This is a genomic window from Achromobacter sp. GQ309, assembly GCF_059759315.1.
On record NZ_JCAXDP010000009.1, the window covers coordinates 56913 to 112042 of the forward strand.

The 55130-nt window shown below is 66.0% G+C and carries 55 protein-coding genes (2 of these 55 cut by a window edge); 33 read left to right on the forward strand and 22 right to left on the reverse strand.

The window, feature by feature from the left end; all coding sequences use genetic code 11:
- Positions 1-392: the end of a pyruvate dehydrogenase complex dihydrolipoamide acetyltransferase gene (locus tag AC6CIE_RS24835; RefSeq protein WP_498094420.1), read on the forward strand. It extends 955 nt beyond the left edge of the window; 392 of the gene's 1347 nt are visible here — the last part of the coding sequence; its start codon lies beyond the left edge, outside the window; the stop codon is at positions 390-392.
- Between the two features lie 8 nt (positions 393-400).
- On the forward strand, positions 401-1798 hold the full coding sequence (gene lpdA / locus AC6CIE_RS24840) for a dihydrolipoyl dehydrogenase (protein WP_498094422.1): 1398 nt from the start codon (positions 401-403) through the stop codon (positions 1796-1798).
- A gap of 58 nt (positions 1799-1856) precedes the next feature.
- Here the strand turns inward: lpdA and AC6CIE_RS24845 are convergent, their stop codons facing one another.
- From AC6CIE_RS24845 to AC6CIE_RS24885, 9 genes are all read right to left on the reverse strand, one after another.
- Positions 1857-2738 carry a LysR substrate-binding domain-containing protein gene (locus tag AC6CIE_RS24845; RefSeq protein WP_498094424.1) on the reverse strand — a complete coding sequence of 294 codons (882 nt, stop codon included), beginning with the start codon at positions 2736-2738 and terminating at the stop codon, positions 1857-1859.
- Positions 2739-2870: 132 nt separating this feature from the next.
- Positions 2871-5273 (reverse strand): TonB-dependent siderophore receptor, encoded by a 2403-nt coding sequence (locus AC6CIE_RS24850; RefSeq protein WP_498094426.1) that lies wholly within the window; start codon positions 5271-5273, stop codon positions 2871-2873.
- Between the two features lie 234 nt (positions 5274-5507).
- On the reverse strand, positions 5508-6494 hold the full coding sequence (locus AC6CIE_RS24855; RefSeq protein WP_498094428.1) for a FecR family protein: 987 nt from the start codon (positions 6492-6494) through the stop codon (positions 5508-5510).
- Positions 6495-6506: 12 nt separating this feature from the next.
- Complete coding sequence (locus tag AC6CIE_RS24860; protein WP_498094430.1) at positions 6507-7070, reverse strand: sigma-70 family RNA polymerase sigma factor; 564 nt, start codon at positions 7068-7070, stop codon at positions 6507-6509.
- A 28-nt stretch (positions 7071-7098) separates the two neighbouring features.
- Complete coding sequence (locus AC6CIE_RS24865; protein ID WP_498094432.1) at positions 7099-8454, reverse strand: type II toxin-antitoxin system HipA family toxin; 1356 nt, start codon at positions 8452-8454, stop codon at positions 7099-7101.
- A gap of 2 nt (positions 8455-8456) precedes the next feature.
- Entirely contained in the window at positions 8457-8717 is a 261-nt protein-coding gene (locus AC6CIE_RS24870; protein ID WP_175139537.1) for a helix-turn-helix transcriptional regulator, read from the reverse strand.
- Positions 8718-8954: 237 nt separating this feature from the next.
- The gene (gene ilvD, locus AC6CIE_RS24875) at positions 8955-10823 is read right to left on the reverse strand and encodes a dihydroxy-acid dehydratase (protein ID WP_175184871.1); all 1869 of its coding nucleotides are present in this window, start codon (positions 10821-10823) and stop codon (positions 8955-8957) included.
- A gap of 139 nt (positions 10824-10962) precedes the next feature.
- Positions 10963-11775 carry an AraC family transcriptional regulator gene (locus AC6CIE_RS24880; protein ID WP_239215165.1) on the reverse strand — a complete coding sequence of 271 codons (813 nt, stop codon included), beginning with the start codon at positions 11773-11775 and terminating at the stop codon, positions 10963-10965.
- Between the two features lie 146 nt (positions 11776-11921).
- Complete coding sequence (locus AC6CIE_RS24885; RefSeq protein WP_191578806.1) at positions 11922-12821, reverse strand: LysR family transcriptional regulator; 900 nt, start codon at positions 12819-12821, stop codon at positions 11922-11924.
- A 186-nt stretch (positions 12822-13007) separates the two neighbouring features.
- Here AC6CIE_RS24885 and AC6CIE_RS24890 point away from each other — a divergent pair, with 186 nt between their 5' ends.
- Complete coding sequence (locus AC6CIE_RS24890; RefSeq protein WP_175122177.1) at positions 13008-13553, forward strand: GNAT family N-acetyltransferase; 546 nt, start codon at positions 13008-13010, stop codon at positions 13551-13553.
- Complete coding sequence (locus AC6CIE_RS24895) at positions 13550-14788, forward strand: MFS transporter (protein ID WP_498094434.1); 1239 nt, start codon at positions 13550-13552, stop codon at positions 14786-14788. The genes AC6CIE_RS24890 and AC6CIE_RS24895 overlap by 4 nt, the downstream gene beginning before the upstream one ends.
- Positions 14789-15483: 695 nt before the next feature.
- On the opposite strand, the gene queC is transcribed toward AC6CIE_RS24895, so the two are convergent.
- Positions 15484-16203: a 7-cyano-7-deazaguanine synthase QueC gene (gene queC / locus AC6CIE_RS24900; RefSeq protein WP_105240947.1), complete on the reverse strand. Its 720-nt coding sequence runs from the start codon at positions 16201-16203 to the stop codon at positions 15484-15486.
- 167 nt (positions 16204-16370) lie between these two features.
- On the opposite strand from queC, the gene ppc reads away from it, so the two are divergent.
- From ppc to AC6CIE_RS24925, 5 genes are all read left to right on the forward strand, one after another.
- Positions 16371-19220: a phosphoenolpyruvate carboxylase gene (gene ppc / locus AC6CIE_RS24905; protein ID WP_498094436.1), complete on the forward strand. Its 2850-nt coding sequence runs from the start codon at positions 16371-16373 to the stop codon at positions 19218-19220.
- A 22-nt stretch (positions 19221-19242) separates the two neighbouring features.
- Positions 19243-19680: a VOC family protein gene (locus AC6CIE_RS24910; protein ID WP_498094438.1), complete on the forward strand. Its 438-nt coding sequence runs from the start codon at positions 19243-19245 to the stop codon at positions 19678-19680.
- Positions 19681-20418: 738 nt separating this feature from the next.
- A complete protein-coding gene (locus tag AC6CIE_RS24915; RefSeq protein WP_498094440.1) occupies positions 20419-21354 on the forward strand; it encodes a 3-hydroxyacyl-CoA dehydrogenase family protein in 936 nt (311 codons plus the stop codon).
- A gap of 170 nt (positions 21355-21524) precedes the next feature.
- Positions 21525-22865 carry a short-chain fatty acid transporter gene (locus tag AC6CIE_RS24920; RefSeq protein WP_279976126.1) on the forward strand — a complete coding sequence of 447 codons (1341 nt, stop codon included), beginning with the start codon at positions 21525-21527 and terminating at the stop codon, positions 22863-22865.
- A gap of 27 nt (positions 22866-22892) precedes the next feature.
- Positions 22893-23621, forward strand: a complete 729-nt coding sequence (locus tag AC6CIE_RS24925; protein WP_056559783.1) for an SDR family NAD(P)-dependent oxidoreductase — start codon at positions 22893-22895, stop codon at positions 23619-23621.
- 53 nt (positions 23622-23674) lie between these two features.
- Here AC6CIE_RS24925 and AC6CIE_RS24930 read toward each other — a convergent pair whose 3' ends face one another.
- Positions 23675-24457 (reverse strand): IclR family transcriptional regulator, encoded by a 783-nt coding sequence (locus AC6CIE_RS24930; protein WP_056559785.1) that lies wholly within the window; start codon positions 24455-24457, stop codon positions 23675-23677.
- A 193-nt stretch (positions 24458-24650) separates the two neighbouring features.
- Between AC6CIE_RS24930 and AC6CIE_RS24935 the strand changes: the two genes are divergently transcribed.
- From AC6CIE_RS24935 to AC6CIE_RS24960, 6 genes are all read left to right on the forward strand, one after another.
- A complete protein-coding gene (locus AC6CIE_RS24935) occupies positions 24651-25340 on the forward strand; it encodes a 3-oxoacid CoA-transferase subunit A (protein WP_056559787.1) in 690 nt (229 codons plus the stop codon).
- The gene (locus AC6CIE_RS24940) at positions 25337-25981 is read left to right on the forward strand and encodes a 3-oxoacid CoA-transferase subunit B (protein WP_175184882.1); all 645 of its coding nucleotides are present in this window, start codon (positions 25337-25339) and stop codon (positions 25979-25981) included. Before AC6CIE_RS24935 ends, AC6CIE_RS24940 begins: the two co-directional genes overlap by 4 nt.
- A 72-nt stretch (positions 25982-26053) precedes the next feature.
- Entirely contained in the window at positions 26054-26329 is a 276-nt protein-coding gene (gene catC / locus AC6CIE_RS24945; RefSeq protein ID WP_056559790.1) for a muconolactone Delta-isomerase, read from the forward strand.
- A gap of 12 nt (positions 26330-26341) precedes the next feature.
- On the forward strand, positions 26342-26638 hold the full coding sequence (locus AC6CIE_RS24950; protein ID WP_498094442.1) for a YciI family protein: 297 nt from the start codon (positions 26342-26344) through the stop codon (positions 26636-26638).
- A gap of 54 nt (positions 26639-26692) precedes the next feature.
- Positions 26693-27472, forward strand: a complete 780-nt coding sequence (gene pcaD / locus AC6CIE_RS24955; protein WP_175122166.1) for a 3-oxoadipate enol-lactonase — start codon at positions 26693-26695, stop codon at positions 27470-27472.
- Between the two features lie 5 nt (positions 27473-27477).
- A complete protein-coding gene (locus tag AC6CIE_RS24960; RefSeq protein WP_498094444.1) occupies positions 27478-28518 on the forward strand; it encodes a cyclase family protein in 1041 nt (346 codons plus the stop codon).
- Positions 28519-28664: 146 nt separating this feature from the next.
- Here the strand turns inward: AC6CIE_RS24960 and AC6CIE_RS24965 are convergent, their stop codons facing one another.
- A complete protein-coding gene (locus AC6CIE_RS24965; protein ID WP_175139528.1) occupies positions 28665-28991 on the reverse strand; it encodes a PsiF family protein in 327 nt (108 codons plus the stop codon).
- Positions 28992-29236: 245 nt separating this feature from the next.
- Here AC6CIE_RS24965 and AC6CIE_RS24970 point away from each other — a divergent pair, with 245 nt between their 5' ends.
- From AC6CIE_RS24970 to AC6CIE_RS24980, 3 genes are all read left to right on the forward strand, one after another.
- The gene (locus AC6CIE_RS24970; protein WP_175122163.1) at positions 29237-29578 is read left to right on the forward strand and encodes an FxLYD domain-containing protein; all 342 of its coding nucleotides are present in this window, start codon (positions 29237-29239) and stop codon (positions 29576-29578) included.
- A gap of 185 nt (positions 29579-29763) precedes the next feature.
- Positions 29764-30414, forward strand: coding sequence for a carbonic anhydrase (locus tag AC6CIE_RS24975; RefSeq protein ID WP_105241734.1), 651 nt, complete (start codon positions 29764-29766; stop codon positions 30412-30414).
- Between the two features lie 234 nt (positions 30415-30648).
- Positions 30649-31248 carry a glutathione S-transferase gene (locus AC6CIE_RS24980; RefSeq protein WP_498094446.1) on the forward strand — a complete coding sequence of 200 codons (600 nt, stop codon included), beginning with the start codon at positions 30649-30651 and terminating at the stop codon, positions 31246-31248.
- Between the two features lie 27 nt (positions 31249-31275).
- Here AC6CIE_RS24980 and AC6CIE_RS24985 read toward each other — a convergent pair whose 3' ends face one another.
- Positions 31276-32184 carry an AraC family transcriptional regulator gene (locus AC6CIE_RS24985; protein WP_498094522.1) on the reverse strand — a complete coding sequence of 303 codons (909 nt, stop codon included), beginning with the start codon at positions 32182-32184 and terminating at the stop codon, positions 31276-31278.
- Positions 32185-32335: 151 nt separating this feature from the next.
- On the opposite strand from AC6CIE_RS24985, the gene AC6CIE_RS24990 reads away from it, so the two are divergent.
- Positions 32336-33169, forward strand: a complete 834-nt coding sequence (locus AC6CIE_RS24990) for an oxidoreductase (protein WP_498094448.1) — start codon at positions 32336-32338, stop codon at positions 33167-33169.
- Between the two features lie 87 nt (positions 33170-33256).
- Positions 33257-33844 (forward strand): hypothetical protein, encoded by a 588-nt coding sequence (locus tag AC6CIE_RS24995; RefSeq protein ID WP_498094450.1) that lies wholly within the window; start codon positions 33257-33259, stop codon positions 33842-33844.
- A gap of 11 nt (positions 33845-33855) precedes the next feature.
- Here AC6CIE_RS24995 and AC6CIE_RS25000 read toward each other — a convergent pair whose 3' ends face one another.
- Positions 33856-34821: a LysR family transcriptional regulator gene (locus AC6CIE_RS25000; protein WP_498094452.1), complete on the reverse strand. Its 966-nt coding sequence runs from the start codon at positions 34819-34821 to the stop codon at positions 33856-33858.
- Between the two features lie 93 nt (positions 34822-34914).
- Here AC6CIE_RS25000 and AC6CIE_RS25005 point away from each other — a divergent pair, with 93 nt between their 5' ends.
- The 3 genes from AC6CIE_RS25005 to AC6CIE_RS25015 all read left to right on the forward strand — a co-directional run bounded on the left by AC6CIE_RS25005 (position 34915) and on the right by AC6CIE_RS25015 (position 37263).
- A complete protein-coding gene (locus AC6CIE_RS25005; protein WP_498094454.1) occupies positions 34915-35718 on the forward strand; it encodes an NADPH-dependent F420 reductase in 804 nt (267 codons plus the stop codon).
- 64 nt (positions 35719-35782) lie between these two features.
- Entirely contained in the window at positions 35783-36481 is a 699-nt protein-coding gene (locus tag AC6CIE_RS25010; protein ID WP_498094456.1) for an NADPH-dependent F420 reductase, read from the forward strand.
- Positions 36482-36495: 14 nt separating this feature from the next.
- On the forward strand, positions 36496-37263 hold the full coding sequence (locus AC6CIE_RS25015) for an SDR family NAD(P)-dependent oxidoreductase (protein ID WP_175122156.1): 768 nt from the start codon (positions 36496-36498) through the stop codon (positions 37261-37263).
- A 67-nt stretch (positions 37264-37330) separates the two neighbouring features.
- Here AC6CIE_RS25015 and AC6CIE_RS25020 read toward each other — a convergent pair whose 3' ends face one another.
- Positions 37331-38665, reverse strand: a complete 1335-nt coding sequence (locus AC6CIE_RS25020; RefSeq protein ID WP_175122155.1) for a DUF3100 domain-containing protein — start codon at positions 38663-38665, stop codon at positions 37331-37333.
- 380 nt (positions 38666-39045) lie between these two features.
- Here AC6CIE_RS25020 and AC6CIE_RS25025 point away from each other — a divergent pair, with 380 nt between their 5' ends.
- The 4 genes from AC6CIE_RS25025 (at position 39046) to AC6CIE_RS25040 (ending at position 42933) form a co-directional block, all read left to right on the forward strand.
- Positions 39046-39981 (forward strand): LysR family transcriptional regulator, encoded by a 936-nt coding sequence (locus AC6CIE_RS25025; RefSeq protein WP_175122154.1) that lies wholly within the window; start codon positions 39046-39048, stop codon positions 39979-39981.
- Between the two features lie 73 nt (positions 39982-40054).
- Positions 40055-40246: a DUF2970 domain-containing protein gene (locus AC6CIE_RS25030; RefSeq protein ID WP_481146395.1), complete on the forward strand. Its 192-nt coding sequence runs from the start codon at positions 40055-40057 to the stop codon at positions 40244-40246.
- 406 nt (positions 40247-40652) lie between these two features.
- The gene (locus tag AC6CIE_RS25035) at positions 40653-42395 is read left to right on the forward strand and encodes a nitrite/sulfite reductase (RefSeq protein WP_175122153.1); all 1743 of its coding nucleotides are present in this window, start codon (positions 40653-40655) and stop codon (positions 42393-42395) included.
- Entirely contained in the window at positions 42388-42933 is a 546-nt protein-coding gene (locus AC6CIE_RS25040; protein WP_498094459.1) for a DUF934 domain-containing protein, read from the forward strand. The genes AC6CIE_RS25035 and AC6CIE_RS25040 overlap by 8 nt, the downstream gene beginning before the upstream one ends.
- A 45-nt stretch (positions 42934-42978) precedes the next feature.
- Here the strand turns inward: AC6CIE_RS25040 and AC6CIE_RS25045 are convergent, their stop codons facing one another.
- A complete protein-coding gene (locus AC6CIE_RS25045; RefSeq protein WP_498094461.1) occupies positions 42979-43767 on the reverse strand; it encodes an IclR family transcriptional regulator in 789 nt (262 codons plus the stop codon).
- 102 nt (positions 43768-43869) lie between these two features.
- Here AC6CIE_RS25045 and AC6CIE_RS25050 point away from each other — a divergent pair, with 102 nt between their 5' ends.
- From AC6CIE_RS25050 to AC6CIE_RS25065, 4 genes are all read left to right on the forward strand, one after another.
- The gene (locus tag AC6CIE_RS25050; RefSeq protein ID WP_175139524.1) at positions 43870-44859 is read left to right on the forward strand and encodes a Bug family tripartite tricarboxylate transporter substrate binding protein; all 990 of its coding nucleotides are present in this window, start codon (positions 43870-43872) and stop codon (positions 44857-44859) included.
- Positions 44860-44876: 17 nt separating this feature from the next.
- The gene (locus tag AC6CIE_RS25055) at positions 44877-46382 is read left to right on the forward strand and encodes a class I adenylate-forming enzyme family protein (protein ID WP_498094463.1); all 1506 of its coding nucleotides are present in this window, start codon (positions 44877-44879) and stop codon (positions 46380-46382) included.
- On the forward strand, positions 46379-47167 hold the full coding sequence (locus tag AC6CIE_RS25060) for a citryl-CoA lyase (protein WP_175122148.1): 789 nt from the start codon (positions 46379-46381) through the stop codon (positions 47165-47167). Before AC6CIE_RS25055 ends, AC6CIE_RS25060 begins: the two co-directional genes overlap by 4 nt.
- A gap of 80 nt (positions 47168-47247) precedes the next feature.
- On the forward strand, positions 47248-48051 hold the full coding sequence (locus tag AC6CIE_RS25065; RefSeq protein ID WP_498094524.1) for an SDR family NAD(P)-dependent oxidoreductase: 804 nt from the start codon (positions 47248-47250) through the stop codon (positions 48049-48051).
- Positions 48052-48062: 11 nt separating this feature from the next.
- Here AC6CIE_RS25065 and AC6CIE_RS25070 read toward each other — a convergent pair whose 3' ends face one another.
- Both AC6CIE_RS25070 and AC6CIE_RS25075 read right to left on the reverse strand, forming a co-directional pair.
- Entirely contained in the window at positions 48063-49055 is a 993-nt protein-coding gene (locus AC6CIE_RS25070) for a Bug family tripartite tricarboxylate transporter substrate binding protein (RefSeq protein ID WP_239214954.1), read from the reverse strand.
- Between the two features lie 89 nt (positions 49056-49144).
- A complete protein-coding gene (locus AC6CIE_RS25075; protein ID WP_218342659.1) occupies positions 49145-50242 on the reverse strand; it encodes a mandelate racemase/muconate lactonizing enzyme family protein in 1098 nt (365 codons plus the stop codon).
- 100 nt (positions 50243-50342) lie between these two features.
- Between AC6CIE_RS25075 and AC6CIE_RS25080 the strand changes: the two genes are divergently transcribed.
- A complete protein-coding gene (locus tag AC6CIE_RS25080) occupies positions 50343-51245 on the forward strand; it encodes a LysR family transcriptional regulator (protein WP_498094465.1) in 903 nt (300 codons plus the stop codon).
- 59 nt (positions 51246-51304) lie between these two features.
- On the opposite strand, the gene AC6CIE_RS25085 is transcribed toward AC6CIE_RS25080, so the two are convergent.
- Positions 51305-52099 carry a MetQ/NlpA family ABC transporter substrate-binding protein gene (locus tag AC6CIE_RS25085; protein ID WP_175139518.1) on the reverse strand — a complete coding sequence of 265 codons (795 nt, stop codon included), beginning with the start codon at positions 52097-52099 and terminating at the stop codon, positions 51305-51307.
- Between the two features lie 189 nt (positions 52100-52288).
- Here AC6CIE_RS25085 and AC6CIE_RS25090 point away from each other — a divergent pair, with 189 nt between their 5' ends.
- Positions 52289-53359, forward strand: coding sequence for a DUF6817 domain-containing protein (locus tag AC6CIE_RS25090; RefSeq protein ID WP_279973907.1), 1071 nt, complete (start codon positions 52289-52291; stop codon positions 53357-53359).
- Positions 53360-53463: 104 nt separating this feature from the next.
- Here AC6CIE_RS25090 and AC6CIE_RS25095 read toward each other — a convergent pair whose 3' ends face one another.
- From AC6CIE_RS25095 to prmC, 3 genes are all read right to left on the reverse strand, one after another.
- Positions 53464-54024, reverse strand: a complete 561-nt coding sequence (locus AC6CIE_RS25095; protein ID WP_175139516.1) for a UbiX family flavin prenyltransferase — start codon at positions 54022-54024, stop codon at positions 53464-53466.
- Positions 54025-54031: 7 nt separating this feature from the next.
- Positions 54032-54358 carry a Grx4 family monothiol glutaredoxin gene (grxD, locus tag AC6CIE_RS25100; RefSeq protein ID WP_056319914.1) on the reverse strand — a complete coding sequence of 109 codons (327 nt, stop codon included), beginning with the start codon at positions 54356-54358 and terminating at the stop codon, positions 54032-54034.
- Between the two features lie 130 nt (positions 54359-54488).
- Positions 54489-55130, reverse strand: the 3' portion of a protein-coding gene (gene prmC / locus AC6CIE_RS25105) for a peptide chain release factor N(5)-glutamine methyltransferase (RefSeq protein ID WP_239214942.1). The gene runs 192 nt beyond the window's last position; only the last 642 of its 834 coding nucleotides appear in the window; the start codon falls outside the window, past its right edge; it ends in the stop codon at positions 54489-54491.

Below are 55130 nucleotides of genomic sequence, written 5' to 3' on the forward strand. Positions count from 1 at the left end.
CCGACGGCGGCCTGGTGACGCCCATCGTGCGCGACGCCGACGTGAAGTCCCTGTCCGCCGTCGCGGCAGAGATCGTCGAACTGGCCAAGCGCGCCAAGGTCAACCGCTTAAGGCCCGAGGAGTTCACCGGCGGCTCGCTGACGGTCAGCAACCTGGGCATGTACGGCATCAGCCAGTTCGCCGCCATCATCAATCCGCCGCAGGCCGCCATCCTGGCCGTCGGCGCGGCCGAACGCCGGCCGGTGGTGGACGCCGATGGCCAGCTGGTTGCCGCCACCGTGATGACGGTGACGTTGTCGGCCGACCATCGCGTCGTGGACGGCGCGGTCGGCGCACGCTGGCTGGCCGCCTTCCGCGCGCTGATCGAAAACCCTGTGCGCATCCTGCTGTGAGCCCCGCCATGACGAAGACGAGTTTTGATCTGGTTGTGGTGGGCGGCGGACCGGGCGGCTACGTGGCCGCGATCCGCGCCGCGCAGTTGGGGATGTCGGTCGCGCTGGTCGAGCGCGCCGAACTGGGCGGCATCTGCCTGAACTGGGGCTGCATTCCGACGAAGACCCTGCTCCACAGCGCCACCGTGCTGCGCGCCTGCCGCGAGGCCGCGCACTACGGCGTGACGGGTGCGGGCGAGGCGCGCCCGGATCTGGCCGCGATGGTCGCCCGGTCGCGCAAGGTGGCCGGCCGGCTGGGCCAAGGCGTGGCGCATCTGATGAAAAAGAATGGCGTCACCGTGTTCGCCGCCAGCGCCAGGCTTGCCGGGTCCGGCAAGCTGGCGCTGGACGACGGCGCCACGCTGTCGGCCAAGCACATCATCCTGGCCACCGGCGCACGCGCCCGCGACCTGCCGGCGCTGCCCGTGGGCGAGCGCATCTGGGCCTACCGGCAGGCGCTGGTGCCGACCGAGATCCCGAAGTCACTGCTGGTCGTGGGCGCGGGCGCCATCGGCGCCGAGTTCGCCAGCTTCTATCGCGCGGTGGGTGCCGAGGTCACGCTGATCGACATGACGCCGGAGATTCTTCCGCAGGAAGACGCCGAGATCTCGCAGCTGGCGCGCAAGGCCTTTGAAAAGCAAGGCATCCGCGTGCTGACGCGTTGCGCGGTGACGGCCTCGTCCACCACGGCCGACGGCGTCAAGGTCACGCTGGAGCACGAGGGCAAGAAGCTCGAACAGACCTTCGACCGCGTCATCGTCGCCGCCGGCATTGTCGGCAACGTTGAGAATCTGGGACTGGAGAAGACGCGCGTCAAGGTCGAGAAGACGCACATCGTCACCGACGACCTGTGCCGCACCGGCGAGTCCGGCGTCTACGCGATCGGCGACGTGGCCGGCGCCCCATGGCTTGCCCACAAGGCCAGCCACGAAGCCGTGCTGTGCGTCGAAGCCATCGCCGGCCTGCCCGTGCACGCCATCGATCCGCTGCGCATTCCCGCCTGCACGTATTCCTACCCGCAGGTCGCGAGCATCGGCATGACCGAAGCCCGCGCGCGTGAACACGCCACGAAGACTGGCGGCGAAATCCGCGTCGGAAAGTTCACCTTCGCCGGCAACGGCAAGGCGATCGCGATGGGCGAGGACCAGGGCCTGGTCAAGACGGTGTTCGACGCCAAGTCAGGCGAACTGCTCGGCGCGCACATCATTCACCCGGAGGCGTCCGAGCTCATCACGGGCTATGGCGTGGCGGCGTCGTTGGAAGCGACCGAAGAAGACCTGATGCACACCGTGTTCGCCCACCCAACGCTGTCGGAAACGCTGCACGAGTCGGTGCTGGCGGCGTTTGGAAGAGCGCTGCACGCGTAGCAGTTGTCCACAGGTGTCAGACACCCTCCACTGAGGTGTCTGACACCCGCGCATCACCTCAAATCCTGCCCGCGTAAAAATCCAGAAAACACGCGATACGCCGCGACAGCTGCGTGTTGCGGTGATACACCGCGTGCATCGGCTGCAGGTGATCGGTGTATTCGCTTTCCAGCACTTTCACCAGCCGCCCCGCCGCGATATCCTCGCGCACGACAAAATCCGACAGGCACGCGATGCCGACGCCGCGCAGCGCCAGTTGCCGCTGCGTCTCGCCGCTGGACGTTGCAAGCGTCGGCGTGGCCTGAAAGCTGGAACCGCCGGCATGACGTAGCGGCCAGAGGTTCAGGCTTTCCGGCTGCGTGAAACCCAGCACCTCGTGATCCGCCAGATCCTCCACCGTGCGCGGCGCGCCACGCCGCGCGATGTAATCGGGACTAGCCATCATCCAGCGCGGCGACGGCCGCAGCGTGCGCGCATGCAGCGTGGAATCGGTCAGCGGCCCCATGCGCAGCGCCACGTCGGTGCGATGCTCCATCAGGTCCACAATGCGGTCGTTGCTGGTGAGTTCCAGCGAGATCTCCGGATACGCACGCCGGAACTCGGCGACGTGCGGCACCACGCAGTGCAGCATCACCGGCACCGACGCGTCCACACGCAAGCGGCCCGCAGGCCGCTGATGCACCATGCGCATGCACTCCTCGGCCTCTTCAAGCGCCGCCACGATCTGGCGCGCCTTCGGCAGGAAATGCCGGCCCTCTTCGGTCAGCTCCATGCGGCGCGTCGTCCGGTTCAGCAGCGTGACGCCCAGGTCCTCTTCAAGCCGATGCAGGCCACGGCTGACGCCGGATGCGGTCTGGCCGAGCATTTCGGCGGCGGCGCTCAACGACCCGGCGTCGACCACGCCGAGGAAGAGGCGCAAGGCGTCGGAGTTCAGGGACATGATTTCGGGACCCGGGAAGAGATTGGGGGATTTTATCGGTTCGTCATCGTCGGCCCATCCCCAAAAAGCGCCCGGCGCTGCCAGCCCGGTAGTCAATAGCGGGCAGCGCTCCACACCAAAACCTCATCCGGCTTAGAAGGCGTACTTTACCGTCAGCATCGCTTTTTGCGGCGATCCATAGAACCCTTGCCCGTCGCCCGTCAGATCGAAGTACTTCTTGTCGAACAGGTTACTGATATTCAACTGCGCCGACAGATTCGGCGTGAACCGGTAATTCGCCATCACGCTGGTCAGCATCACCGAGCCCTGTTCACGCCGGGCCTTCACGCCTGCCGACGTCGTCTGGTCGATGTACACGCCGCTGCGCCATTGCACGCCTCCGCCCACCGTCAACTTGCCCGAGGTGCCCGGCACCAGATAGGTCGTGAACAGGTGCGCAAGATTCTGCGGGCGGTACGTGTTGAACCGCTTGCCCTCCGCGTCGCGCACCAGCGCGCGGGAGAAGCCCGCCGTCAGTTGCCATCCCGGATTCACTTCGCCCGACGCCTGCAACTCGAAACCTTCGCTGGTCAGTCCTTTGGCGCCGCGATAGGCGAACTCCGACGTGCCATCGACGAAGCGCGAGCCATCGCGCTCGGCCACGTTGTCCTCTTCGATGCGGAACACCGAGAAAGAGGTGCTGAGCCGGCCGTCGAGATAGTCGGCCTTCACGCCCGTCTCGTAGCTTTTGCCTTGGACAGGATCCAGATACCTGCCGCTGGCGTCGCGATATGCCTGCGGCTGGAAGATGTCGGTATAGCTGACATAGCCGGTGTATGTGTCGTTGAAGTCGTAGACCACGCCGGCGTATGGCGTGAACTCCGTGCTGCGCAGCTCGTCGTCGCCGCTGTCACGCACCCAACGATTCTGCCGGCCGCCGACGATCAGTTTGAGCGAATCCGTGACCGACAGGCGCAGCGCGCCGTATGCCGCGGTCTGGCGCGTCTTGTTCTTGCCCAGGGTATTGAATTCGCCCCAACCCGGATCCGGGTAGGAGCCATCCCATTCAAATATGTTGCCCACGGGACTGGTATTGAGGGCGGGATAGTTGCCATAGCGCAGCGTGGACCTGCTGCCAACGAGGCCGAACACGGCTTCATGCTGGCGTCCGAACAATTCGAACGGCCCGCCCGCCTGGATCGAAGCGCTGTTCTGATCGAACTCCTGGTGCGAGCGGTTCAGCCAGACGTTCAGGCCCATTCCGGTATCGCGATCCGGTTGCCCCATCAGATACAGCAGCCTGGAATCGTATTCACTGTCGAGCCGGCTGACGTTGGCGGTGATGTTCCAGCCGTTGTCGAACTGGTGCTCCACCGAGGCGTAGATCGTGTTGTTGGTAGTGCTCCAGCGCGTCCAGTCGGCCCCGATGCTGAAGCTGCGCCGCCAGCTTGCCGGCGAGCCGTCGCTGTACAGCATCGGCAGTCCGCCCCACGTCACGTCGGTCGGCCGTTTGTTCTGGTGCTCGAAGCCTACGCGCACGGTGGTGTTGGCCGTCACGTCGGCCTCTACCGTGGCCAGAAAGGCCTGATTGCGCGTGTGGTAACGGTCCAGATACGAATCGCGCTCTTCCATCATGCCCGCCACCCGGGCCCGCACAGAGCCATCGGCGTTGACCGGCGTGGACAGATCCACCGTCGCACGGCGGTCATCCCAGGACCCGATGCCCAAGCTGACCGCGCCCGTGAACTCCTTGCTCGTGGCGCGCTTGCGCACCACGTTGACCGATGCGCCTGGATTGCCGGTGCCGGTCATCAGACCGGTCGCGCCGCGCACGACTTCGACGCGATCGTAAAGAATGGGATCGAAGTTCGACGTGCCGAAGAAATCGTTTTGCGTGGACACCGGCATGCCGTCGTAGGAATAGCTGTCGACATAAAAGCCACGCGAATGGATATCGGTGCGATCGATGTCGGATGACGTCGTCACCAGGCCCGTGACCGTTTTCAACGTTTCCCCAAGCGATGTCAGGTTCATGTCTTCGATCTGCTGGCGCGTCACCACGCTCACCGACTGCGGCGTTTCTCGCGGAGACAGCCGCAGTCCGGTCGCCGCAGTGGTTGCGCGCACCGTGTAGGAGCCCGTTCCTTCCGTGGTCAGCAGGTTGCGCCCTTCCACCGTTACCGGCTCGAGCTGCGTCGCCTGGGCGGCCGGTGGGCGCGACAAGGTGACCGTGTCGCCCCGGCGGTCATATTGCAGGCCACTGCCCGCAAGCAGACGGCGCAACGCCTCTTCGGGGGGCAGCGCGCCGGACACGGCCGGCGCCTGAATGCCTGCGACCAAGTCCTGGGCAAAGAAGATCTGCAACGAGGTCTGCCTCCCCAACTGCAGCAACGACTGCTCCAGCGGTTGGGCTGCGATGCTGATGTGCGCGGCGGGCGTCTGAGCCTGCACCCCTGCCGGCGCGCCACCCAGCGTCAGGGCCAATGACAGGGAAAGGGTGCCAAGCACGAAGGGCGTGCGTAACGCGCTCGTGCGGCTTGCAACTTCGGTATTCACGGTGTTCCGTTCCAATCAATCAAACCGGCGTCTATGCGCCACAACCCTTGGCCAAGGTTCTCCCGGAGCCCGCGCCGCATGGCAACGCACGCCCCCTCGTAGGAACAAACGAGCGGGCGCGGCAAACACCTCAACGCAAATGAAAACTATTTTGTAACCGTGCCGATTATGGCCGCGCGCGGCGTCCGCGGTCCGGCAGGGACTTGCGCATGGAGCAATGGGGAGGCGCCGCTGTCAGCGCGGCACAATGACTGCGCCGCCGCCGGCCAGTGGGCGTACCTGAACCGGCGCAACGGCCGGCAAGGCGGCCAGAATGTCTTGCGGCTTATCGATACTGAAAACGCCGGCCACGCGATAGTCGCGCAGCGCGGGGGCATCGAGTTTGGCGGGATGTTCCAGGTAGCGGTTCATCTCGGCCACCACCTGCGCCAGCGGCGCATTGCGGAATACGATCTTGCCCTGCCGCCACGCCAACAGGTTTTCGATCTGAACGGGTGTCGCGGCACTCAACAGCCCATCTCCGTCACGTTCGACCGATTGCCCGGCGATGAGCTGACGCTCGGCCCGGTTCCACCAGCGACCCGTGGTGACCTGCACCGAACCCGACTCCACCGCCACCCGCGAATCGTCCGAGCGCACGTCGAAGCGTGTACCGGTCACGGTCACGGTCACCGCCGGCGCATGCACGACGAATTGGCGCTCGCCATCGTGCTGAACGGCAAAAAAAGCCTGACCCGACGTCAGCGTGATATCGCGTCGCCCTTCAAAGAAGGCGACTTCCAGGCGCGTGTTCACGTTCAGGCTGACGACCGATCCATCCGGCAGTGTCACCTCGCGCCGTTCGCCGGCCTGGGTCTGAAAAGCCGCGCGGTAGGACGGCGCCTCGCTGTTGAGCAGGGGGACTGCCACCGCCGCCACCGCAGCCGCCGTGCACGCGGCCGCCGCCCATCCGAATACGCGGCGGCGCGGCGTTGGCGCACCGCTTGTCGCGGCACGGCTGGCGGCCAGCATGGCGCGCAGCTCGTCTTGCGGCAACTGATCCGTGGCCCGCCACAGATATTCGATCTTGCGATATGCCTCGTCGTGCAAGGGGTGGGCGCGACGCCATGACGCACAGGCGTCGATCTCGTCGTGCGTAGCCTCCCCCGACTGGACACGCGCGAGCCAGTGCGCCGCGCGGGCACGCAGTTCGTCGGCGGAGGATTCGTCTTGGCGGGTCATCGGGAAATCATCTTAATCGGACGGCGCATGCTGCTTCAGCCTTTCACCGATGTGTTGCAGCGCACGGATCATGTGCTTTTCGACCATACTGCGCGAAATACCCATATCCGCCGCAATCTCGGCATGGGTCCAGCCTTCCAGCCGGTGCTGCAGATAGACGCGCTGACAGGCAGGCGGTAGCTCCTGCAGCGCCGCCATCAGCGCCGTCAACAGTTCGCCAGCGTAGTACGCGGACTGCCCGTCCGCCACCGTCGGATGCTCACGCTCGGCAAGCTCATCGATTGCCCGCACCGGCAGGATGGCACGGCGCCGGTGCTGGTCGATCACGCCATTTGAGACGCCGCGCACCAGATACGCGCGCGGTTCCTCGATATCCACGATGCCGCGTTCAAGCAGCTTCACCGCCACGTCCTGAACGGCATCCTCGCCATCCGGCGAGTTCTTGTTGCGCCATGCGCCAAGCAACTCGCGGTAATGGGCGAGCCAGCCTTGCTTGCGCTTGAGCGATGCAGACATTCGAGCCGGGCGAAGATCGGGAAGACGCGAATAATAGCAATTATTCTCATTCCGAGGCATCTAGCGCCGTGCCGCATGCACGCCTTGGCTATCCCGCCAGTCTGTCGGCCGCGGCTTGCAGGCCCTGGAGGATGGTATCGGCCACGTGCTCGGGAAACACGGGCGGCAATATGTCTCGCACCGCGCGCACCACTTGCGGCGTACGCGAAACCAGGTCGTCGACCACCGCCTCCACGCCCCGGCCGTCCGGCGCCACGACACCGTGTTCCGCACCGACGGCGAGCCAATGCCGCCGCAGGATGTCGCGCATGAGCCAATGGGTGTTCTTCGAGCGCACAGCCATGGCCATGCGTGCCTTGAACGGCGACAGCTGGTTGGCGCCGGTACCGATGACGGGATAGGCAGACAGTACGTCGTACAGCGGCGTGAGCTCGTACGCGCCGCCGGGCCGCAGAAAAATGCTGAAGTTCTTTGCGTGGCCATCGGTGGCGCGCAACATCCAGAACAGGACTTGTGACTGGAAAAACGTGCGCCGGTCGCGATCGGGCTCGCGCGAGGTGGCCAGCAGCTTCATGATGCTGCGCACGCCGGGGCCGCCGTCGGATTCGTACTTCAGATGCGGCGGCGTGCCCGTCGCCTGGCACATGTCTTCCTGCGGCAGGCGGATCAACCAGCGCTTGCCGTCATCGTTGCGCCACCACATGCGGTCGAACCGCTCGACCGCCAGCACCTTCATGTCTTCGAACATCAACGGCTGGGTGCGCGCCACCGGCAGCCCGTACGCATGGAGAATCTCGGAACACAGCCACTCGTTCTCCACCGAATGACTCATGTCGAACTTCAGGTTGCCGACGAGGCCGAGCGGCATTTTGAAGATATGCGTGGTCGGCGTGGCGCCGTGAGGCCTGCACCAACTCCCATCGAGCCACAGCATGGCCGTCTTTTCCTGGGCCCCGGCGATCGAGATGCGGAACCCGTCATCGGCGTCCGCATTGCGCCCGCCCAAAGGTCCGGGAGTCAGGGTGCTGCGCAGCGCCTGGGCCACTTGCGCATCGCTGAGGGGAATGGCGTCGACCTGCGTCACGGGGTCAGGCGCCACGCCGCGGGGCATGACCTGAACAGCGCCCACACAATCCCGACCAACTTCGGCCAACAACGAGAACGCATCAGTGGAACCCGCCTGGAACCGCCGCGCGACGCGTTCGCGAATGTTCTGGCTGTCGGGCAGCAGATTCTCGAAATAGCTGCGCACGATCTGTCCGCGATGCGGCGGATTGCCCGGCGTGAAGGGGAGCGAAAGCGAAAGTGGCCGCCCCCGGCCCGAGGCAGTCCATGCCTCGTCGTACTGGAGCGTCTCGCCGATCTGGGGCTGGACGCTCCAGACGCCCACGAAGTCCCCGTTCATCCAGAGATCCAGAGCGCGGTGGTGCGATCGTCGGCCCATGGCTACCAATCCGGTGTGGCCGATGTCTTGGACGCGGAGGATTTTTCCCGTTGCCGCAACACAACTTCCACGCCCAGGATGCCGAGGATCTCCAGCAACCTGTCAGCGCCAAGCTTGCCGGCGTTGCGCTCAAACGCCGAAAGCGTTTGCTGCGTGACGCCAAGACGCAGGGCAGCCTCAGCCTGGGTCATGCCCGCCTGTTTGCGGAAGGCCCGGAGCAAGGCGGGAAGCTGGTCCGCCGTGCGGACGGTGAAATCGGACATGCCAGCCCTTGAAGGTGAGGTTTACAGATTCTAGGTTGTAAAACTGGAATACGCAATTTAGGCTGTATTTATCAAATACAACTCATAAGTTGTATTTCAAAAATACAATGTGCAAGCTGTAATTGATCCTCGCTCTCGCGATGCAGGCAACAGCAAGATGCGCATCGAATATCGTCAGCTGAAAAAAAAACGGCGCACCAAGTGCGCCGCCTTTCACAACAACTCGCCATCAACCGATCAGCGCTTGCCCTTGAGCTTGAGCTGCGACAGATCGCGCACCGCGCCGCGGTCGGCCGACGTGGCCAGCGCCGCATATGCCTGCAGCGCCTGCGACACCACGCGTTCGCGGCCCACCGGCTCCCAGCCGTCGGCGCGCGCGTCCATGGCGGCGCGGCGGCGGGCCAGTTCCTCGTCGGAAACGGCCAGGTGAATCTTGCGGTTGGGGATGTCGATCTCGATCGTGTCGCCTTCTTCGACCAGACCGATCGTGCCGCCTTCCGCCGCTTCCGGCGAGGCATGGCCGATCACCAGGCCCGACGAGCCGCCCGAGAAGCGGCCGTCGGTGAAGAGCGCGCAGGTCTTGCCCAGGCCCTTGGACTTCAGGTAGGACGTGGGATACAGCATTTCCTGCATGCCGGGGCCGCCCTTGGGGCCTTCGTAGCGGATCACCACCACGTCGCCCGCCACGACCTTGTCGCCCAGGATGCCTTCGACGGCGTCGTCCTGGCTTTCGAAGACGCGCGCGCGGCCCGTGAAGACCCACTGCGATTCGTCCACGCCGGCCGTCTTGACGATGCAACCCTTTTCAGCGAGGTTGCCGTACAGCACGGCGAGGCCACCGTCCTTGGAATAGGCGCTTTCCTTGCTGCGGATGCAGCCCGTCTTGCGGTCGGTGTCCAGCGTCAGGAACGTGGCGTCCTGGCTGAAGGCGACCGTGGTCGGGATGCCGCCGGGGGCTGCACGGTAGAACTTCTTGGCTTCTTCGCCCGCGTCGCCGGCCACGTCCCATTTCTGGATGGCGTTGCCCAGCGTGCCGCTGTGCACGTTGCCGCAGGACAGATCCAGCAGGTCGGCGCGCGCCAGTTCACCCAGGATGCCCAGGATGCCGCCAGCGCGGTGCACGTCTTCGATGTGGTACTTGTCGGTGGCAGGCGCTGCCTTGCACAGGCACGGCACCTTGCGCGAGATGCGGTCGATGTCGGCCATGGTGAAGTCCACGCCGGCTTCCTGTGCCGCGGCCAGCAAGTGCAGCACGGTGTTGGTCGACCCGCCCATCGCCACATCCAGCGCCATCGCGTTCTGGAACGCGCTCTTGGTGGCGATGTTGCGCGGCAGGACCGATTCGTCTTCTTCGACGTAGTAGCGGCGGCACAGGTCCACGACCAGGCGGCCAGCCTGTTCAAACAGGCCCTTGCGCCAGGCGTGCGTGGCGACGATGGTGCCGTTGCCGGGCAACGCCAGACCGATGGCTTCGGTCAGGCAGTTCATCGAATTGGCCGTGAACATGCCGGAACAGGAGCCGCACGTGGGGCAGGCGCTGCGTTCGACTTCGGCCACTTCAGCGTCCGACACGTTGGGGTCGGCGGCCTTGATCATGGCGTCGACGAGGTCGATCTTGGCGATGACCTTGCCGTCGGTCGGCGACTTGACCTTGCCCGCTTCCATCGGACCGCCCGACACGAACACGACCGGGATGTTCAGGCGCATGGCGGCCATCAGCATCCCCGGGGTGATCTTGTCGCAGTTCGAGATGCAGACCATGGCGTCGGCGCAGTGCGCGTTGACCATGTATTCCACCGAGTCCGCGATCAGTTCGCGCGACGGCAGCGAATACAGCATGCCGCCGTGACCCATGGCGATACCGTCGTCAACGGCGATCGTGTTGAATTCCTTGGCGACGCCGCCGGCGGCTTCGATTTCCTTGGCCACCAGCGCGCCCAGGTCGCGCAGATGCACGTGGCCCGGAACGAACTGCGTGAACGAGTTCACCACGGCGATGATCGGCTTGCCGAAGTCGCCATCCTTCATGCCGGTTGCGCGCCACAAGGCGCGGGCGCCGGCCATGTTGCGGCCGTGGGTCGAAGTGCGGGAGCGGTAGTGCGGCATGATCTGTCTCAGGCTGTAGCTGTTAGCGTGGGCGGCAAAACGCTAAATAATACGCTGCTTCCGCGCCCGGCCGCCCGTGCGCGCCCTGGAAACGGACGCGCGGCGGTCGGCCGGCCACCAGCCGGCCCGCCGGCGGCCATCAGGCGGAAGCCACGCCGCGCGCCGCGAAAGCGCTGGGCGACTCCCCCAGCGCCTTGCGGAACATCGCTGCGAATGCGCTGGGGCTTTCGTACCCCAAGTCCAGCGCCACATCCAGCACCCGATCACCCCGCGCCAACCGCTCCATCGCCGCCAAAAGCCTTGCCTGCTGGCGCCAGCGGCCGAACGTCATACCCGTGTGGCGCACGAAGAGCCGGTGCACCGTCTTGGGATCCACGCCCAATTCCCGCGCCCAGTCCGCTGCCCCGTCCTGCCGTTCCGGATGGCGCACGATGGCGCGGCAGATGCGCGCCAGCCGGGGCTCCGACGGCTGCGGCAGATGCAGCGGCAGCACGGGTTCCTGGCGCAACTCATCCAGCAGCAGCATCATCAGCCGCCCGTCTCGCGTGTCCGGCTCCCAATCCAGCGGCACCTCGGCGGCGGCCGCCATCAATTCGCGCAGCAGCGGCGACACGGACAGCACACAGCACTGCGCCGGCAGGTGTGCCGCCGCCCCCGGCTCGACGAAAACGGTGCGCATGCGCGGTTCGCCGCTCATGCGAATGCCGTGCGACACCCACGCCGGCACCCACACGCCGCGCGTCGGCGGCACGACCCAGATGCCCGCGTCCGTATCCACCACCATCACGCCCGACATCGCGTACACAAGCTGGCCGCGCCGATGGCGGTGTCGCTTGACCCGGTGACCGTCGGGATAGTCGATGGCCAGCCCCGCCAGCGGCCGGCGCGAGGATTCGTAGGGATAGAGATCGGGTTCGGCGAGGGGTCGGGTCGTATGGCTCGTACGGGCCATCCGGGTCTTATGCAGCGTAGTGGCAGCAGCGACCCAAGGAGTCGTACTGGTCGTAGGAGTCGTACGCGTCGTTCGGGCCGTAGAAACGGTAGAAGCCGTCGCGATCGAAGGCGCCATACGAGTCGAGCCGGACCTGCGTGAAGCCGTCATGACGCCCGCCCCCCCAACGCCAGCAGCGCGTCCTGCAAATGCCGCAGCCCGCGGCTGAGCGGCTTGTCGCGTCGCAGGACGATCGCCAGATCGCGCGACAGCCTTGGCGTCAGCGAACGCACTTCAAGCGCGTCACGCCGTCCGGCGCCCGACACCGCCAGCCGGGGCAACACCGCGCAGCCCAGCCCCGCCCCCACGATCTCCTTCATCGCCTCCGTGCTGCCCAGCTCCATGATCGGCTTGGCCGCCACGCCCGCCGCCTCGAACCAGTCGTCCACCAGCCGCCGCGTGCGCGCGCCCGGCTCGAACAGCACCAGCGGCAGCCGCGCCAGCGACTGCGGCGTCACGACCTCAGGGATGGCGGCCGGATCGCGCGAAGGAAAGATCGCCACGAACTCGTCCTCCATCACCGGCGTCGCCTGGAACATGCGGCCCGGCGCCGGCAGCGTGATCAGCACGATATCCAACGTATTGGCCTCCAGCCCGCGCAGCATGTCCGCCGTATTGCCCGTGCTGGCCACGATGTCCAGCGCCGGAAACCGCTGACGCAGATCCGCCAGCACCGGCGGCAGCAGATAGGTGCACGCCGTCGCGCCCGTGCCAAGCCGGATCCGCCCCGACACCTGCGACGCATGCGACGCCATCGCCTGCTCGGCCTGCGCGATCGCGCCGTCGATCACGCGGATATGGGCCAGCAATTCCCGCCCCGCCGCCGTCGGCCCCGCGCGGCGTCCCACGCGCTCCACCAACTTCAGCCCGAAACGCCGCTCCAGTTGACGGATCTGCAGACTGACGGCGGGCTGCGTCACACCCCCACGTTCGGCGGCCGCGGAAAAACTGCCCAGTTCGATGACCTGCGCAAACGTGCGCAGGTGGTCCAGATTCAAGCCGCGCATGGATTCACCATAGTTTTGCTTATGAAAATCATAATAGACCAAAGCTTTATTAATGAATCACCTTGCCCCACACTGGCGTTTTCGATCGGCCCTGCGTACTCCCACCCTCGGACACCTCCCAACTCATGTGTCCGTTGGTGCGGCGCCTTGCACACCCGATTGCCTACTAAATCTCCGGCCATTTCCATGTCGCCCCATTCGCCCACCGTCCTCATCCGCGACAGCGCGGAAGCCGATCTGCCCGCCATCAAGACCATCTACGCGCATCACGTGCAGCACGGCACCGCGTCCTTTGAACTCGAGCCGCCCTCCATCGCCGAAATGCGCCAGCGCCGCGCCGGCGTCCTAGAAAAGGAAATGCCTTACCTCGTGGCCGAGATCAACGGCGAGGTCGTCGGCTACGCCTACGTCACCCCCTACCGCCCGCGCCCCGCCTACCGGCACACCGTCGAAGACTCTGTCTACGTCAAGGCCGGCCGCGCCGGCCTCGGCATCGGCGGCAAGCTGCTCGCCGCCCTGGTCGAGCGCTGCACCGCCGCCGGCTGGCGGCAGATGCTTGCCGTCGTCGGAGACAGTCGCAACGCCGCTTCGCTTGCCCTGCACGCCAGCCAGGGCTTTCACCCCGTCGGCACCCTGCGGTCCGTGGGCCACAAGCACGGCGAATGGCGCGACACCGTCCTCATGCAGCGCAGCCTCGGCGACGGCGACACCACGCCCCCGCAACGCCCATGATCCGCGCCCGCGCCGTCATCTGTCTGGGCCTGACCCAGCTCATCGGCTGGGGCGTCACCTTCTACCTCATCGGCGCGCTCGGCCCGGCCATGACCGCCGACCTCGGCTGGAGCACCGCCACCGTCTACGGCGGCTTCTCCGCCGCCATCGTCGTCATGGCCCTCGTCTCCCCCGCCGCTGGCGCCGCGGTAGACCGTTGGGGCGGCCACCTCGTCATGCCCGCAGGCGCCACGCTATCCGCACTCGGCTGCGCCCTGCTCGCCATCACGCACTCGCACACGCTCTACTTCGCCGCCTGGGCCGCGCTCGGCGTCGGCATGCGCCTGTGCCTCTACGACGCCGCCTTCGCCGCGCTAGCCCGCGCCGCCGGCCCCGCCGCGCGCCGGCCCATGTCCCAGATCACCCTCTTCGGCGGACTGGCATCCACCGTCATGTGGCCCGTCGGCCACTTCCTGGCCGAATGGCTTGGCTGGCGCGGCGCCGCCTGGTGCTACGCCGCCCTCGCCCTCGCCACCATCCCCCTCTACCTGGCCCTACCCCGCCGCCGCTACACCGCGTCAACCGCCGACCCCGGCAAGGCCGCCACCGGCCTCACCCGCACCGCCGCCGAACGCCGCCTGGCCGGCACCCTCTACGCCGTCATGGCGATGCTGACCAACTTCCTGGCAGCCGGCAACGCCGCGCACCTTTTCTCGCTGCTGACCGGCCTGGGCCTGGCCACCGCCGCCGCGGTCAGCGTCGCCTCGCTCTGGGGCATCGGCCAATTCGCTGCCCGCTTAGGCGACGTCCTCGTCGGCGCCCGCCTTCATCCGCTGACGCTCAACCTGGCAGTGGCCCTGGCCCTCCCGCTGTGCTTCCTGCTCGCCCTCGTCCCCGGCGGCAACCTCTACGCCACCGCCGCCTACACGCTGCTCTACGGCGCCTGCAACGGCCTCATGACCATCACCCGCGGGACCCTGCCGCTCGCGCTTTTTGACTTCCGCAGTTACGGCGCGCTGGTTGGCGCGTTGCTGATTCCCAGTTTTCTGCTCACCGCTGCGGCGCCTGTTGCTTATGCGTTCGTTATCGAGTGGCAGGGCGCGAAAGCAGCGATGATGGTGTCCGCCGCGCTGGCCGCGATCATTGCTGCGGCGGCGATGACGCTGAGATGGAAGTTCATCGGCCGGGTGAAGGAGGCCGCGATAACGGCGGCCGTCCCGCCGAGTGTGGTGCCGGCGGCGCGGGATGGTGTTTGAGCGGCGGCGTTCTTGAGTCGGTGTCAGACACCCAAGAGGCGACGGCGCAAGATGGCGGGCGATTCTGTAGGGTGTCAGACACCTAGCGCACACCTGGCGCGGCTCTAGGCGGTGACAGATACCCAAATACACCGCAGCCATGCGCGAAGCGTCATCGCCGGACGCAAGACACCGCGTAAGCCCCGCCAGGCCGCCCGCGCGGCCGCCGAGGGGCGGGCCCCGCAAGACGCTTCAAACCCGCACAACAGCAGGCAAGAACCTCAAGAACTCGATTCGCCCCAGCGCCCGCCAAGCTGAAACCACCAGAGCCCGGCGTGTCGTCGGCCTGGGGTGCGCGGGGCGTGTAGATGCGCCCGAGGGAATCTGAAGGCAGTCGCCGAAGGCGACAACGAAGATGACAAAGGGGCAGTCCGGAGCGAAGGCTCCGGACCGCAATCGTAGCCCCGCGCGCCCCAGGCCGACGACGCGACGGGCGTCTTAAGAACCAGCCCCAGCCAGTAGAAACACCGGGCGTCTTAAGAACCAACCCCAGGCCGTCGAAACACCGGACATCCCGAGAACGAACCCCAGGTCGAAAAAACCGGACGTCCTAAGAATCAACCCCGGACAAGCAAAGCGCCCAGATCATCAAGCCACAAACCAACGCAAAACCGTCAGCGCTTCCACATTCCAAGCACCAGAAAATAACCGGCAGCTCACCCCTCAGCCGCAGAAGCCACCACCCACTTCTCCCACCCGATCTTCCTCAGCTTGCAAGCCGGGCACTCCCCGCACCCATAGCCCCAATCATGCCGAGCCCCCCGCTCCCCGAGATAACACGTATGGCTTTCCTCGACGATCGTCTCCACCAACGCATCACCCCCCAGCGCATAAGCCAACGCCCAGGTCTCCGACTTATCGATCCACATCAACGGCGTCTCGATCGTCACCCGTGACCCAAGTCCAAGACCCAGCGCTACCTGCTGCGCCTTGATCGTGTCATCCCGGCAATCCGGATACCCGGAAAAATCCGTCTCGCACATTCCACCCACCAGCACATCCAACTGCCGCCGATACCCCAGCGCCGCCGCCAGCGTCAGAAACAGCAGATTGCGTCCCGGCACGAACGTATTCGGCAAGCCATTCGCCTGCATCTCGATCGCCCGGTCGCTGGTCATCGCCGTATCGCCCACCTGACCGAGCACCTTCAGGTCCAGCAGATGGTCCTCGCCCAACCGCGCCGCCCAGTCCGGAAAATTGGCCCGGATCTCGCGCAGCACATTCAGCCGCGCCGACAGTTCGATGTGATGGCGCTGTCCGTAATCGAACGCCACCGTCTCCACGTGCGCATAGCGTTCCAGCGCCCAGGCGAGACAAGTGGTGGAATCCTGCCCGCCCGAAAACAGCACGAGCGCGCGACGTTGATGATTTTGCATAAAGGGGGCTTCTGGAATAACGAAGGGATACCCCGCACTTTAACCGAGCAAACCGCCTCCCCCGTAAGGAACGCTGCGTAAAATCGACCGATCATTTTCAAGGTTTGCCCGCAACGCCCGCTTCGATTTAATCCCCTTCCAACCGCCGTCAGACGGATCCCCGCACGATGAATGCCAAGCGCACGCAGTCCGATTCCGCAGAACCCTTGCGTCACGATATCCGGCTGTTGGGCCGGTTGTTAGGAGAGGTCATAGAAGAATGCGAAGGCAAGCGCGTCTTCGACACCATCGAGACCCTGCGCCGCACCGCCGTCAAATTCCGCCGCGAAGGCGACGACGCCGACAGCAAACTGCTCGAACAACGCGTCAAGCGCCTGCAAGGTAGCGACCCCAACTCCGTCGCCCGCGCCTTCAGCTACTTTCTGCATCTGGCCAACATCGCCGAAGACCGCGACCAGAACCGCCGCCAGCGCGCCCGCGCGCTCACCGACGGCACGCCCGCCCGCGGCAGCCTGCGCGAAGCCATTCAGATCCTTGGCGGACAAGGCGTCAGCGTTGCGCGCATCCGCCGCCTGCTGGCCGAGGCCTGCGTCATGCCCGTCCTCACTGCGCACCCCACCGAAGTCCAGCGCAAAAGCACCCTCGACGTCCACCGCGAAATCTCCACCGCCCTCGCCCAACGCGAAGCCCAGTTGACCCCCGACGAGCTCGCCGAACTCGACACCGCCCTGCTCGGCCGCGTCGCCACCCTGTGGCAGACCCGCATGTTGCGCTACACGCGCCTGACCGTCGCCGACGAAATCGAGAACGCGCTCTCCTACTATCGCAGCACCTTCCTGCAGGTCATCCCGCGCCTCTACGGCGACCTCTCCAAGCTGCTCAACCGCGAATCCGCCAAGCCCTTCGCCGCCCCGCCGCCGCCGCTCGAACCCTTCCTGCGCATGGGCAGCTGGATCGGCGGCGACCGCGACGGCAATCCGAACGTCGACGCCACCACGCTCGAGCGCGCCCTGCTGCGCCAGGCCACCGTCCTCTTCGAGCACTACCTCCAGGAAGTCCACGCCCTCGGCGCCGAACTCTCCATTACCACCCTGCTCATCGCCGCCGACCCCGAACTGCTCGCGCTCGCCGAGCGTAGCGGCGACGACTCCCCGCACCGCCGCGACGAACCCTACCGGCGCGCCCTCGTCGGCATCTACGCCCGCCTGGCCGCCACCGCGCTGCGGCTCACCGGCCAGAACCTCGCCCGCCGCAGCACCGTCGCCGCCCCCGCCTACGACGCGCCCCAAGAGCTTGCCGCCGACCTCGCCGTCATCGCCGCGTCACTCGGCGCCCATCACGGCGCCCCGCTGGCCAAGCTGCGCCTGTCCGGCCTGCAGCAGGCCATCGAAGTCTTCGGTTATCACCTCGCCACCGTCGACCTGCGCCAAAGCTCCGACGTCCACGAAGCCGCGCTCGCCGAACTCTTCTCGCGCGCCGGCGTCACCCACAACGGCAAACCCCTCGACTACCTCGCGCTGTCCGAAGAAGAACGCGTCGACCTCCTGCGCACTGAACTCGCGCAGGCACGCCCCCTGGCCTCCCCCTGGATCGCCTACTCCGAAGACACCACCCGTGAACTCGCCGTCCTGCGCGCCGCCGCCGCCGGCCGCGCCCGCTACGGCAAACAGGCCGTGCGCCAGACCATCGTCTCGCACACCGAAACGCTCAGCGACCTGCTCGAAGTCATGGTCCTGCAGAAAGAGGCCGGCCTCATCGCCCCCGCCGGGCAAGACATCCCCCCCGAAGACGGCCTCATGGTCGTCCCCCTCTTCGAAACCATCCCCGACTTGCAGCGCGGCGCCGACATCATGGCCGCCTGGCTCGACCTGCCCGAAATCCGCCAGCGCGTAAAGCTCGCGCAAAACGGCGCCCAGGAAGTCATGCTCGGTTACTCCGACAGCAACAAGGACGGCGGCTTCCTCACGTCCAACTGGTCGCTCTACCAGGCCGAACGCGCACTCGTCGACGTCTTCTCCGCCCGCAACGTCCGCCTGCGCCTCTTTCACGGCCGCGGCGGCTCCGTCGGACGCGGCGGCGGTTCCAGCTTCGACGCCATCCTCGCCCAGCCCCCCGGCACCGTCGCCGGCCAGATCCGCCTGACCGAACAGGGCGAAGTCATCCAGAGCAAGTACAAGGACGCCGAAGTCGGCCGCTGGCACCTTGAACTCCTCATCGCCGCCACCCTCGAATCCAGCCTGGCCCCCCGCGCCGAAGCCACCAGCGCCGAAGACGCCCACATGGCCCACCACGGCCCCGCCATGTCCTTCATGTCCGACACCGCGCAAAGCACTTACCGCGGCCTCGTCTACGACACCCCCGGCTTCGCCGACTACTTCTTCGCCGCCACCCCCATCAGCGAAATCGCCGGCCTGAACATCGGCTCACGCCCCGCCTCCCGCAAGAAAGGCCAGCGCATCGAAGACCTGCGCGCCATCCCGTGGGGCTTCTCCTGGGCCCAATGCCGCCTCATGCTCACCGGTTGGTACGGCATGGGCTCCGCCATCGAGGCCTATCTCGAAACCGGCGCCCCCGACGCCCCCCGCTCGCGCCGCGGCCGCCTTGCACAACTGCGCGAAATGGCCCGCGACTGGCCCGCCTTCCGCACCCTGCTCTCCAACATGGAAATGGTCCTGGCCAAATCCGACCTCGCCATCGCCGCCCGCTACGCCCAACTCGTCCCCCAACGCGCCCTGCGCGAACGCATCTTCGGCGCCATCAGCGCCGAACACGGCCGCACGCTCGCCATGCTCAAACTGCTGACGCAACGCGAACTGCTCGCCGACAACCCCACGCTGCAGATCGCCCTGCGCGAACGCTTCGCTTATATCGACCCGCTGAATTACCTGCAGGTTGACCTCATCCGGCGACATCGCGCGGTGCAGAAGAATCCCAACGCAGAGGTCGACAAGCGCGTGCAACGCGCGATCCACCTGACGATCAACGGGATCGCGGCGGGGCTGCGGAATTCGGGATAGGCGGCAAGCCCAGGAGCAAAAAATGTTCTCGCACATCTTCGTCGGCATCACCGACTTCGACCGCGCCCTGAGCTTTTACGACGCCCTGTTCGAGATTCTGGGCGTCGAATCTCGCTTCTGCGAACGAGACCGGCCATGGGCGGGTTGGCAAGGCGCCGGCCAGCAACGCCCCTACTTCGCCATCAGCAGGCCGCACAACGGCCAGCCCCATGAACCGGGCAACGGTCAGATGGTCGCCTTCATGGCCAACACCAGAGAGGCGGTACGCCAGGCCCATGCACGCGCGCTGAAGAACGGCGGCACCTGCGAGGGCCCGCCAGGCCTGCGACCCGAGTATCACGCGCATTACTACGGTGCTTACTTCCGCGACCCCGACGGCAACAAACTATGCGTGGTCTGCCATCGCGCGGACGACGACGAAATCCTGCCGCAGGCTGAGCCCGCCCCCCACCACCCATAGAAAGACTCAGGCGGCGCTTCGCAGCCACTTCGCTGATTCACTTGCCCCGCAATCGCGAAGCGTCATCACACCAACGCAAGACACCGCGTAAGCCCCGCCAGGCCGCCCGCGCGGCCGTCGCGGGGCGGGCATCGCAAGATGCTTCAAACCCGCGTCGGCCGAGATAAGAATCTCAAGAACCCGCTCGACCCAGCGACCGCGAAGTTCAATCCACCGAGCCCGGCGCGTCGTCGGCCTGGGGTGCGCGGGGCGTGTAGATGCGCCCGAGGGAATCGGAAGGCAGTCGCCGGAGGCGACAACGACGATGACGACGGGGCAGTCCGGAGCGAAGGCTCCGGACCGCAATCGTAGCCCCGCGCACCCCAGGCCGACGACGTGCCGGGCGTCAAAAGAACCCCGCCCACCGCAAGCCCGCAGCCGACCTGACAAGATCAGCGCCCTTCACCGCATCACAAGCATCAGCCCACCAACCTACTTCGGCCCGTATACCGCGGCCAGCTCCCGACCGCACCCACCGTCCACCCACCGAACACCGCGAATCCCCCATTTGTCCACCCCCAGCAACTTTTAGTACTATCCCCCACAGAAATTCTATACACGCACAAATGTTCGTATATAGAACACAAAGATTTTTCTGGCCAAGCCGCGCACAGAAAGGCACCCCGGACGAGACAGCATCACCCCTGGTCCCCGCGTGCCCGCCTGCAAGCAGCAGCCGCAAGCACCAAGCGAGCCATCATGGACACTCCCCTCAAGAATCTCGCCGTCATCGGCGCAGGCGCCATGGGCAGCGGCATTGCCGCGCTGTTCGCCTCGAAGGGACTCGACGTCGTGTTGATTGACCCCGTCGAAGGCGCCCTCGAGCGCGCGTTGAAGACCATCGAACGCCAGCTAAACGTCTACGCCCCCGGCCAAGTCCAGCAAGCCATCCAGCGCATCCGCCTCGAACCAGGCCTCGAAGCCGCCGCCACCAGCGACCTCGTCATCGAAGCCGTCCCCGAAAACCTCGATCTCAAGCGCGGCATCTTCGCCACGCTCGACACCCTGTGCCCCGCGCACACCCTCTTCGCCACCAACACCTCCGGGTTGTCGATTAACGCCATCGCCAGCGCCGTCCAGCGCCGCGACCGCTTTGTCGGCACCCACTTCTTCACCCCCGCCGACGTCATCCCCCTAGTTGAAGTCGTCCGTAACGACGACACCTCCGAGGACACCGTCGCCAAAGTCATGGCCACCCTGCGCTTCGGCGGCAAGCGCCCCGTTCTCGTGCGTCAAGACATCCCCGGCTTCATCGCCAACCGCATCCAGCACGCCCTCGCCCGCGAAGCCATCTCCCTGCTGGAAAAAGGCGTCGCCAGCGCAGAGGATATTGACGAAGTCGTCAAATGGAGCCTGGGCATCCGCCTCGCCCTGTCCGGCCCCCTCGAACAGCGCGACATGAACGGCATTGACGTTCACTACGCCATCGCCAGCTACCTGTACAAAGATCTCGAAAACCGCACCGAACCCTCCGACCTGCTCAAAAGCAAAGTCGACAGCGGCCACATCGGCGCCAAAAGCGGCCAAGGCTTCTACACCTGGAGCCCCGAACGCCGCGAACGCGTCCTGCGCGAGAAAAGCGCCGCCCTCGGCGAACTGGCCACCTGGTTGAACGGCAAAGCCAGCGGCTCCTGAGTCCGTTCTCAAGCATCCACAAAAAGCGCGGCGGCCATGACCGACCGCGCCATCGGGCCACGAGCCCACCCACACAAAGAAAAGCAATCGTCCGGCACGCCCGCATCGTCACCCGATGACCCGCGCCGCCGGACATCAGAGAACCGCCTTACGGAGTTGTTGGAGGCACCATGAATAAATTGGCTTCATTCTTTACCGAGCTGATGCGCAAGTATCTGCCCGATCCCTTTGTCTTTGCGATCGCGCTCACCTTGCTCACCGTGCTGCTGGCCATGGGCATCGAAGGCCAGGGCATCGGCGACATCACCCGCGCCTGGGGCAAAGGCTTCTGGAGCCTCTTGGCCTTCACCACCCAGATGGCCGTCATCCTGGCAATGGGCTACGTGCTGGCCACCGCACCGCTCACCGACCGCCTGCTCAACCGCATCGTCAGCCACGTCCACAAGCCGCACACCGCCATCATCGTCGCCACCCTCGTCGGCGGCGTCGGCAGCTACCTGAACTGGGGCTTTGGTCTTGTCATCGGCGGCATCGTCGCCAAAAAACTGGCATTGAAGGTCAAGGGTGTTCACTACCCCCTGATCATCGCCGCCGCCTACAGCGGCTTCACCATGTACGGTCTGGGCCTGTCCGCCAGCATCCCCGTTCTCGTCGCCACGCCCGGCCACCCCACCGCCGCGCAGATGGGCACCATCCCCCTGTCGGAAACCATCTTCTCCGTGCCCATGCTGCTCACCAGCCTGGTCATCATCATCACCCTGCCGCTGCTCAACGCCTGGCTGCACCCCAAGAAGGGTGAGGCCATCGTCGAAGTCGACCCCAACATCGACCGCGACGCCAACGCGTCCAACGCCGCCGAAGACATGCTCGAGAAGGGCACCATCGCCTCGAAGCTCAACAACAGCCGCCTGCTCAGCCTGCTGATCGGCGCGCTCGGCGTGGCCTACGTCGTCTTTCACTTCATGGACGGCGGCTCGCTCGACCTGAACCTCATCAACTTCATCATCCTGTTCCTGGGCATCATCCTGCTCGGCACGCCCGCCGCCTACGTCGCCAAGCTGACCGAAGGCATCAAGACCATCTCCGGGATCATCCTGCAGTACCCGTTCTACGCCGGCATCATGGCCATCATGGCCGCCTCGGGTCTGGTCACCACGATCTCCGCGGTCTTTGTCGACGTCGCCACGCCTGAAACCCTGCCGTTCTGGGGTTTGATCAGCTCGTTCGTCATCAACTTCTTCGCGCCGTCCGCCGGCGGTCACTGGGTCATCCAGGGTCCGTTCATGATCGACGCCGCCAAGGAAATCGGCAGCGCGCTCAACCAGACCACCATGGCCGTCATGCTGGGCAACGCCTGGAACGATCTGGTGCAGCCCTTCTGGATCCTGCCGGCGCTGGCCCTGTCCAAGCTCAAGCTGCGCGACGTGATGGGCTATACCGTCATCATGATGCTGTGGGTCGGCGTGATCCACATCACCGCCGTCCTCGCCTGGGGCTACCTGACCCATTGAGTTCTTGAACACTGAACGGAAACCGATATGACCAAACCCACCGCATATCTCGTCACCGGCGGCAGCGCCGGGATCGGCGCCGCCATCATCCGCATGCTGCTCGATGCCGGCCATAAGGTCGTCAACATCGACTACAAGCTGCCCGAGAATCCGCCGGCGGGTCTGGTCTCGTATCAGGCCGATCTGACCGATGAAGCGCGCACGCAGGAAGTCGCGCGCGAAGTCACCAGCGCGTTCAACATCGTCGGTCTCGTCAACAACGCCGGCGCCACACGGCCCGGCACCGCCGACACCGCCACGCTGGCCGACCTGGACTACGTCGTCAATCTGCATCTGCGCACCGCGCTCATCCTGGTGCAGGCCGCGCTGCCCGCCATGCGCGAAGCCGGCTTTGGTCGCATCGTCAACATGTCGTCGCGCGCCGCGCTGGGCAAGCCGGATCGCGTGGTCTATTCGGCCACCAAGGCCGGGCTTGTGGGCCTGACGCGCACGCTGGCCATGGAACTGGGCGGCGACGGCATCACCGTCAACGCCATCGGCCCGGGCCCCATCGCCACCGACCTCTTCACCAAGAGCAATCCGGCCGGCGCCCCGCAAACCGAGCGCATCATCAACAGCATCGTCGTCAAGCGCCTGGGCACGCCCGAAGACGTCGCGCGCGCCGCGATGTTCTTCCTGTCGCCCGACAACGGGTTTGTCACCGGCCAGATGCTGTATGTCTGCGGCGGCACGACGCTCGGCGTCGCGCCCATCTGATCGCGGCCGCCATGTCCGTCCGGACCAATCCCTCTGCCGCCCGCAGGCTTGGCCTAGCGGCGCAGCAGCGCGTGGTTGATCTGGTCGGCGGCGCGGCGCAGCGGCGGCAAAAACGCTTCCAGCATCGCCTCGCGCGAAAACCGGTTGGCGTGACCGCTGACGTTCATCGCGGCGATCACGCGGCCGCTGCGGTCGATGATGGGCACCGCCACGGATTGCAGGCCGGGTTCCAGCTCCTGCGCCACGCAGGCATAGCCGTCGGCACGCACGCCGGCCAGCACGCGCTTCAGTTCGGCGATGTCGGTGACGGTTTCCGCCGTGTAGGTCTGGATCTGGCTCATCGCCAGCACCCGGTCCAGCTCGGCTTCCGGCAGGCCCGCCAGCAGCACGCGGCCCATCGACGTTACCCATGCCGGCAAGCGGCTGCCCACGGCCAGATTGATCGTCATCACCTTATGCGTCGACAGGCGCAGGATGTACACGATGTCGGCGCCTTCCAGCACCGACACGGAGCAGGACTCGCGCGTCAGCTCGGCCACTTCTTCCATGTAGGGCAGCGCCAGGTTCCACAGCGGCGTGCCCGACAGATACGCGTAGCCCAGTTCCAGGATGCGCGGGGTCAGCGAGAACTTGCGGTCGTCGGCCGTAACGTAGCCCAGGTGTTCCAGCGTCAGCAGGATGCGGCGCGCGCCGGCGCGGGTCAGCCCCGTCACCGCGGCCACCTCGGACAGCGTCATCTGCGAACGGTCGGGGCCGAAGGCCCGGATCACCGACAAGCCGCGCGCGAAGGACTGCACGTAACTGTCGCTGGGTTGCTGGGGATCTTGCTCGGCCATCCGTCTGGTTCCACGAGTAAAAGGCCCGCCGCGGCGAGCCTGCGTTGCCCCTTGCGGGCGACTCCGAACGATGGAGAGTGCGGCGTGCGGGCTTGCCTTGACGCCTTCGCATTCCCCATGAAACGATGTTCTTCAGAAGAACGAAAGTTCGAAAGAAGAACAAATTATGACACGCCACCTATGAGCGAACATCATGATCTCTAAGACTGTTGCAAGCGCTGCCGCCGCCCTGGCGGACGTCCCCGATGGCGCCACCGTCATGATCGGCGGCTTCGGCACCGCCGGCCAGCCCATGGAACTGATCGACGCCCTGCTTGAACAGGGCGCCAAGGACCTGGTCATCATCAACAACAACGCCGGCAACGGCACCACGGGCCTCGCCGCCCTCTTGGGCGCCAACCGCGTGCGCAAGATCATCTGCTCGTTCCCGCGCCAGGCGGACTCGCAGATCTTTGACGGCCTGTACCGCAGCGGCAAGCTGGAACTGGAACTGGTGCCCCAAGGCAATCTGGCCGAGCGCATCCGCGCCGCCGGCGCCGGCATCGGCGCGTTCTTCACGCCCACCGGTTACGGCACCCCGCTGGCCGACGGCAAGGAAACCCGCGAGATCAACGGCCGCCAGTACGTGCTGGAGTATCCGCTGCACGCCGACTACGCGCTGATCAAGGCCGAGCGCGGCGACCGCTGGGGCAACTTGGTCTACCGCAAGACCGCCCGCAACTTCGGCCCTATCATGGCCAGCGCCGCGCGCGTGGCCGTGGCGCAGGTCCGCGAGATCGTCGAACTGGGCGAGCTCGACCCCGAAACCGTCGTCACCCCCGGCATCTTCGTCAAGCGCGTCGTGCAGATCGCAGGCCAGCAGGCCGCCAAGGAGCAGCAATGAGCACCAAACTGACCCGCGACCAGATCGCCGCCCGCGTCGCGCAGGACATTCCGGAAGGCGCCTACGTCAACCTGGGCATCGGCCTGCCCACGCTCGTCGCCAACCATTTGCCGGCCGGCCGCGAAGTCATCCTGCATACCGAAAACGGCATGCTGGGCATGGGCCCCGCGCCCGCCAAGGGCGAGGAAGACTACGACCTCATCAACGCCGGCAAGCAGCCCGTCACCGAACTGCCCGGCTGCTCGTTCTTCCATCACGCCGATTCGTTCGCGATGATGCGCGGCGGCCACCTGGACATCTGCGTGCTGGGCGCCTTCCAGGTCTCGCAGCATGGCGACCTGGCCAACTGGCACACCGGCGCGCCCGACGCCATCCCCGCCGTCGGCGGCGCGATGGACCTGGCCATCGGCGCCAAGGACGTCTTCGTGATGATGGAACTGCAGACCCGCGAAGGCCAGAGCAAGCTGGTCGAGGCCTGCACATACCCGCTGACCGGCGTGCGCTGCGTGTCGCGCGTGTACACGGATGTGGCCGTGTTCGACATCAACAAGGATGGAGTGACGGTCACCGATATCTTTGGCGACATGACCGCCGATGAGCTGCTGCGCCTGACCGGCCTGCCGCTGAAGTTTGCGAACTGAATTCCCTTAGTTTCCGCCTTAATTGCCGCTACACCGCCCCGCGCGCCGGGGCGGCATCATGGAGAGTCCATCATGTTGTTCATGGTTCAAATGCAGGTCAACCTGCCCGTCGACATGCCCGCCGAACGCGCGGACAAACTGAAGGCTGACGAAAAGGCCCTGGCGCAGCAGCTGCAGCGCGACGGCAAGTGGAAGAGCCTGTGGCGCGTCGTCGGCCGCTACGCCAACGTCAGCATCTTCGACGTCGAAAACAACGACGAGCTCCACACGCTGCTGTCGTCGCTGCCGCTTTTCCCGTACATGGATATCGAAGTCACCGCGCTCGCGCGCCATCCCTCGGCGATCTGACAGGAGCCTCGCATGCCCTACATCATCGAAACCTTCGACAAGCCCAACCACCAGGAAATGCGCCAGCAGCACCGCGCCAAGCACCTGGAATACCTGGACGCCAACAAGCAGCTGCTGCTGGCGTGCGGCGCCAAGCTGCAGGATGACGGCAAGGATGCGGGCGGCGGGCTGTATATCGTCGACGTCGACACGCGCGAAGCCGCGCAGCGGTTCATCGACGCCGATCCGTTTGCGCAGGCCGACCTGTTCGACCGCGTAACCATCACCCGCTGGCGCAAAGCCTACGTCGACGGCGTCTGCCACCTGTAATACCCGCGCGGCCGCCTGCTTGCGCGGCCGCAGCCTTCCCCAAAGGAATTCCACATGGCTTACGCCGATCTCAGCCAGGCACGGCTGTTCTACGTCATCGATGGCCCCGCCGACGCGCCGGTGCTCGTGCTCTCCAATTCGCTGGGCACCAACGCCGACATGTGGGCCCGCCAGATCCCTGAACTGACCCGCCACTTCCGCGTGCTGCGCTACGACACCCGCGGCCACGGCAAGTCGTCGGTCCCCGAAGGCGAATACAGCTTCGAGCAGCTGGGCAACGACGTCGCCGAACTGCTGGCCCACCTGGACATCAAGCGCGCGCATTTCTGCGGCCTGTCGATGGGCGGCCCGACCGGCCTGTGGCTGGCGCTGGCGCGACCCGAACTCGTCGGCAAGCTGGTTCTGTGCAACACCGCCGCGCGCATCGGCTCGGCCGAAGGCTGGAGCACCCGCATCGCCGCCGTGGCCGAGCAGACGCTCGAAAAGATGGCGCCCACGCTGGTCGAACGCTGGCTGACCGACGGCTATCGCGCCGCCGAGCCGGGCCTGACGCAGGTGCTGATCGACATGCTGCGCCGCACGCCGGACGCCGGCTACTCGGGCAACTGCGCCGCGCTGCGCGACGCCGACTTCCGCGAGCAGGTGTCGTCCATCACCGCCCCCACGCTGGTCATCAGCAGCACGCACGACCTGGCCGCCACGCCCGCGCAAGGCCAGGAACTCGCGGCTGCCATTCCCGGCGCGCGCTACGTGGAATTGAACACCTCCCACATCTCGAACTGGGAGCAACCGGAAGCCTTCACCCGCGCGGTCGTCGACTTCCTGACGGAGTAAGCCGCATGCAACGCTGGAAGCATCGGCCCGAAGGCTCCAACTGGGGCGACTTCGGGCCCGACGACCAACTCGGCCGCCTGAATCTCATCACCGAAGAACAGGTCCTGAAGGGCGCACGCGAGATCCGCGCCGGCAAGACCTTCTGCCTGTCCCTGCCGCTGGACCTGCCCGGCGGCAACGTGCTCAACCCGCGGCGCCACCCGCCGCAATTGAGCCCCACGAAGCTCAAGGACACGCCGTACCTGAACTTCCCGTTGAAAAACGTCAACCCCGACGCGCTCGACGTGCTGAGCGACGACCAGGTGTTGCTGTCCATGCAGTACTCGACGCAATGGGACGCGCTGGCGCACGTGGGCGCATTGTTCGATGCCGATGGCGACGGCACACCCGAGCTGCGCTACTACAACGGCTTTCAGGCCGGCGTGGACGTTGTGGGACCCAATGATGGCGATCACACCGGCTGCGGTTGCAACAGCGGCGGCCCGTCCGCCGCGCTGAAGCTGGGCGTTGAGAACCTGGCGCAGAAAGGCATGCAGGGCCGCGGCGTGCTGGTCGACCTGTTCCGCCATTACGGCCCGGGCCGCACGCTGATCGGCCACGCCGAATTGATGCACGTGCTGGCAACGGATGGCATCACGATTGAGCGCGGCGACATGCTGGTGCTGCGCACCGGCTACGCCGAAGCCGTGGTCGCGATGGACGGCATGCCGGACCCCGAGGTGCTGCACACCTACGGCGCCGCGCTGGACGGCACCGACGACGCGCTGCTGCAATGGATCACCGATAGCGGCATCGCCGCCATCTGCGCCGATAACTACGCGGTCGAGGCCTACCCCGCCCGCGAAAAGTCCGGCGCGCGCCCGATGCTGCCGCTGCATCATCACTGCCTGTTCAAGCTGGGGCTGCCGCTGGCGGAGCTTTGGTATTTGAAGGACCTGGCTGAGTTCCTGTTTGCCAATGGCCGCCACCACTTCATGCTGACTGCGCCGCCGCTGCGCCTGCCGCATGCGATTGGATCGCCGGTCACGCCGATTGCGACGGCGTGACGCGCGGAGCGCCGGTGTCTGGCACCCATACAAGACGGCCCTGAAGCTGCACCTGAGCATCTTGGGTGTCTGACACCCAACAGCATCGGTCAGCGGTCCAAAAAAAAAACGCCAGACATCGTCTGGCGTTTTTTCTTGCCGGTTGTTCACCCCTTCAAACACGTGCTCATGAACGTCTTGCGCGCGTCGCCGGCCAGTTTCTGTTCCGCGGCCTTCGCGTTGCAGTCCTTCATCTTTTGCTGCTGCGGCGTCAGTTGCTTGGCCGGCTCCTCGCCCTTCAGGCAACTGCTCATGAACGTCTTGCGGTCGTCGCCCTTCTTGCCCTCGGCGGCCTTGTTGCAGTCCGACATGCGCTGCTGCTGCGGCGTGGGCGTCTTGGCGGTTGAGGGAGCGGCGGGGGTCTGCGCCTGCGCGCCGGCAAAACATGCGGACAACAGGATGGCCGAAGCCAGCTGGCTGGTACGGGAAAGCATGAGTTCCTCCCTTGAGCGCCCCTCGCGCAATGGCACGCGCGACGCGGGCGGCACGGTCCGCCGGCCAAGGCGCCGGCTTGGCAATCATCGAACAAAGCCCCAGCATTGGCAACATCCGCCGCAACCTGTTACCCATTCATCCTTCTGGCCCGTTGTCTCTCGTGGCAGAAAGGAGTGAGATACGCCTGATCCCCGCCGCGATGCCGTACTACCGTCGCCGCCGCGGGCCGTATCAGGAGACAACCATGAAAAAACTCGTCCTTGCCGCGCTCGTCGTGCTGGCCGGCCTGTCCGGCGCCGCTGCCGCGCAAAGCCTTGCCTACGGCATCACCCTGGGCAACGTCCAGGCCGTGCGCGACAGCACCCGCAACGTCTCCACCATTACCGGCTTTCTTGCCAACCAGTCGGAGCGCAACGTCAACAGCGTCCTGCTGACTTACGTCCTGTACGACGCGCAGAACCGCGAGATCGGCAGGGTCAGCGAAGATGTAGTCGGCCCGTTCGCGCCCGGCCAGATCAAGGTGGTCAAGGCGATCACGCCGCTGGAATTCGCCCGGGTGAATGCGCTGGACGTCGCCGCACGCTAGGTCAGACCGCCGCCCGGCCAGCCGCCAAAAACCCTTTTCTGATCAGGGTTTAGACAGGTGGATATCAGGCCAGTTATGGGAAAATCGCGTCTGCCGACTCGATAACAGGGGCTTCCAAACGAAGCCCCTTATTGCGTATGCCGGCGCGCCAGCAAGCCTGGCCTCGATACTAGGAAGTGAAGATCATGTTTCCCAAAAGACTCTCCGAAGGCTATCAATCTTTCCTGGACGGCCGCTTCCAGACTGAAAGCAGCCGCTATCAAAAGCTGGCCGAAATCGGCCAAAGCCCGGAAATCCTGATCATCGGATGCTGCGACTCGCGCGTGTCGCCCGAAGCGATCTTCGACGCCGGCCCCGGCGAGATGTTCGTCGTGCGCAACGTGGCCAACCTTGTGCCGCCCTGTGACCCGGACTCGGAATCGTCGTACCACGGCACCAGCGCCGCCATCGAATTCGCGGTCAACGGCCTGAACGTCAAGCACATCGTCGTGCTGGGCCACGCGTCCTGCGGCGGTATCCGCTTCTTCTTCGACGACGCCACGCCGCTGAGCAAGAGCGATTTCATCGGCAAGTGGATGTCGCAGATCGAACCCGTGGCCAAGGGCATGTCGCCGGATACCGGCGACCGCCAGGCCAACCTGAAGCGTCTGGAACTGGCCACCGTTGCGCACAGCCTGAACAACCTGATGACGTTCCCGTCCATCCGCCGCCGCGTCGAAAAGGGCGAACTGGAACTGCACGGCGCGTACTTCGGCGTGGCCACCGGCGTCCTGTTCCTGCGCGATCCCGACACCGGGGAGTTCAAGCCCTGCCTGGAAACGGGTATTACGGAATAAGCAGCGGATAAGCCGCTGATACGCGGCGCGCGCCGGACCGCAACGGTTCCGGCGCTGTCTGCATGCAAAGTGCGCGTCGCCCGACGCGCGCCATCGCCTTCATGCCAGCGTTCGCGCCGCCTTGCGCAGCGCATCCATTCCCCCTTCATGTGTTCCCCGCCGGTCATCCGCAAGCAGGCTGGACAGCGTTCGCCCCCTGCGCAACACTGACGCCTCTCACCGACAGGGAACCCCATGAAAATCTTCTTCTCGCCTGCTTCGCCGTTTGTCCGCAAGTGCATGGTCATCGCCCATGAACTCGGCCTGGTCGACCGCATTGAAAAGCTGCCAAGCGCCGCCGGTCCCGTCGCCCGCGACCAGACCATCATCCCGAGCAACCCGCTGGGCCAGGTGCCCACGTTCATCACCGATGACGGCCTGGCGCTGTTCGACAGCCGCGTTGTCTGCGAGTATCTGAACGATCTGGGCGGCGGCACGTTCTTCCCCGCCGGCAAGGCCCGCTGGCCGGTGCTGGCCGAGCAGGCGATGGCCGACGGCATGCTGGGTGCGGCGCTGCTGGCGCGCTATGAGACCGTGCTGCGCCCGGAGGCGTTGCGCTGGGATGGCTGGGTTGAAGGACAGCTTGGCAAGGTGCGCGACGGTCTCGCGCTCATCGAGAAGAACGCCGCAAGCCTCGAAGGCCGGTTGGACATCGGCACCGTCACCATCGGCTGCGCATTGGGCTACCTGGACTTCCGCTTCCCGGATCTGGACTGGCGCGCGTCGCACCCCGCCACGGCCAAGTGGTTCGAAGGCTTCAGCCAGCGTCCGTCGATGCAGGCCACCAAGCCTTGAACGAACCGTCGGCGGGCAGCCGCCGATTCAGTGTGACGACACGTAGGTGGCGTCCGCGAATGCCGGCAAAGCGAAGCCATCGCGCATGCGTCGCGCCTCCGCCGCCGGCGTCAGGCCAAACAGGCGCTTGAACTCGCGGCTGAACTGGGACGGGCTTGTGTAGCCCACCGCCTGGCTCGCCGACTCGGCCGTAAGGTCCTGCCGCACCATCAAGAGACGCGCCTGGTGCAGGCGCGTCGATTTCACGTACTGCATGGGAGAGACCTGCGTCACCGCCTTGAAATGGCTGTGAAAGCTGGGGACGCTCATGCCCGCCTCGTCGGCCAGCCGCGTCACGTCCAGCGGCCGGGCGTATTCCGCGTGAATGAAGCGCAGGGATCTGCCGATCCGGCCAAACTGCCCGCGCAGGGACAACGCTTCCCGCATCGAACCGCCCTGCGGGCCGGTCAGCACGCGGAAATACAGCTCACGCAACAGCCCTGGTCCCAGCACGGCGGCTTCAAGCGGGCGGGACATGGCCTCGATGAATCGCAGCACCGACGTGCGCATCGCGTCATCCATCGGCGTCGACAACATGCTTTGCGGCGGCTGGGCAGCCGCCGCAGAGCCGGCGGCGTCGATCTCAGACGCCAGCTCCGCGGCCAGCGCGAAATCCAGGTGCAGGTACAGCGCCAGCAGCGGGCGCTCGGGCGTTGCGTCGGTCTCCATGCTGAAGGGCACCGGGACGGACACGGCCAGGTAATGCTGCTCGTCGTAAAGGTACAGCCGATCGCCGAAGTAGCCGCGCTTGCGGCCCTGACAGACGATCACGATGCCCGGGTCATACAGCACTGGCGTGCGCGGCAGCGCCCGGTTGGCGCGCAGCACGCGCACGCTGGGCAACGCGGTCAGGTTGTAGCCCTCATCAGGCGCCAGGCCGCGCAGCAGCGCGGCCATGCGGCTTTCGGCAGGATCCGCGCCTACCGCGTCGTCGGGGGCCGTGGCGTTGGTGTTCATAGCTTTGTGCAAGATAAGCAGCGGAATACGGCTTATCCGCGCAGTTTGGCAAGACTACCATGCATTCTCCAATGACTTCGGAGCCCCCTCCATGACCTCCCCCAAAACCCTGCTCATCACAGGCGTCAGCAGCGGCTTCGGCCGCGCCCTGGCCGAGGAAGCCCTGGCCGCAGGCCACCGCGTCGTCGGCACGGTGCGCGGCGAGCCGGCCCGCCTCGCGTTTGAAAGCCTGTCTCCCGGCGCTGCGATCGGTCGCGTGTTGGACGTCACCGACTTCGACGCCATTGACGGCGTGGTGGCCGATATCGAGGCCCGCGTCGGCGCCATCGACGTGCTGGTCAACAACGCGGGCTACGGCCATGAAGGCGTGATGGAAGAGTCGCCCCTGCCGGAAATGCGCCGCCAGTTCGACGTGAACGTGTTTGGCGCGGTCGCGATGATGAAGGCAGTCCTGCCCTTCATGCGCCAGCGCCGGCGCGGCCACATCCTGAACATCACTTCCATGGGCGGCCACATCACCATGCCGGGCATCGCGTACTACTGCGGCAGCAAGTTCGCGCTGGAGGGGATTTCCGAAGCGCTGGGCAAGGAAGTACAGCCGCTGGGCATCGCCGTGACGGCGGTGGCGCCGGGGTCGTTCCGCACCGACTGGGCGGGCCGATCCATGACGCGCACGCCCCGCACCATTGCGGACTACGACGCCCTCTTCGACCCTATCCGCAAGGCCCGCGAAGAGAAAAACGGCCGTCAGCTGGGGGATCCGCGCAAGGCGGCGCGCGCCATGCTGGCGGCCATCGACGCCGATCATCCTCCCGCGCACCTGCTGCTCGGCAGCGATGCGCTCGGGTTGGTGCGGGGCAAGCTGGCCGCCTTGCAGGAGGAATTGACGGCGTGGGAGACGGTTACGAAATCCACAGATGGGTAAAGCCTTTCGCAGAGGCCTTTGCTACAGTGAACTTGCATCTCCCCGGACAGACCAACCCAAAGGTCAATCACGACAAGGAGCCCCCGCATGGCCATTTCTGCGATCTCCGCCATCCCCCACGTCGCCGCGCCTTATCCGGCGCGCGTTTCGATGCTGGATGAGAACCGCCCTGCCTGGGAAGCCGAACGCGCCGCGCAGAACTTCGCCGCCCGGCAGGCCCAGCGCACCGCGCAAGCCCAGGCCGCCCGCGACGCCCAGCGCGCGGAACGCGCTCGGGCCGACAGATTGGCAAGGGCGGAACAAGACGCCCCGCCTGTCAGACACAAAGCCGACCCTGCCGTCGCGCCTCTTGCCCTCACCGCGCCCGCCATCAATATCGATGAATTGCGCGATCTGTACGCGGACGCCCGGATGCGGCGCGCGGTCGAGGACTTTGCCGCGCGGCCGGGCCCGGTGGCGCAACGCGCCGACATCGCTAACGACTGGGGCACCATCGAAGGCCTGGCGCCGCTGCAACCCTATCGCGTCGCCATGGGCAATCCGCAGGTGGAATTGCAGGCGGCGGCTGTCATGAAGGCGGCGAGCGCCGGCATCCCAGCAGTGGCCAACATCGGGCCCACTGAAAATGTGACCGACAACGCGCGCTACCGGCCGGGCCAATCACGCTGGATGTAAGCGGACGGCGTTCAGGCGTCTCCGCCCTTGAACGCCTCCACGCTCAGATCCACGAAAGTGCGCACCTTGGGATCCATATAGCGGCTGGATGCGAACACGGCATGAACGGGTGCCGGAATTTCAGCCCAGCCCGCAAGCACACAGGCGAGGCTGCCGTCCGCCACGAACGTCGCTGCCATGAAACGTGGCAGCTGCGCGATTCCCAGCCCCGCGACGGCAAGATTCTTTGCCGCGATGATGCTGTTGACGGCACAACGGGGCGTCGCTGTGACCCTTTCCGCTATCGCCTCTTTGACCAGCGTCCAACTCGAGCGGCCACGGATTGTCTTCATGATCAACGCGTGGTGTTTCAAATCTCCGACTGCGGATAGCGTCGGTGCGCGCTTGAGGTAGTTCGGCGCTGCATACAGCCCGTATGACACTTCGCCAAGCCGACGCGCAGAAAGCCCTGAATCCTCCAGCGCGCCGACACGGATTGCGACGTCGAATCCTTCATGGATGATGTCCACCAGCCGGTTCGTGTATTCCGCTTCCACGGTCACCTTGGGCGCCGCGCGCAGAAACGCCGCAATCCAGTCATCCACCATCATCGTCCCGAACTCGGCGCCCGCCGTGATCTTGAGCAATCCCTTGGGCTCGCGGGACTGCTGCGCCACCGCGGCCTCAGCCGCCTCAGCAGCGGTCAGGATGCAGACGGCGCGTTCGAAATAGTCCCGCCCCACCTCGGTCACATTGAGGCGGCGTGTCGAACGGGTAAGGAGTTGGACGCCCAGCTTTTCTTCCATACGCCTGACGATGCGGCTGACGCGCGCCTTATCGGTGCCAAGCCGCTCGGCCGCGGACGTGAACGAGCCATCGGTCACCACCGCCGCGAAAACTCTCATTTCGGGCAAATCGATTGATGTATTCATGGACAACAGTATTTGCCTTTCAGCACCATTTATCAATCCGGGAGCCGAATCTACAGTGAGCTTCATGCAACACGCTGCACATCGGCCGCGACGCGGCGGGCGTGCCCTGCATGACATCTGCCGGCGAATTCCGCCGCGCTCCATCAACGGATATCTACGATGAAACAAACAATCGGAATCATTGGCGCCGGCCTTGTCGGCAAGGCTGTCGCGCGTCTGGCCGTCGCGGCGGGTCACAACGTCGTGATCAGCAATTCACGCGGTCCCGAAACGCTCTCTGCGCTGACCAAAGCCTTGGGACCCCTTGCCCGTGCCGGCTCGGTCGACGACGCGATCGCAGCGGGAGACATCGTCTCGCTCGCTATTCCGTTGGCGACATTCGAAAGCCTGCCGGCCGACCGGTTCGCCGGAAAGGTCGTGCTCGACCAGACCAACTACTACCCCGGCATGGGCGGATTTCGCCGCCCCGATCTTGATGCAGGCGAACTGACATCAAGCGCACTCATCCAGCGGCACCTGCCAGGCGCGGCGGTGGTCAAGGGGCTTCACAACCTGAGCTGGATTCACATGGAAAGCAACGCCCGCCCCAAGGGCAATGCTGATCGGACAACGCTGCCCATTGCCGGTGACGACGCCGACGCGGTGCAGACCGTGACGCGCTTCATCGAGGCAGTGGGCTACGACGTCGTCAACGCCGGCTCGCTTGCCGACAGCTGGCGCGTGGAACCCGGTACGCCGATCTACTTCTGGCGGTATGCGCCGGTCGTTCCCGCGGGCGTGTCGGATGACGAGGCCAAGAGGATCTACCAGCAGCGGGGCGAGCCGGTTCTCCCGCAAGAGGCACGCAAGCTCATCAATGAGGCGGTGCGTCCGTCCCCGATCGGTGGAACGCTGGTGGGCATGCCGAAAGTGCACGTGGATCTTTTCCTCGAGCAGGCCAGCGCCGACACCGTCAAGCAATAACTCCCTGGCGCCCGGCGCCCGTTCGCGGCGCCGCCAGCCGCATTCATCGTTAGCGGAAAGTGCAATGAAGATAGGAATTCTGAACACCGGCAACATCGGTAGCCGGCTCGCGCGAGCCTGGGCCTCCGCCAATCATCAACTGGTGCTTGCCAAGGACGGTGAGGATCGCAAGATCTCTCCCTTGCTTGCCGAGCTGGCCGACGACGCAAGGCTTGGCACCATCAAACAGGCAGCAGACTTCGGTGAAGCGGTGCTGTTCTCGGTCTATTGGCCTCGGGTGGACGCCGTGATCGACGCGGTGGGCAATGCGCTCGACGGCAAGATCGTGATCGAAACCATGAACCCGCTTGGCGTCACCGGCGATTTCGAACACTTCCATGATCATGCCTTCATGCGAGACAGCTCGACCGCCGAATATCTGCAAAAAAGACTTCCTGCGGCGCGGGTGGTAAAGGCGTTCAGCCTGATGGCCGCGCCCGTGCTGGAAGCCGCCGCCTGGGCGTCATCGCCGTCCAGGCCCAACGTTTTCTATGCCACGGACGACCCCGAAGCCGGTCAGGTCGTGCGAAAGCTGGTCGACGACGCGGGCTTTGCGCCCGTCAACGCAGGCCCGCTGAAGGCAGCTCGCCAGCTGGAGCAGTTGGGTGTGCTGCTGCACCACATCGCGCGGCACGAATACGGCGGCGATGCGGATCTGATTCGAATGGGGCTGTCGGTTGTTTTGGCAGATCCTGGGCCCATCGTGCGCGAACGCATCGTTTGACCAAGGAGATTTCCATGTCACAGATGCTAGTTGGAAAAACCGCCCTGGTGACCGGAGGGTCCCGCGGCATCGGCCGTTCGATCGCTGAACGCCTGGCCCAGGAAGGTGCGATGGTCGCGCTGACCTACAACGTCAGCAAGGCTGGCGCGGACGACGTGGTTGGCGCCATTCAAGCAGCCGGAGGCCGCGCTTTCGCACTGCACGCCGATCTGACCGATGCAAACACCATTCCCGCCCTGTTCGAGAATCTTGACGGCAGGCTCGCTGACCTGATGGGCAGCAACGCACTCGACATTCTCGTGAACAATGCGGGAAATTCCGGTTGGGGCGGATTGGCGGAGGCCACCCCGGAGAGTTGGGACACGCTCTTCGCCGTCCACGCCCGCGCACCTTTTTTCATGGTTCAAGCCGCACTGAGCCGTCTGTCCCGCAATGGTCGGATCATCAATATCTCTTCCGGCGCCGGCGTGCGGGCAATGTCCGCCGTGCCCATCTACTCGATGGCCAAGGCCAGCATCAACAACCTGACCCACGCGCTTGCCCAGGAGTTGGGCACGCGCGGCATCACGGTGAATGCCGTGGCGCCAGGCTGGATTCGCACCGACATGAACGCCGCCGTCCGCGAAAATGCCGCCATGGTTAAAGCGATAGAAGCCGACACAGCGCTTGGCCGATTCGGCGAAACCTCGGAGATCGCCGCGACGGTGGCCTTTCTCGCCTCGGACGAAGGCCGTTGGGTGACCGCCCAGGTCATCGAGGCAAGCGGCGGCTACAAACTCTGACGCCAGCAAGGCCCAGAAAATGACAAAGCCGCCTGCAACAGGCGGCTTTTTCGCGAAGCGTGATGGATCAGTGGAAGAATTCCGCGATCATCGTGGCGCCCATGAACGTGCCGGCGTTCGCCGCCAGCGACACCACCACGATCTTCCAGCCCAGCTTGCGGAACGCAGGCAGGTCCTTCAGGATCGACAGGCCAGCCATCGCCAGGATCACCGTCGTGAACGGCAAGAAATTGACCTTGCCGACCATTGCAATGATCTGATCCGAATACGGCAGCACGCCCGGGCAGCCGGCGGTCATGGCGATCACCGACAGCACGAACACGGCCGGCAGCTTGGGCACGACGCGCAGGATCAGGTCGGTGATGACGACCAGCAGCACGATGATGGCCATGCCCGGCAGTGCGTCCGCGAACGGCACGTTGTAGCCCAGACGGTTGCCCACCAGCGCGAACAGCCCGCAGATGACGTAGGCGGTCAGGCGGTCGCCGAAGCCCATCTTCGAGCCGTGCGCGGGCACGTCTTCCGACACGCTGTCGTCGACCACGGCCTCGTTCTTGCCACGCGAGAAGCGGCCCAGCACGGGCTCGAGCTTGCCGTACAGGAAGATCGTCGTGGGCAGCGAGATGAACAGGGTGAAGTACACGCCGACCACCGTCGTCAGCAGGTTGGCGGCCGCGGCCAGCGCAGCGACCTGATGCGCCATTTCGGGCGTCTGCTGCGAAGCGATCGCGCCCACGCCTGCGGCCATCATGCTGCCCGAGCCCACGCCGGCGCCCATGGCGAGCGAGCGCGGATCGAAGATGTTCAGGCTGGTGATGAAGCCGGCCATCAGCGCCACGAACAGCGCGCCGATCACGGTGCCGGTGATGTATTCGGCCATGACGCCGCGGCCTTCCGGCGAGTTCATGCCGTAGCGCTCGCCGATGATCGCCAGGCTGGGCTCGCGGCCCACCGAGAATGTCGCGCCAATCGCTTCACGCTTGATGCCGAGCAGCAGCGCCAGGGGCAGGCCGATGGCCATGGTGCCGAAGAAGTGGCCGAACTCCTGGAACACCAGCGCCCAGCCGGCCTCGCGCACCTGCGGCAACGCGCCGCCCACCATCAGACCCAGCTTGGCCAGGAACGGCAGCAGCGCATATTGCAGGTAGCCGCTGATGCGGGTCTGCATCGCCTTGTCGATGCCGGCGCCTGCCGGCAGCCGCTGGCCGAACGCCGCAACCACCGCGCCGATGAAAATGGCCCACAGCATGGGCTGCAGGATGATCTTGCCCGGACCGACCGAGAAGGTGACGCTGCCGATCGCTTCGGAAATGACCACCACCAGCAGGATGGCGGCGAGCATGCGCACGCGCCCCGATAGCGGCATGGAAGGCGAAGCCAGGCTTGCGCTGGCATGAGACATTGGTTTTCCCCTGATGACGTGAATAGTGATCGTGGCAGTGGGCCGGACGAACCCGGAAACCGGCGCCCGGACGTCCAGGTGGAGCCGGCGGGGCAAGCGAATTCGGAAGGTTCGGGCGACGGCGCTTGAAGAGCGGCTCGGTCGATTCAAACGGCCAATACAGCGCGAACGGCGCGCGCAGCGGGCGGCCGATTCGGACTGCGCAATTTTCGCCCACCCCTCTGGCGGGCAACCATGACACGGGCCGCCGAGAAACGTTGCGTAAAATGCAACGAATTCGCCTTTCCTCGGAAAGTTTTGCACGGGACAAATCGAAATAAGGGTAAACCCTTAATTCCTTTCGTGGAAAATCAGCCGCATTCCGCCCGGAGCCAGCCGCCATGGACGAACAACTCGACGCGCGCCGCACCCACTACTTCATGCAGGTCATGAGCCGGGGATCCGTGCGCGGCGCGGCCGAGGCCCTGGAAATGGACCCGTCCGCCGTCAGCCGCGCGATCGCCGCCCTGGAGCGCGACTGCGGCATGGCGCTGTTCGAACGCCGGGGACGTGGCCTCGTGCCCACCGATGCCGGCCACATCCTGGCGCGCTATGTAAAACGGCAGCAGGACATCCAGGAGAGCTTCTTCTCTGAAATCGACAGCCTGCGCAAAGCCGAACGCGGCCACATCGACCTGGTGCTGGGCGAAGGCTTTGTGGAGCTGATGTTCGACCGCGTGCTGCCGGGCTACTGGCGCAGCCATCCCGAAGTCACGCTGGACATCGACGTGGCCCGCACGTCCGAAATCGTCCAGCGCATCGTCGACGACCGCGCTTACATCGGGCTGGTGTTCCAGCCGCCCAACGATGCCCGGCTGCGCACGCATTACTCGCGGCCCGAGCCGATACGGGCCATCGTGCGTCAGGACCACCCGCTGACGCGCCTGCGCCGGCCCCTCTTGCTGACCGATCTGGCCGACTACCCCGGCGCGTCCATGCAGGAAGGGTTTGGCGTGCGCCAGCACATCCAGGCCGCCGAGATCAGCGAGCAGGTCCGGCTGCACAACGTGCTGACCACCTCGTCGTTCAAGGCGCTATGGCAGTTCGCGGCGGCCGGCATCGGCTACGCGCTCACGCCCCCCATCGCCGTCACCGCCGACATGCAGGCCCAGCGCCTCGCGAGCCTGCCGCTGGCCAATCCCATCCTGAACCAGGGCAGCCTGCACGTCCTGAGCCGCGCCGGCCGCCACATCTCGCCGGCCGCGCGCGAACTGCTGGAACACATCGTGCGCGGCATCGGCGCACACGCCGCCGCGCCATCTGATACGGTCGGCTGACGCGGATCTGCATCTGTCTGCCGGACACGCCAGCGTCTACAGTGGGCCGTCAAGAATCCGCCCGGAGGCGCATATGCTCGGTTTCCTGCGCACGGTCCGCTCCGTGCTGTGGGCCTTCTTCGGCGTACGCCGCGGCCGCGGCTACGATGCCGACATCGCCCACAACAAGCCCGGCCCCCTCATCGTCACCGGCCTGCTGCTCGCGGCCTGCCTGGTGATCATTCTGGTGTTCGTGGCCCGCTGGGCGGTGAATGCGGCGTTGTAGCTGCGTCGAAGGCGAGCCCCGGCCCGGTCAGTTGCGACTATCTATATGCATCGCTAGCGCCGCTGGACGTCATCGGTGCAGATGACCTCCCGCAAAGGCTGAAAATCCATCCTCTGCAAAAATGCCCGTCGCGCATGACCCATGCCCCGCCGGCAGCCGCCCCTTGCAGAGAGCGTAGCGCGCGATCCCCGCAAGGATAGCCGGCCGCCCGGCCGTCCGAAGGCGGGGAAGCCCCCTCGGGGGCAGCTAGCGCGCGCGGCGTGGGGGCCCTTATTTCTTTATTACCAGAATGACTTAGACGGTGTTCGCGGGTCGCTGTTACGGTTATGAATCCCGTTTTGCCGGCGCCGTGCGCCCGACCCCGCCCCCGGGGTTCAGACCGAAAAGACTTCCAAGGGCAGTAGACATGTACGTGTATGACCCCGTCGACCAACAGCTTGTCGAGCAGCGTGTCGCGCAGTTTGCCGATCAGACGCGCCGCTTTCTCGACGGCCAGCTAACCGAGGACGATTTCCGCGTCCTGCGCCTGCAGAACGGCCTGTACATCCAGCGCCACGCGCCCATGCTGCGCGTTGCCATTCCGTATGGCTTGCTGGCGTCGCGCCAGTTGCGCACCCTGGCGCACATCGCGCGCAAGTGGGACCGGGGCTACGGACACTTCAGCACGCGCCAGAACATCCAGTTCAACTGGCCCAAGCTGGAAGACGTGCCGGACATCCTGGCGGAACTCGCCACGGTGCAGATGCACGCCATCCAGACCAGCGGCAACTGCATCCGCAACACCACCACCGACCACTTTGCCGGCGTCGCCCCGGACGAACTCGTGGATCCGCTGATCTGGTGCGAGATCATCCGCCAGTGGTCCACGCTGCATCCCGAGTTCGCCTTCCTGCCGCGCAAGTTCAAGATCGCAGTCAGCGGCGCCGTGGAAGACCGCGCAGCCGTGGGCGTGCACGACATCGGCCTGCAGGCCGTCGAGCGTGACGGCAAGCTGGGCTTTCGCGTATGGATCGGCGGCGGCCTGGGCCGCACGCCCATCGTCGGCAAGCTCATCAATCCGTTCGTCGAATGGCAGCACCTGCTGACCTATCTGCAGGCCGCGCTGCGGGTCTACAACCTGCATGGCCGCCGCGACAACAAGTACAAGGCGCGCATCAAGATCCTGGTCAAGGACCTGACGCCCGAGGTCTACGCGCAGCAGGTCGATGAAGAGTGGCAGCGCATCAAGGGCGGCCCCGACACCATCACCCAGGAATTCGTGGACCGCATCAAGGCGCGCTTCGTCTGGCCGCAGCACGACGCCGCCGCCGCGTCCGACATCGACAACACCGACGCGCTGGCCGCGGGCGACAAGCGCTTCGCGCGCTGGCTGCGCACCAACGTGCATGCGCACAAGGTTGCCGGCTACGCCGCCGTGACCGTGTCGCTCAAACCCACCGGCGTGCCGCCGGGCGACATCACCGCGGACCAGATGGATGCGGTGGCCGACCTGGCCGACGACTTCGGCTATGGCGAACTGCGCGTGTCGCACGAACAGAACCTGATCCTGGCCGACGTGCGCCGCGCGCGGCTGCACGAGCTGTGGCAAAAGCTCGAGGCCCTGAACCTCGCCACGCCCAACGTCGGTCTGCTCACCAACATCATCGCCTGTCCGGGCGGAGACTTCTGCGCGCTGGCCAACGCCGTCTCCATTCCCGTGGCCGAAGCCATCCAGCGCCAGTTCGACAACCTGGATTACCTGTTCGAGATCGGCGAACTTGATCTGAACATCTCGGGCTGCATCAACTCCTGCGGCCATCACCATGTGGGCCACATCGGCATTCTTGGCGTCGATAAGGCCGGCGAGGAGTGGTATCAGGTCACGGTCGGCGGCCGCCAGAACGGCGCCGCCAAGCCGCTGCCCGACCTCGAATCCACGCATGGCGGCGGCGCGGCCATCGGCCGCATCATCGGCCCGTCGTTCGCGCGGCATCAGGTGCCGGGCGTGGTGGACCGGTTGATCCGCACGTATCTGGGCCTGCGCGACAGCGACGCCGAACGCTTCATCGACGTGGTGGACCGCGTCGGCATCGATCCCTTCAAGCAGGACGTGTACGCGGACCCTGCCTTCGCCAAACCCACGCAGCAAGCGGAGCCCGCCCATGTCTGATATCTACGCCCACGACGCCCCCGGCCCGCATCTCATCCGCAACGGCAAACTCGAGGCCGACACATCGCGTCCGTTCGTCCCCGAACCCGAAGTGCCCGCCGAAGGCCAGGTCCCGTCCGACGAGCCCGGCTGGATCGTGCCGCTGGCCGTCTGGAAGACTTCGCGCAACACGCTGCGCCGCCACAAGCATCCCGTGGCCGTGCTGCTCAATCCCGACGCCGACCTGACGGACCTGGCGGACGCGGATGGCGTGCTGCACCCCGAGGGCATCGCGTTCATCGCCGTGGACTTTCCGGTCTACACCGATGGCCGCGGTTATTCGCTGGCGCAGCTGCTGCGCACGCGCTACGGCTGGCAGGGCGAGCTGCGCGCAGTCGGCGACGTGATGATCGACACCATCCACTACCAGGCGCGCGTGGGCTTTGACAGCTTCCTCGTCAAGCCGGGACACGACCCGCACAAGGCGCTGGACGCCTTCAAGACGTTCACGGTGCATTACCAGAAGACGTACCGCGTGCCGACGCCGGCCGCGGCCTGAACGAAACGGCCCCCACCCGCCGCTGGAACGGCATCGCGGCGGGCCTCAATCCCCCTCGCCCGCCCCGTGCGGCATGCCGAATCCGCTCTGCGACACCTGCGCGCGGATCAGTTCGGCAATGCTGCGCTGGCGCGGCGCCTGCATCCGGCTGATGAGGCTGGACACGCTGACCGCCAGCCGCGGATAGCCGCCCGCATCGCACAGCGCCATGCCCACACCCAACACGCCCGGCACCGCCGCGTTTCCCACCACGGCCCAGCCACGCCCGCGCGTGTTCTCCACCAGCCGCCGCATCTGCGCCACCGTCATCCCGCCGTAGGCGCGTAGCGCCTGCTCGTTCTGCATCACCACCTCGTCGGCTTCTGCGGCCGGCAAGGCGCCCAGCAGCGCCAACCCGGCCGCGCCCACGCCCAACGGCTGGCGGTGCCCGACCGTCACGGCCAGCACCTGCACCGGGTAATTGCCGACCTCGCGATGCAGGCACAGCGAATCATTCGCCGCGCGGCAGATGAGAAACGCCGAATCGCCGCTGACGTCGCTGATCTGGCGCAGCAATGGCCGAAGACTGCGCACGGCCTGCGCGTGCGGGTCGCCGGCCATCATCACGCCCAGTTCAGCAACGCGCCAGCGCGGCGCGCCCGATTCCCGTAGCGCGTAGCCCTCCTCGACCAGCACATCCAGGTATCGATACACCGTGGACCGCTGCATGCCTGCGGCCCGCGCAATGTCCACCACGTGCATGCCGGCCGCGCCGGCCTGGCGCAGCACGCCCAGCAACTTCAGCCCGCGCCGCAGGATGCGCGGACCGGAACCCTCGGAATCCGGTTTGTTCAATTTCTGGACACCTTGCGTTGATAGGGCCTCCATCAAAGCCGAATATGAAGGCGGACAGACGAAGAGCTGTCCAATTATTAGACAAACAGGACGGAGACAACAATGAAGACATTCGGCAAGCGCTGGACCGCTGCGGCGGTGGCCTTGAGCGGGGCGCTGATGACCGCCGCCCCGGCCTGGGCGGCCAAACCCTATCCCGATCGCCCCATCACCCTTGTCGTCGGCTATGCGGCCGGCGGCGCAACCGACATCGTGGCGCGCCTGATGGCCAAGTCCCTGGCCGAAGAACTGGGGCAGACGGTCGTCGTCGAGAACAAGACCGGGGCCAACAGCAATATCGGCGCCGAGATCGTCTCGCGTGCCGCGCCCGACGGGTACACGCTGTATGTCGGGTCGATCGCCAACACCATCAACCGCACGCTGTACAGCCAGCTCAATTACGACTTCGTCAAAGGCTTCGAACCCGTCGGGTTGCTGGCGACCATTCCGAACATCCTGGTGGTCAATCCCAAGCTGCCGATCAAGACGGTGCAGGAATATATCGCCTATGCCAAGCAGCATCCCGGCAAGCTGACGTGCGCGTCGTCCGGCAGCGGATCGTCCATTCATCTGTCCTGCGAGCTCTTCAAGATGAAGACCGGCACCGACATCCTGCACGTACCGTATCGCGGCAGCGGTCCCGCCGTGGCGGACCTGCTGGGCGGTCAGGTGGACTCCATGTTCGACAACCTGCCCTCGTCCCTGCCCCACGTGCAGGCGGGCAAGCTGCGCGCCATCGGCGTCACCTCGCCCCAGCGCCTGCCGGCCACGCCCGATGTGCCCACCTTGGCGGAGTCCGGCCTGCCTGACTTCGACGTGGAATCGTGGTTTGGCCTGGTGGCGCCGGCCGGCACGCCCCGGCCCGTCATCGACCGCCTGAACCAGGCGCTGAACAAGGCGCTCGCGACGCCAGCCCTGCAAACCTCCTACAAGCAAGGCGGCTTCTTCCCGCCCCAAGCGCCGAACACGCCGGAGACCTTCGCCAAGAAGATCGCCAGCGAGATCGACAAGTGGGGCGCGGTGGTGAAAAGCGCCAACCTCAAGGCCAATTAAGCATCCAAGGAGCATAGGTGTACCCGATTGATTTCTTCTTCCGCGCCGCCGAGCAGTATCCGGACCGCGTGGCGCTCGACGGTCCCGATGGGCAGGTGACTTACGCGCGGCTGGCGGCGGACACGCGTGCGCTGGCGGCCGCCCTGCAGGATCTGGACCCCGAGCCGCAGACGCGCGTAGCCATCTGCGCCGGCAACTCGGCGCGCCACATCCTGGCGCTGCTCGCGGTGCTGGCCAGCGGCAAGGTCTGGGTGCCGCTGAACTACCGCAGCACCGCGCGCGAGATCGGCCGCATCCTGGATGCAACCGAGCCGTCCATCGTGATCGTCGACGACGTAGGCGCGCCGCTCGTGCCCGCGGGTTCAGCACGATGCATCGTGCTGGACGACGCGGCCGCTGACCTGGCGCTGGACGCGCTGCTCGCGCGTTTTGCCGACCGCGTTCCGGCGCGTCACGCCTTGCCGCGCGACACCACGCAGGCCATCAAGTTCACGGGCGGCACCACCGGCCTGCCCAAGGGCGTGATGCAGCCTTATCACGCGTGGAACGCCGGCATCGTCAACCAGATCCTCAACTGGGGCCTCACCGCCGAAGACCGCTACGTCGTGTCCGCACCCATCACGCACGGCACTGGCACCTATCTGTTGCCGGTGCTGGCGCAGGGCGGCGCGCATCTGCTCCTGGACAGTGTGTCGCCTGCCACCATCACCGAGGCATTTCGCGAACGCGGCGGCACGCTGAGCTTCATGCCGCCCACGCTGATCTACATGATCATGGCGCAGCCCGGCGTCTCGCGCGCGGACTTCCCGCATCTGCGCAACCTCATCTACGGCGGCGCGCCCATGCCCGTGGAAAAGATCGAGCGCGCGCGCGCCTTCTTCGGCCCGGTGCTGGGCACGACCTACGGCCAGACGGAGGCGCCTCAGATCGTCACCGTGCTGCGGCCCGCCGATCTCGAAGGGCCGGAAAATCGCGCGTCGGTCGGCCGGGTCACTCCGCTGTCCGACGTGGCGATCATGGCGCCCGACGGCACGCTGCTGCCGCGCGGCGAAATCGGCGAAGTCGTGGTCCAGGGCGATCTGGTGATGACCGGCTACTGGCGCCTGCCCGAGAAGACCGCTGAAACCATCGTCGACGGCTGGCTGCACACCGGCGACACGGGCCTGATCGACACGCGCGGCTATCTGTTCCTGAAGGACCGCCTGCGCGACGTCATCATCACCGGCGGGTTCAACATCTATCCGGTGGACGTCGAAAACGCCTTGTCCGCGCATCCCGCCGTCTACGAATGCTCGGTGTTCGGCGTGCCTGACGACAAGTGGGGCGAAGCGGTCCACGCCGCCGTCCAGCTTCAGGCGGGCGCCGAGGCCGATGGCGACGAACTCAAGGCGCACGTGCGCGCGCTGCTGGGTCCGGTCGCCACGCCCAAACACATCCATTTCCACGACAGCCTGCCGCGCTCGAGCGTGGGCAAGGTGCTGAAGAACGCGGTGCGCGACGCCGCAATGAAGGAAACGCCATGAACAAGCCCGAAACCCGCCTCTGCGCCCATCACCTGACCGGCATGTCGTATCGCGACGTCGATCTGGTCGAGGACCTGATCGGCAAGAAGTCGTTTACCGAAGTCATGATCATGCAGATCCTCGGTCGCGACGCACGTCCCGTGGACATGCGCATCGTGGACGCGGTGCTGGTCACGCTGATGGAGCACGGCATGACGCCCAGCGCGATCGCCACGCGCCTGATCTACATGAGCGCGCCCGAGAATCTGCAGGGCGCCGTGGCGTCCGGGCTGATGGCCGTGGGCAGCCAGTTCGTGGGCACCATGGAAAACTGCTCGCGCCTGCTTGACCGCATCCGTCAGGCACCCGACGGTCCCGCGGAAGCATTGGCCATTGCCCGCGAACACCGCGCGTCGCGCAGCCCGCTGCCCGGCTTCGGCCATCACCTGCACAAGCCGGACGATCCGCGCGCGATCAAGCTGCTGGCGCTGGCCGAGGCGGAAAGCGAACTGAGCGGCGAGTCGGTGCAGGCGCTGCGCTGGCTGGCCAGCGCCATCGACGAGACCTACGGCAAGCACATCACCATCAATGCAACCGGCGCGGTGGCCGCGCTGCTCAGCGAGATCGGCGTGCCTACCGATCTGATGCGCGGCTTTGCCGTGATCTCGCGCGCGGCGGGCCTGGTGTCGCACGTGGCCGAAGAGCAGCAGAGCCCGTCCGGGCGGTACATCTGGGAAACCATCGACCACGCCATTCCGTACGTGGGCAAGGGCAAGAGCCATCAGCAAGACGGCGGGCAATCGTGAGCGCGGGGTCCGGTACGCCCGATGCCGGTACGCCCGTTGCCGGTACGCCCGTTGCCGGCACGCCCCTTCACGCTGCCCCGCTGTCCGGCGCGCGCCTGGCCGGCAAGGTTGCGCTGGTCGCCGGCGCGGGCACGTCCGCGCCCGGCTGGAGCATCGGCAAGGCAAGCTGCGTGACGCTGGCGCGCCAAGGTGCGGCCATCATCGCCCTGGACGCCAACCTGACCGCCGCCGAAGAGGCCGCGCATGAGGCCGAAGCGGCAGGCGGCAGCGCGCTGCCTGTGCAGGCCGACGTGGCCGACCCGGACGCGATGCAGGCGGCGGTCGACGCGGCGTTGCGCCGCTTTGGCCGCATCGACATCCTGCAGGCCAACGCGGGCATCGGCAAGGTCGGCGGCCCCGAAGACATCTCGATCGCGGACTGGGACCGCATCCAGCAGGTGAACGTGACCAGCCTGCTGATCGCCACGCGCCTGCTGGCGCCCGTCATGCGTGTACAGGGCGGCGGCGCCATCGTGGCCGTCTCTTCCATTGCGGGCATCCGGTACACCGGCTATCCGCATCTGGCCTACAGCGTCAGCAAGGCCGCGGTCATCCACTTTGCGCGCATGGCCGCGCAGCAGTACGCCGCCGACGGCATCCGCGTAAACACGGTCATACCCGGCCTGATCGACACCCCCCGCGTCACCGCCAATGTCGCAAAGATGTTCGATGCGAACGATCTGGACGCCGCGCGCGCGGCGCGCGACAGGCAGGTGCCGATGGGACGCATGGGCACGCCATGGGAGGTCGCCAATGCGGTGGCTTTCCTGGCGTCGGACGAGGCGTCCTACATCACCGGCACCGAACTGCTCGTGGATGGCGGCCTGACAGGCAAGTACGCCTGAGCCGGCTCGGCTTATTCGGCCTTGATGTTTCCGCGCTGAACCACGGCGGTCCACTTGGCCACGTCGTCACGGATGCGCTGCGCGAATTCCGCCGGCGTGCTGCCGACCGGCTGAAAGCCCAGGCCGGCCAGCTTGTCGCGCAGCGCGCCCTTGCGCACGGATTCGCCCAGCGTCTGCGACAGGCGCTCGATGATCGGCTCCGGCACGCCGGCCGGCGCAATCACGCCGAACAGCGGCGAGATATCCACACCCGGCAGACCGGCCTCGGCAAACGTGGGCACGTCGGGCAACTGGCTTGTGCGTTGCGGGCTGGTGACCGCCAGCGCGCGCAGCTTGCCGGCCTTGATGTGTTCAAGCAGCGTCGGGACGGTGGCAAAGCCGAACTGCACCTGGCCGCCCAGGAGGTCGGTGATCACGGTGCCGCCGCCGCGGTAAGGCACGTGCAGCACGTCCACGCCCGCCTGCTGGCGAAGTTGCTCACCGGCCAGATGCGGCCCGCTGCCCACGCCCGCCGACCCGAACGACAACGTGCCGGGCTGCGACTTGGCCAGCGCCAGGAACGACGCAATGTCGGTCGCCTTGACCGACGGGTGCACCACCATGACGAAGGGCGCCGTCGCCATCAGCGAGATCGGCGCGAAATCCTTGATGGCGTCGTACGGCTGACGGTCGCCCAGCAGCGCGGGATTGATGGTGAACGTGGAGTCGACCATGCCGATGGTGTAGCCGTCCGGCGCGGACACCGCCAGCGCGCGCGTGCCGATCGTGGTGCCGCCGCCGCCGCGGTTTTCCACGACGAAGGGCTGGCCCAGCGCCTCGGCGTACACCTGACCCGCCATGCGGCCCAGCGTGTCGGTCGCCGCGCCCGGCGGGTACGGGATGTACAGGCGGACCGCCTTGTCCGGGTACTGCGCGGCCCGTGCCGCGAAGGACCACGGCAACACGGCGGCGCCCGCTGCCATAGCGGCGCTGTTGATCAGGAAGGTTCTGCGCGATGGGTGCATGTCTTTGTCTCCGGGTTCGTGTTCTTTGCGGCCTCTGCGGGCCTGTGGATTCTTGGCGGTCTGGCGTTTGGCTTTTTACGGGTCAGGGTTCAGGCGCTGTACTGGCCCTCGGCAAGTGCCGCTTCCGGATCCGCGCCCAGCCCCGGTGCGTCCGGCACGTTGACCCAGCCGTTCTCGATGGGCACGCTGCGTCCGTACGGCACGTGCGCGAGTTCGACGTAAAGGCGTTCCAACGACACCTCGTCTTGCTGCGCGGCGATCAAGTGCAGGCTTGCAAGATAGCCGGGGCCAAAGAACGCCACCTGCGGCGCGCAGATGACGCTTGAGTCCGCGCACTTCTGCGCAATCCGCCACGCGGCGGTCAGGCCCAGTTTGATGACGCTGGGCTGCACGTACTGCGCGGCTTCCGTGTCCACCACGCGCTCCAGATCGGTGGCGCTGCTGGCGTTCTCGCCAACGGCCAGCGGGATGCCGCAGGCCTGCTTCAGGCGTGCCAGCGCGCGATCGTCTTCCGGCGGCCACAAGGGTTCTTCGATCCAGAACGGATCATGCGGGCGCATGGCCTCGATGGCGGCTTCGGCTTCGCCCGGCAGCCACGCGCAGTTCGTATCGACCATGATCGGCACGCCGGGACCCGTGCTGCGGCGCACGGCGGCAAGCGCGTCGGCGGTGCGCTCGTGCAGCTTGATCTCGGTATAGCCTTCGTTCAGGGCCTGCGTGGTCACGGCGTCCAGGCGCTCGGCGTTGCCGTAATACTGGAGCAGCGATGCATACACGCGGACCCGCTCGCGGCGCTTGCCGCCCAGCAGCTTGTACAGCGGCACGCCGGCGCGCTTGGCGCGCAGGTCCCACAGCGCGATGTCCAGCCCGGCCAGCGCGTGCACCACGGGACCAGACCGGCCCAGGTTGTGCAGCGTGCGCTGCATGCCCGGCAGCAGCGTGTCGTCGTCCGCGTCGCGCCCGCAGGCCAGCGGTGCGATCAGGGTTTCGAAGATTGCGGGCAACGCGCGTGGCTCCACGCAATACGACTCGCCCCAGGCCACCGTGCCGTCTTCGGTCTGCACCCGCACCAGCGCGCTGTCGAGCTTGTCGCGCGGACGGCCCGCGAACAGCGGCGACGGGCTCCAGTGATGGAACGGCAGGCGCAAGGGAATGCAGGTGACGGAAACGATGGTGTTGGCGGGCATGGCAGTGAGGCGTCGAAATGCAGAATGCGATGGGCTATTCTGGCGGCCGCCAGTTCATATGGTCAAATAGATGAATTGACTATTTCCATATGAATTTCATATGTTCAATCGACGAGAACTCTTGCTGCTGCGCGCCATGTACCGGCTCGATACCGTCACCGCCGCAGCCGCCTCGGTCAACATGACGCAGCCCGCCGCCAGCGCACTCCTGCGCGACATGGAAACGCGGTTGGGCTTTGCGCTGTTCAGCCGCGAGAACCGCCGGCTGCACCTGACCAGCCAGGGCCGCGCGCTGATTCCCGAAGTGCTCAATGCGCTGGCCGGCATCGAGGCAGTCGACCGGCTGGCAGTCGACATCCGCCAGGGCGCGCTGGCAAGGCTGGACGTGGGCGCCGTCGCCATCGCCGCGTCCAGTCTGCTGCCTCCTGCCCTGGCCGGCGTGCGCCGCGCACATCCGGCGGTTGCCGTGACCGTGCGCGCCGGCACCGCGCTGGAAATCATCGAGATGGCGGTGGATCACCGCATCGATCTGGGCATCATCATCGGCTCGCCGCCGGACATCGACCGGGTGTCCAGCCTGCGGCTCGCGCCGTTGGGACTGCATGCGGTGATGCCTCAGGACCATCCATGGGCGAAGCGAACCGATCTGACGCTGGACGAGGTGGCCGAGGCGGGACCGATTGTCCTCGCCCCCGCCCTACCCGCCGGCCGCGCGACGCGCCAGGCACTGGAGGCGCGCGGACTGCCCTATCGCCCCATCATCGAGGCGGCGCAGTCGTCGGCCGCCTGCGCGCTGGCGGCGCAGGGATTGGGTGTCGCCATCGTGGAAAGCCTGGGCGCGCATTACGCCGAGCGTCAGGGTCTGGTGACGCGCAAACTGTTGGCGCTGGAGGATCCGGTGCTGGCGGTGGTGTGGTCGCGCGACCGCGCCATGAGCGCGCCGGCGCAGGTGCTGCAGGAAGGATTGGAGAATGAGGTGCAGACGTGGCTGGCGCGCGCGTAGGCGAAGGCTGACGGAGGCCGGACGTCGCGCGCCCGGCTTCGCAAGTCTCGATAGCCTGTTTACCAGGAGGTCGTGTAGGCGCCCGGGAACTGCTTGGCGACAAAGGCCTTCACCTCGTCGGACTGGTAGGCCTTGATGAAGCGCGCGATGCGCGGATCGTTCTTGTTGTCTTCGCGCGCGGCGATGACGACGGGCGCGAACGGCGCGTCCTTGCTTTCCAGCACCAGCGCGTCCTTGGCGGGCGACAGGCCGGCGGGGATGGCGTACGCCGAGTTCACGGCCGCGGCGTCCACGTCCTTGAGCGAATGCGGCAGTTGCGCGGCCTCGATCTCGACGAACTTCAGGTTCTTGGGGTTCTCGGCGATATCGAAGATCGACGCCGTCACCGTCACGCCGTCCTTCAGCTTGATGAGCTTGGCGGCCTGCAGCACCAGCAGCGCGCGGGCGCCGTTGGTCGGATCATTCGGGATGGCTACCTTGCCGCCTTGCGGCAGATCGTCCAGCGACTTCACGCGCTTGGAATAGATGCCCATCTGCTGCACCACCGCGGTCGCCACCGGCACCAGCTTGTAGCCGCGCGCCTTGTTCTGCGATTCCAGGAAGGGCTTGTGCTGGTAGATATTCACGTCCAGCTCCTTGGCGTCCAGCGCGGCGTTGGGCTGGATGAAGTCGCTGAACTCGATCAGCTTGACCTTCAGGCCCTGCTTGGCGGCGACCTGCTGCACGACTTCGCCGATCTGCGCGTGCGGGCCGACGGTGACGCCCACTTTCAGCTCGGCGTCCTGCGCCATCGCCGAGGTGCCGGCAAAACCGAGAATGGTGGCAAAAACGGCGAGGGAATGGCGAAGGCGCATGGGAAAGTCTCTAGAGGTTTAAACGATTGAGGATTGGAACAATGACCCCGGATTCTAGTGAGCACGCTTCAAAACCGGAAGCGATGAATATTCATATTGATATGCGGATTTCGATATAAACACCGCGATGACAGCGCTGGCGCATGCGGACACAATAGAGCCTGCTTTCATCCAACCAACCCGCCAACCATGACTACCCCCGAACTCCACCCGCACGCGCGCGCGCTGCTGGCCGACCACTACGCCGCCGTCGACGCCGACCTGCCCGTCCTGCTCGACCTGTTGTTTGCACGCAGCGCGGGCGAAGACTGGCACAAGGCCGGCACGTTCAAGCATCATCTGCTGGGCGTCTACCGCACGCTGGCGCTCTGGAACCAGCCGCGCGAAGTGCGCCTCCTGGGCCTGTTCCACAGCGTCTACGGCAACGAATACGTAGACCTCACGTTGTTTGACCGCGAACGCGAGCGCAACACGCTGCGCGACGTGCTGGGCACCGAAGCCGAGGAATGGGTCAGTCTCTTTTGCGCCATGCCGCGCACGCGCTTCGTGCAGGCGATCCTGCAAGGCCAGGGCACGGGACCGGAAGGCCTGACGCTGGAAGGCGCCGATGGACAGGTCTTCACCTTCACGCCGCGCCAGGTCGCGGCGTTCACCGTCGTGTCCGCCGCCGACATCGGCGAGCAATGGCACAGCTGGCAGGACGAGATCTTCGCGGGCTATCCGCAGCAGCAGCGCCGCGACCTGAAAACGAACTGGGCCTCGTCGCTGTGGCCCGGCCCGTTAAAGCCGCCGTCGAACATCCTGTCGATGCTGTCCCATCTGCTGGCGCCGCTATCGCGCATGCCGCAGGACACCGGCATTCCCATCCCGCCCGCGTTCGACCACTGCCGCGCCACGCTCAGCCCGCGCGACGAAGCGGCGGCCAGCGCGCTGTACTGGCAGGTCATCACGCGCATGCACCCGCTGACCGAAATGGACAGCGCGCGGCACATGCTGGAAGCCGCGGTCGAACACAACCCCTGGGTGGGCGAGCCGCGCCTGCTGCTGGCGCAACTGGCGCTGACGGCCGGAGAATTCGAGGCCGCGGAACAGCACGCCGCCGCTGGGCTAGCCGCGCTTCAGGCGTGGGGCACCGCGTGGGATAAACGGATTGAATGGGCCGGATGGATGGCCTGGGCGCGCATCGAGCTGCAAAATGCGCGGGCGCGCAAATGGCCGGAGAATCTGGCCGCGCTGAATGGGATGGGGCTGGTGGAATAAGAACCGCCCTGATGCAGACGGCCCCGCTCAAGCGGGGCCGTCTGCGATCGTTGCACTACGCGCATCAAGCGCAAGCCTTGCGGCAACGCGAAGGCGAGAACCTGCTAAGTGCCTTCCCAGTGCGGACCGGGCACGACAATGTCGAACATTTCCAGGACGCGGGCCACGGTGTGGTCCACCATTTCATCGATGGACTTGGGCCGGTGATAAAACGCCGGCAGCGGCGGAAACACGATGCCGCCCATTTCGGTCACGGCCGTCATGTTGCGCAGGTGCGCCAGATTAAACGGCGTCTCGCGCACCATCATCACCAGGCGGCGGCGCTCTTTGAGCGTGACGTCGGCGGCGCGCGTGATGAGGTTATCGGACAGGCCATGCGCCACCGCCGCCAGCGTACGCATCGAGCACGGCACGATCACCATGCCCGCGGTCTGGAACGCGCCGCTGGCCAGCGTGGCGCCCACGTCGCGAATGCTGTGCACGTGGTCGGCCAGCGCATAGACGTCCTGGCGGCTGACATCGAGTTCATGCTTGATGTTCAGCACGCCAGAAGCGGACACCACCAGATGCGACTCGACGTCTTCGACGTTGCGCAGCGCCTGCAGCATGCGCACCGCGTAGAGCGCGCCGGTGGCGCCCGTGATGCCGACGACGAGCCGCCGCATGATGGCGTTAAGCCGTGGCGCCGGATTGCTCCAGCAGCGTCTTCAGTTCGCCGGACTCGTTCATTTCATTCATGATGTCCGAGCCGCCGATGAACTCGCCGGACACGTACAGCTGCGGAATGGTGGGCCAGCTGGAGAATTCCTTGATGCCCTGGCGGACTTCGTCGTCCTCCAGCACATTGACCGTGACGAGCTTCTTCACGCCACAGCCCTTCAGGATTTGAATGGCCTTGCCGGAGAACCCGCATTGCGGGAACTGGGCGGTGCCCTTCATGAACAGCACGACGGGGTGCTGGGTAACGGTTTCGCGGATGAATTCTTGAACGTCGCTCATGGTGGTCTCTTGGACAGGCAAAACGGAATGGGTCAATTATAGGTACAGCCGGGAAAAGCGCCCGATTACCCCGGCGCGGCGCCGGTATATCCGGCAGATGCAACAGCAAATGTCGGGCCGAGCGCTGCGCTCAGGCACCGGAGACCGGCAAACGCCCGCCCGAGATCCGCTCGATCCCCGCCAGGTCCTGGCGGCTGTGCACATCTGCGAACCCCGCCTGGCGGAGCATGTCCCGTACCTGCTCCGCCTGATCCCAGCCATGCTCCATCCAAAGCGAGCCGCCGGGTTTCAGATGGGCGCGCGCGCCTTCGACAATACGCGCCAGATCTTCCAGTCCGCCCGCGCCATCAGTCAGCGCCCCCCGCGGCTCAAAGCGCAGGTCGCCCTGATCCAGATGCGGATCGTCGCTGGCCACATAGGGGGGATTCGACACGATCAGATCAAACCCTTCGCCGGCCGGCACCGCGTCGTACCAGCTTCCTTCCACGAAGCGCACCGCGGCCGTCAAATCCCAGGCGTTGCCGGCAGCCACCGCCAGTGCGGCCGCGCTGACGTCCGACGCCATCACCCGCGCGTCACGGCGCGCCAGGGCGATCGACACCGCGATCGCGCCGCTGCCCGTGCCCAGGTCCAGCACCATCGGCCCGGTGATGCCATCGATGCATTCCAGCGCGGTTTCCACCAGCACCTCGGTATCGGGGCGGGGAATCAGCACGTCGGGCGTCACGCGGAACCGGTGTCCCATGAATTCGCGATGACCCAGCAGGTAGGC

What these genes read in the sequence shown, in the direction of transcription:
- AC6CIE_RS24990 (WP_498094448.1), top strand. Translation starts at nt 32,336, where the DNA reads ATGACCTCCCCCAAAACCCTGCTCATCACAGGCGTCAGCAGCGGCTTC.
- AC6CIE_RS25050 (WP_175139524.1), top strand. Translation starts at nt 43,870, where the DNA reads ATGAAGACATTCGGCAAGCGCTGGACCGCTGCGGCGGTGGCCTTGAGC.
- AC6CIE_RS24940 (WP_175184882.1), top strand. Translation starts at nt 25,337, where the DNA reads ATGAGCACCAAACTGACCCGCGACCAGATCGCCGCCCGCGTCGCGCAG.
- AC6CIE_RS25015 (WP_175122156.1), top strand. Translation starts at nt 36,496, where the DNA reads ATGTCACAGATGCTAGTTGGAAAAACCGCCCTGGTGACCGGAGGGTCC.
- AC6CIE_RS24915 (WP_498094440.1), top strand. Translation starts at nt 20,419, where the DNA reads ATGGACACTCCCCTCAAGAATCTCGCCGTCATCGGCGCAGGCGCCATG.
- AC6CIE_RS25090 (WP_279973907.1), top strand. Translation starts at nt 52,289, where the DNA reads ATGACTACCCCCGAACTCCACCCGCACGCGCGCGCGCTGCTGGCCGAC.
- AC6CIE_RS24965 (WP_175139528.1), bottom strand. Translation starts at nt 28,991, where the DNA reads ATGCTTTCCCGTACCAGCCAGCTGGCTTCGGCCATCCTGTTGTCCGCA.
- lpdA (WP_498094422.1), top strand. Translation starts at nt 401, where the DNA reads ATGACGAAGACGAGTTTTGATCTGGTTGTGGTGGGCGGCGGACCGGGC.
- AC6CIE_RS25075 (WP_218342659.1), bottom strand. Translation starts at nt 50,242, where the DNA reads ATGCCCGCCAACACCATCGTTTCCGTCACCTGCATTCCCTTGCGCCTG.
- AC6CIE_RS24880 (WP_239215165.1), bottom strand. Translation starts at nt 11,775, where the DNA reads ATGGCCCGTACGAGCCATACGACCCGACCCCTCGCCGAACCCGATCTC.
- AC6CIE_RS25010 (WP_498094456.1), top strand. Translation starts at nt 35,783, where the DNA reads ATGAAGATAGGAATTCTGAACACCGGCAACATCGGTAGCCGGCTCGCG.
- AC6CIE_RS24870 (WP_175139537.1), bottom strand. Translation starts at nt 8,717, where the DNA reads ATGTCCGATTTCACCGTCCGCACGGCGGACCAGCTTCCCGCCTTGCTC.
- ilvD (WP_175184871.1), bottom strand. Translation starts at nt 10,823, where the DNA reads ATGCCGCACTACCGCTCCCGCACTTCGACCCACGGCCGCAACATGGCC.
- AC6CIE_RS25040 (WP_498094459.1), top strand. Translation starts at nt 42,388, where the DNA reads ATGTCTGATATCTACGCCCACGACGCCCCCGGCCCGCATCTCATCCGC.
- AC6CIE_RS25085 (WP_175139518.1), bottom strand. Translation starts at nt 52,099, where the DNA reads ATGCGCCTTCGCCATTCCCTCGCCGTTTTTGCCACCATTCTCGGTTTT.
- pcaD (WP_175122166.1), top strand. Translation starts at nt 26,693, where the DNA reads ATGGCTTACGCCGATCTCAGCCAGGCACGGCTGTTCTACGTCATCGAT.
- AC6CIE_RS25080 (WP_498094465.1), top strand. Translation starts at nt 50,343, where the DNA reads ATGTTCAATCGACGAGAACTCTTGCTGCTGCGCGCCATGTACCGGCTC.
- AC6CIE_RS24935 (WP_056559787.1), top strand. Translation starts at nt 24,651, where the DNA reads ATGATCTCTAAGACTGTTGCAAGCGCTGCCGCCGCCCTGGCGGACGTC.
- AC6CIE_RS25020 (WP_175122155.1), bottom strand. Translation starts at nt 38,665, where the DNA reads ATGTCTCATGCCAGCGCAAGCCTGGCTTCGCCTTCCATGCCGCTATCG.
- AC6CIE_RS24865 (WP_498094432.1), bottom strand. Translation starts at nt 8,454, where the DNA reads ATGGGCCGACGATCGCACCACCGCGCTCTGGATCTCTGGATGAACGGG.
- AC6CIE_RS25070 (WP_239214954.1), bottom strand. Translation starts at nt 49,055, where the DNA reads ATGCACCCATCGCGCAGAACCTTCCTGATCAACAGCGCCGCTATGGCA.
- grxD (WP_056319914.1), bottom strand. Translation starts at nt 54,358, where the DNA reads ATGAGCGACGTTCAAGAATTCATCCGCGAAACCGTTACCCAGCACCCC.
- AC6CIE_RS25035 (WP_175122153.1), top strand. Translation starts at nt 40,653, where the DNA reads ATGTACGTGTATGACCCCGTCGACCAACAGCTTGTCGAGCAGCGTGTC.
- AC6CIE_RS25025 (WP_175122154.1), top strand. Translation starts at nt 39,046, where the DNA reads ATGGACGAACAACTCGACGCGCGCCGCACCCACTACTTCATGCAGGTC.
- AC6CIE_RS24895 (WP_498094434.1), top strand. Translation starts at nt 13,550, where the DNA reads ATGATCCGCGCCCGCGCCGTCATCTGTCTGGGCCTGACCCAGCTCATC.
- AC6CIE_RS24860 (WP_498094430.1), bottom strand. Translation starts at nt 7,070, where the DNA reads ATGCCTCGGAATGAGAATAATTGCTATTATTCGCGTCTTCCCGATCTT.
- AC6CIE_RS24845 (WP_498094424.1), bottom strand. Translation starts at nt 2,738, where the DNA reads ATGTCCCTGAACTCCGACGCCTTGCGCCTCTTCCTCGGCGTGGTCGAC.
- AC6CIE_RS24855 (WP_498094428.1), bottom strand. Translation starts at nt 6,494, where the DNA reads ATGACCCGCCAAGACGAATCCTCCGCCGACGAACTGCGTGCCCGCGCG.
- ppc (WP_498094436.1), top strand. Translation starts at nt 16,371, where the DNA reads ATGAATGCCAAGCGCACGCAGTCCGATTCCGCAGAACCCTTGCGTCAC.
- AC6CIE_RS24890 (WP_175122177.1), top strand. Translation starts at nt 13,008, where the DNA reads ATGTCGCCCCATTCGCCCACCGTCCTCATCCGCGACAGCGCGGAAGCC.
- AC6CIE_RS24930 (WP_056559785.1), bottom strand. Translation starts at nt 24,457, where the DNA reads ATGGCCGAGCAAGATCCCCAGCAACCCAGCGACAGTTACGTGCAGTCC.
- queC (WP_105240947.1), bottom strand. Translation starts at nt 16,203, where the DNA reads ATGCAAAATCATCAACGTCGCGCGCTCGTGCTGTTTTCGGGCGGGCAG.
- AC6CIE_RS25000 (WP_498094452.1), bottom strand. Translation starts at nt 34,821, where the DNA reads ATGAAGCTCACTGTAGATTCGGCTCCCGGATTGATAAATGGTGCTGAA.
- AC6CIE_RS24910 (WP_498094438.1), top strand. Translation starts at nt 19,243, where the DNA reads ATGTTCTCGCACATCTTCGTCGGCATCACCGACTTCGACCGCGCCCTG.
- AC6CIE_RS25005 (WP_498094454.1), top strand. Translation starts at nt 34,915, where the DNA reads ATGAAACAAACAATCGGAATCATTGGCGCCGGCCTTGTCGGCAAGGCT.
- AC6CIE_RS24985 (WP_498094522.1), bottom strand. Translation starts at nt 32,184, where the DNA reads ATGGCCGCGCTGCTGCGCGGCCTGGCGCCTGATGAGGGCTACAACCTG.
- AC6CIE_RS24925 (WP_056559783.1), top strand. Translation starts at nt 22,893, where the DNA reads ATGACCAAACCCACCGCATATCTCGTCACCGGCGGCAGCGCCGGGATC.
- AC6CIE_RS25030 (WP_481146395.1), top strand. Translation starts at nt 40,055, where the DNA reads ATGCTCGGTTTCCTGCGCACGGTCCGCTCCGTGCTGTGGGCCTTCTTC.
- AC6CIE_RS24995 (WP_498094450.1), top strand. Translation starts at nt 33,257, where the DNA reads ATGGCCATTTCTGCGATCTCCGCCATCCCCCACGTCGCCGCGCCTTAT.
- AC6CIE_RS24950 (WP_498094442.1), top strand. Translation starts at nt 26,342, where the DNA reads ATGCCCTACATCATCGAAACCTTCGACAAGCCCAACCACCAGGAAATG.
- AC6CIE_RS24885 (WP_191578806.1), bottom strand. Translation starts at nt 12,821, where the DNA reads ATGCGCGGCTTGAATCTGGACCACCTGCGCACGTTTGCGCAGGTCATC.
- catC (WP_056559790.1), top strand. Translation starts at nt 26,054, where the DNA reads ATGTTGTTCATGGTTCAAATGCAGGTCAACCTGCCCGTCGACATGCCC.
- AC6CIE_RS25095 (WP_175139516.1), bottom strand. Translation starts at nt 54,024, where the DNA reads ATGCGGCGGCTCGTCGTCGGCATCACGGGCGCCACCGGCGCGCTCTAC.
- AC6CIE_RS24980 (WP_498094446.1), top strand. Translation starts at nt 30,649, where the DNA reads ATGAAAATCTTCTTCTCGCCTGCTTCGCCGTTTGTCCGCAAGTGCATG.
- AC6CIE_RS24970 (WP_175122163.1), top strand. Translation starts at nt 29,237, where the DNA reads ATGAAAAAACTCGTCCTTGCCGCGCTCGTCGTGCTGGCCGGCCTGTCC.
- AC6CIE_RS24960 (WP_498094444.1), top strand. Translation starts at nt 27,478, where the DNA reads ATGCAACGCTGGAAGCATCGGCCCGAAGGCTCCAACTGGGGCGACTTC.
- AC6CIE_RS24920 (WP_279976126.1), top strand. Translation starts at nt 21,525, where the DNA reads ATGAATAAATTGGCTTCATTCTTTACCGAGCTGATGCGCAAGTATCTG.
- AC6CIE_RS25060 (WP_175122148.1), top strand. Translation starts at nt 46,379, where the DNA reads ATGAACAAGCCCGAAACCCGCCTCTGCGCCCATCACCTGACCGGCATG.
- AC6CIE_RS24975 (WP_105241734.1), top strand. Translation starts at nt 29,764, where the DNA reads ATGTTTCCCAAAAGACTCTCCGAAGGCTATCAATCTTTCCTGGACGGC.